Annotated in this window: 49 protein-coding genes, 1 pseudogene and 1 riboswitch (2 of these 51 only partly in view); of the genes and pseudogenes, 21 read left to right on the top strand and 29 right to left on the bottom strand. The window is 56.1% G+C overall.

Going from position 1 to position 56,982, the window contains the following annotated elements:
* The 5 genes from IEW65_RS09895 to IEW65_RS09875 all read left to right on the top strand — a co-directional run.
* A protein-coding gene (locus tag IEW65_RS09895; protein ID WP_188639306.1) for a glycerophosphodiester phosphodiesterase crosses the window boundary here: on the top strand, positions 1 to 402 show its end. It extends 528 nt beyond the left edge of the window; only the last 402 of its 930 coding nucleotides appear in the window; its start codon lies beyond the left edge, outside the window; its stop codon occupies positions 400 to 402.
* A 267-nt stretch (positions 403 to 669) separates the two neighbouring features.
* Positions 670 to 1,140 (top strand): hypothetical protein, encoded by a 471-nt coding sequence (locus IEW65_RS09890; protein WP_229755529.1) that lies wholly within the window; start codon positions 670 to 672, stop codon positions 1,138 to 1,140.
* On the top strand, positions 1,109 to 2,320 hold the full coding sequence (locus IEW65_RS09885) for an OprO/OprP family phosphate-selective porin (protein WP_229755528.1): 1,212 nt from the start codon (positions 1,109 to 1,111) through the stop codon (positions 2,318 to 2,320). Before IEW65_RS09890 ends, IEW65_RS09885 begins: the two co-directional genes overlap by 32 nt.
* A 28-nt stretch (positions 2,321 to 2,348) precedes the next feature.
* Positions 2,349 to 5,213, top strand: coding sequence for a bifunctional diguanylate cyclase/phosphodiesterase (locus IEW65_RS09880; RefSeq protein ID WP_188639305.1), 2,865 nt, complete (start codon positions 2,349 to 2,351; stop codon positions 5,211 to 5,213).
* A 3-nt stretch (positions 5,214 to 5,216) separates the two neighbouring features.
* Positions 5,217 to 5,999, top strand: coding sequence for a PEP-CTERM/exosortase system-associated acyltransferase (locus IEW65_RS09875; protein ID WP_188639304.1), 783 nt, complete (start codon positions 5,217 to 5,219; stop codon positions 5,997 to 5,999).
* Between the two features lie 3 nt (positions 6,000 to 6,002).
* Here the strand turns inward: IEW65_RS09875 and IEW65_RS09870 are convergent, their stop codons facing one another.
* Positions 6,003 to 6,644 carry a hypothetical protein gene (locus IEW65_RS09870; protein ID WP_188639303.1) on the bottom strand — a complete coding sequence of 214 codons (642 nt, stop codon included), beginning with the start codon at positions 6,642 to 6,644 and terminating at the stop codon, positions 6,003 to 6,005.
* A gap of 10 nt (positions 6,645 to 6,654) precedes the next feature.
* Positions 6,655 to 7,386 (bottom strand): oxygen-insensitive NADPH nitroreductase, encoded by a 732-nt coding sequence (gene nfsA, locus IEW65_RS09865; protein WP_188639302.1) that lies wholly within the window; start codon positions 7,384 to 7,386, stop codon positions 6,655 to 6,657.
* A gap of 236 nt (positions 7,387 to 7,622) precedes the next feature.
* On the opposite strand from nfsA, the gene IEW65_RS09860 reads away from it, so the two are divergent.
* Positions 7,623 to 8,390, top strand: a complete 768-nt coding sequence (locus tag IEW65_RS09860) for a class I SAM-dependent methyltransferase (protein ID WP_188639301.1) — start codon at positions 7,623 to 7,625, stop codon at positions 8,388 to 8,390.
* A gap of 97 nt (positions 8,391 to 8,487) precedes the next feature.
* On the opposite strand, the gene IEW65_RS09855 is transcribed toward IEW65_RS09860, so the two are convergent.
* Both IEW65_RS09855 and IEW65_RS09850 read right to left on the bottom strand, forming a co-directional pair.
* Positions 8,488 to 10,143, bottom strand: a complete 1,656-nt coding sequence (locus IEW65_RS09855; RefSeq protein WP_188639300.1) for a methyl-accepting chemotaxis protein — start codon at positions 10,141 to 10,143, stop codon at positions 8,488 to 8,490.
* Positions 10,144 to 10,314: 171 nt separating this feature from the next.
* Positions 10,315 to 11,376: an NAD(P)-dependent alcohol dehydrogenase gene (locus IEW65_RS09850; protein ID WP_188639299.1), complete on the bottom strand. Its 1,062-nt coding sequence runs from the start codon at positions 11,374 to 11,376 to the stop codon at positions 10,315 to 10,317.
* Between the two features lie 198 nt (positions 11,377 to 11,574).
* Between IEW65_RS09850 and IEW65_RS09845 the strand changes: the two genes are divergently transcribed.
* Positions 11,575 to 12,468 carry an AraC family transcriptional regulator gene (locus IEW65_RS09845; protein WP_188639298.1) on the top strand — a complete coding sequence of 298 codons (894 nt, stop codon included), beginning with the start codon at positions 11,575 to 11,577 and terminating at the stop codon, positions 12,466 to 12,468.
* Between the two features lie 20 nt (positions 12,469 to 12,488).
* On the opposite strand, the gene IEW65_RS09840 is transcribed toward IEW65_RS09845, so the two are convergent.
* On the bottom strand, positions 12,489 to 12,914 hold the full coding sequence (locus IEW65_RS09840) for a VOC family protein (protein WP_188639297.1): 426 nt from the start codon (positions 12,912 to 12,914) through the stop codon (positions 12,489 to 12,491).
* 187 nt (positions 12,915 to 13,101) lie between these two features.
* Here IEW65_RS09840 and IEW65_RS09835 point away from each other — a divergent pair, with 187 nt between their 5' ends.
* Positions 13,102 to 13,980, top strand: coding sequence for a LysR family transcriptional regulator (locus tag IEW65_RS09835; protein ID WP_188639296.1), 879 nt, complete (start codon positions 13,102 to 13,104; stop codon positions 13,978 to 13,980).
* A 47-nt stretch (positions 13,981 to 14,027) separates the two neighbouring features.
* On the opposite strand, the gene mqo is transcribed toward IEW65_RS09835, so the two are convergent.
* Positions 14,028 to 15,716, bottom strand: coding sequence for a malate dehydrogenase (quinone) (gene mqo, locus IEW65_RS09830; RefSeq protein ID WP_188639295.1), 1,689 nt, complete (start codon positions 15,714 to 15,716; stop codon positions 14,028 to 14,030).
* 147 nt (positions 15,717 to 15,863) lie between these two features.
* Between mqo and IEW65_RS09825 the strand changes: the two genes are divergently transcribed.
* Positions 15,864 to 16,076, top strand: coding sequence for a DUF3820 family protein (locus IEW65_RS09825; RefSeq protein ID WP_188639294.1), 213 nt, complete (start codon positions 15,864 to 15,866; stop codon positions 16,074 to 16,076).
* A 21-nt stretch (positions 16,077 to 16,097) separates the two neighbouring features.
* Here the strand turns inward: IEW65_RS09825 and IEW65_RS09820 are convergent, their stop codons facing one another.
* Positions 16,098 to 16,448, bottom strand: coding sequence for a hypothetical protein (locus tag IEW65_RS09820; RefSeq protein WP_188639293.1), 351 nt, complete (start codon positions 16,446 to 16,448; stop codon positions 16,098 to 16,100).
* A gap of 134 nt (positions 16,449 to 16,582) precedes the next feature.
* Between IEW65_RS09820 and IEW65_RS09815 the strand changes: the two genes are divergently transcribed.
* The gene (locus IEW65_RS09815) at positions 16,583 to 17,347 is read left to right on the top strand and encodes a DUF1499 domain-containing protein (protein WP_188639292.1); all 765 of its coding nucleotides are present in this window, start codon (positions 16,583 to 16,585) and stop codon (positions 17,345 to 17,347) included.
* A 13-nt stretch (positions 17,348 to 17,360) separates the two neighbouring features.
* Here the strand turns inward: IEW65_RS09815 and IEW65_RS09810 are convergent, their stop codons facing one another.
* The 6 genes from IEW65_RS09810 to IEW65_RS09785 all read right to left on the bottom strand — a co-directional run bounded on the left by IEW65_RS09810 (position 17,361) and on the right by IEW65_RS09785 (position 23,400).
* Positions 17,361 to 17,768: a ribbon-helix-helix domain-containing protein gene (locus IEW65_RS09810; RefSeq protein ID WP_229755539.1), complete on the bottom strand. Its 408-nt coding sequence runs from the start codon at positions 17,766 to 17,768 to the stop codon at positions 17,361 to 17,363.
* A 105-nt stretch (positions 17,769 to 17,873) separates the two neighbouring features.
* On the bottom strand, positions 17,874 to 18,443 hold the full coding sequence (locus IEW65_RS09805) for a DJ-1/PfpI family protein (protein WP_188639291.1): 570 nt from the start codon (positions 18,441 to 18,443) through the stop codon (positions 17,874 to 17,876).
* Between the two features lie 168 nt (positions 18,444 to 18,611).
* Positions 18,612 to 19,238: an SDR family oxidoreductase gene (locus IEW65_RS09800; RefSeq protein WP_188639290.1), complete on the bottom strand. Its 627-nt coding sequence runs from the start codon at positions 19,236 to 19,238 to the stop codon at positions 18,612 to 18,614.
* A gap of 126 nt (positions 19,239 to 19,364) precedes the next feature.
* Entirely contained in the window at positions 19,365 to 21,476 is a 2,112-nt protein-coding gene (locus IEW65_RS09795) for a methyl-accepting chemotaxis protein (RefSeq protein ID WP_188639289.1), read from the bottom strand.
* A 51-nt stretch (positions 21,477 to 21,527) separates the two neighbouring features.
* Entirely contained in the window at positions 21,528 to 22,685 is a 1,158-nt protein-coding gene (locus tag IEW65_RS09790) for an ABC transporter substrate-binding protein (protein WP_188639288.1), read from the bottom strand.
* A 103-nt stretch (positions 22,686 to 22,788) separates the two neighbouring features.
* Entirely contained in the window at positions 22,789 to 23,400 is a 612-nt protein-coding gene (locus IEW65_RS09785; protein WP_188639287.1) for a flavin reductase family protein, read from the bottom strand.
* Positions 23,401 to 23,508: 108 nt separating this feature from the next.
* On the opposite strand from IEW65_RS09785, the gene arfB reads away from it, so the two are divergent.
* Entirely contained in the window at positions 23,509 to 23,925 is a 417-nt protein-coding gene (gene arfB, locus IEW65_RS09780; protein WP_188639286.1) for an alternative ribosome rescue aminoacyl-tRNA hydrolase ArfB, read from the top strand.
* A gap of 48 nt (positions 23,926 to 23,973) precedes the next feature.
* A complete protein-coding gene (locus IEW65_RS09775) occupies positions 23,974 to 24,189 on the top strand; it encodes a DUF1289 domain-containing protein (protein ID WP_188639285.1) in 216 nt (71 codons plus the stop codon).
* Between the two features lie 13 nt (positions 24,190 to 24,202).
* On the opposite strand, the gene IEW65_RS09770 is transcribed toward IEW65_RS09775, so the two are convergent.
* The 3 genes from IEW65_RS09770 to IEW65_RS09760 all read right to left on the bottom strand — a co-directional run bounded on the left by IEW65_RS09770 (position 24,203) and on the right by IEW65_RS09760 (position 27,078).
* A complete protein-coding gene (locus IEW65_RS09770; protein ID WP_188639284.1) occupies positions 24,203 to 25,252 on the bottom strand; it encodes a proline racemase family protein in 1,050 nt (349 codons plus the stop codon).
* Between the two features lie 11 nt (positions 25,253 to 25,263).
* Complete coding sequence (locus tag IEW65_RS09765; RefSeq protein WP_188639283.1) at positions 25,264 to 26,436, bottom strand: alcohol dehydrogenase catalytic domain-containing protein; 1,173 nt, start codon at positions 26,434 to 26,436, stop codon at positions 25,264 to 25,266.
* Between the two features lie 63 nt (positions 26,437 to 26,499).
* Entirely contained in the window at positions 26,500 to 27,078 is a 579-nt protein-coding gene (locus tag IEW65_RS09760; RefSeq protein ID WP_188639465.1) for an NnrU family protein, read from the bottom strand.
* Positions 27,079 to 27,306: 228 nt separating this feature from the next.
* Here IEW65_RS09760 and IEW65_RS09755 point away from each other — a divergent pair, with 228 nt between their 5' ends.
* Positions 27,307 to 28,485, top strand: a complete 1,179-nt coding sequence (locus tag IEW65_RS09755) for an MFS transporter (protein ID WP_188639282.1) — start codon at positions 27,307 to 27,309, stop codon at positions 28,483 to 28,485.
* On the opposite strand, the gene corA is transcribed toward IEW65_RS09755, so the two are convergent.
* The 4 genes from corA to IEW65_RS09735 form a co-directional block, all read right to left on the bottom strand.
* A complete protein-coding gene (gene corA / locus IEW65_RS09750; protein ID WP_188639281.1) occupies positions 28,482 to 29,450 on the bottom strand; it encodes a magnesium/cobalt transporter CorA in 969 nt (322 codons plus the stop codon). The two genes, IEW65_RS09755 and corA, sit on opposite strands and share 4 nt — an antisense overlap.
* Before the next feature lie 17 nt (positions 29,451 to 29,467).
* The gene (locus tag IEW65_RS09745; RefSeq protein WP_188639280.1) at positions 29,468 to 30,898 is read right to left on the bottom strand and encodes a sensor domain-containing diguanylate cyclase; all 1,431 of its coding nucleotides are present in this window, start codon (positions 30,896 to 30,898) and stop codon (positions 29,468 to 29,470) included.
* A 63-nt stretch (positions 30,899 to 30,961) separates the two neighbouring features.
* Positions 30,962 to 32,353 carry an SLC5/6 family protein gene (locus tag IEW65_RS09740; protein ID WP_188639279.1) on the bottom strand — a complete coding sequence of 464 codons (1,392 nt, stop codon included), beginning with the start codon at positions 32,351 to 32,353 and terminating at the stop codon, positions 30,962 to 30,964.
* Positions 32,343 to 32,446, bottom strand: a riboswitch (TPP riboswitch). Its footprint overlaps the gene before it by 11 nt.
* A gap of 43 nt (positions 32,447 to 32,489) precedes the next feature.
* On the bottom strand, positions 32,490 to 33,101 hold the full coding sequence (locus IEW65_RS09735; RefSeq protein WP_188639278.1) for a peroxidase-related enzyme: 612 nt from the start codon (positions 33,099 to 33,101) through the stop codon (positions 32,490 to 32,492).
* Positions 33,102 to 33,277: 176 nt separating this feature from the next.
* On the opposite strand from IEW65_RS09735, the gene IEW65_RS09730 reads away from it, so the two are divergent.
* Positions 33,278 to 33,967 carry a hypothetical protein gene (locus tag IEW65_RS09730; protein WP_188639277.1) on the top strand — a complete coding sequence of 230 codons (690 nt, stop codon included), beginning with the start codon at positions 33,278 to 33,280 and terminating at the stop codon, positions 33,965 to 33,967.
* Positions 33,968 to 34,022: 55 nt separating this feature from the next.
* Here IEW65_RS09730 and IEW65_RS09725 read toward each other — a convergent pair whose 3' ends face one another.
* Entirely contained in the window at positions 34,023 to 35,519 is a 1,497-nt protein-coding gene (locus IEW65_RS09725) for a CoA-acylating methylmalonate-semialdehyde dehydrogenase (RefSeq protein WP_188639276.1), read from the bottom strand.
* Positions 35,520 to 35,744: 225 nt separating this feature from the next.
* Here IEW65_RS09725 and IEW65_RS09720 point away from each other — a divergent pair, with 225 nt between their 5' ends.
* Positions 35,745 to 36,806 (top strand): zinc-binding metallopeptidase family protein, encoded by a 1,062-nt coding sequence (locus IEW65_RS09720; RefSeq protein WP_188639275.1) that lies wholly within the window; start codon positions 35,745 to 35,747, stop codon positions 36,804 to 36,806.
* Here the strand turns inward: IEW65_RS09720 and IEW65_RS09715 are convergent.
* Together IEW65_RS09715 and IEW65_RS09710 are read right to left on the bottom strand one after the other, a co-directional pair.
* Complete coding sequence (locus IEW65_RS09715; protein WP_188639274.1) at positions 36,803 to 37,801, bottom strand: alpha-E domain-containing protein; 999 nt, start codon at positions 37,799 to 37,801, stop codon at positions 36,803 to 36,805. The two genes, IEW65_RS09720 and IEW65_RS09715, sit on opposite strands and share 4 nt — an antisense overlap.
* Positions 37,802 to 37,979: 178 nt before the next feature.
* Positions 37,980 to 39,083, bottom strand: a pseudogene (locus IEW65_RS09710) (circularly permuted type 2 ATP-grasp protein); the annotation flags it as partial.
* A gap of 641 nt (positions 39,084 to 39,724) precedes the next feature.
* Between IEW65_RS09710 and IEW65_RS09705 the strand changes: the two are divergent.
* From IEW65_RS09705 to IEW65_RS09695, 3 genes are all read left to right on the top strand, one after another.
* On the top strand, positions 39,725 to 43,075 hold the full coding sequence (locus IEW65_RS09705; protein ID WP_188639272.1) for a transglutaminase family protein: 3,351 nt from the start codon (positions 39,725 to 39,727) through the stop codon (positions 43,073 to 43,075).
* Between the two features lie 76 nt (positions 43,076 to 43,151).
* The gene (locus IEW65_RS09700) at positions 43,152 to 45,560 is read left to right on the top strand and encodes a circularly permuted type 2 ATP-grasp protein (protein ID WP_188639271.1); all 2,409 of its coding nucleotides are present in this window, start codon (positions 43,152 to 43,154) and stop codon (positions 45,558 to 45,560) included.
* Positions 45,557 to 46,435: a transglutaminase family protein gene (locus IEW65_RS09695; protein WP_188639270.1), complete on the top strand. Its 879-nt coding sequence runs from the start codon at positions 45,557 to 45,559 to the stop codon at positions 46,433 to 46,435. The genes IEW65_RS09700 and IEW65_RS09695 overlap by 4 nt, the downstream gene beginning before the upstream one ends.
* Positions 46,436 to 46,466: 31 nt before the next feature.
* Here IEW65_RS09695 and IEW65_RS09690 read toward each other — a convergent pair whose 3' ends face one another.
* The 3 genes from IEW65_RS09690 to IEW65_RS09680 all read right to left on the bottom strand — a co-directional run bounded on the left by IEW65_RS09690 (position 46,467) and on the right by IEW65_RS09680 (position 49,313).
* Positions 46,467 to 47,732: a TRAP transporter large permease gene (locus IEW65_RS09690; RefSeq protein ID WP_188639269.1), complete on the bottom strand. Its 1,266-nt coding sequence runs from the start codon at positions 47,730 to 47,732 to the stop codon at positions 46,467 to 46,469.
* Entirely contained in the window at positions 47,729 to 48,265 is a 537-nt protein-coding gene (locus tag IEW65_RS09685; RefSeq protein ID WP_188639268.1) for a TRAP transporter small permease, read from the bottom strand. The genes IEW65_RS09690 and IEW65_RS09685 overlap by 4 nt, the downstream gene beginning before the upstream one ends.
* Positions 48,266 to 48,326: 61 nt before the next feature.
* Positions 48,327 to 49,313, bottom strand: coding sequence for a TRAP transporter substrate-binding protein (locus IEW65_RS09680; protein WP_188639267.1), 987 nt, complete (start codon positions 49,311 to 49,313; stop codon positions 48,327 to 48,329).
* A gap of 686 nt (positions 49,314 to 49,999) precedes the next feature.
* Here IEW65_RS09680 and IEW65_RS09675 point away from each other — a divergent pair.
* Complete coding sequence (locus IEW65_RS09675; RefSeq protein WP_188639266.1) at positions 50,000 to 51,727, top strand: potassium/proton antiporter; 1,728 nt, start codon at positions 50,000 to 50,002, stop codon at positions 51,725 to 51,727.
* 49 nt (positions 51,728 to 51,776) lie between these two features.
* Here IEW65_RS09675 and IEW65_RS09670 read toward each other — a convergent pair whose 3' ends face one another.
* Positions 51,777 to 52,484: a DUF3581 family protein gene (locus IEW65_RS09670; RefSeq protein ID WP_188639265.1), complete on the bottom strand. Its 708-nt coding sequence runs from the start codon at positions 52,482 to 52,484 to the stop codon at positions 51,777 to 51,779.
* 107 nt (positions 52,485 to 52,591) lie between these two features.
* Here IEW65_RS09670 and IEW65_RS09665 point away from each other — a divergent pair, with 107 nt between their 5' ends.
* On the top strand, positions 52,592 to 55,540 hold the full coding sequence (locus tag IEW65_RS09665) for a hypothetical protein (protein ID WP_188639264.1): 2,949 nt from the start codon (positions 52,592 to 52,594) through the stop codon (positions 55,538 to 55,540).
* Here the strand turns inward: IEW65_RS09665 and IEW65_RS09660 are convergent.
* Complete coding sequence (locus tag IEW65_RS09660; RefSeq protein ID WP_188639263.1) at positions 55,537 to 56,250, bottom strand: trimeric intracellular cation channel family protein; 714 nt, start codon at positions 56,248 to 56,250, stop codon at positions 55,537 to 55,539. The two genes, IEW65_RS09665 and IEW65_RS09660, sit on opposite strands and share 4 nt — an antisense overlap.
* A gap of 87 nt (positions 56,251 to 56,337) precedes the next feature.
* The gene (gene copM / locus IEW65_RS09655; protein ID WP_229755526.1) at positions 56,338 to 56,772 is read right to left on the bottom strand and encodes a CopM family metallochaperone; all 435 of its coding nucleotides are present in this window, start codon (positions 56,770 to 56,772) and stop codon (positions 56,338 to 56,340) included.
* 162 nt (positions 56,773 to 56,934) lie between these two features.
* On the opposite strand from copM, the gene IEW65_RS09650 reads away from it, so the two are divergent.
* Positions 56,935 to 56,982 carry the 5' portion of an NfeD family protein gene (locus IEW65_RS09650; RefSeq protein ID WP_188639262.1) on the top strand. The gene runs 438 nt beyond the window's last position, so the window shows 48 of its 486 coding nt (coding positions 1-48); its start codon is at positions 56,935 to 56,937; its stop codon lies beyond the right edge, outside the window.

The following is a 56,982-nucleotide window of genomic DNA, read 5'->3' as shown; positions in this document are numbered from 1 at the left end:
CAAGGACGAGTACTGGTGCAGTCGTTTGATCAGGAGAGCTTGCTCAAAGTGCGCGCCCTGAATCCTGACATCCCATTAATTCAATTGCTTTGGTACTCCCCTAGCGAGCAAGATAGCGCCACCTTAACGGAGTGGAATAACACCACACCGGGGGCCAACGCGATTCGCGATGAGGATTTTAAGCGTATCGCCGAGTATGCCGTCGGGGTTGGCACTAACGCGATCTACCAGGGCCAGCCTGTCATTGATGCAGCGTTTATTCACCAATCGCAATCGAATGGTCTGCCGGTGCACGTCTACACCGTCAATGAGCAAGACGAGATGGAGCGCTTGATGGCACTGGGCGTGAATGGCCTGTTTACCGACTACCCTGACCGCCTGCTGGAACTGATCAACGAGTAAGCAACAATAGTTAGCCACACCGTTGATGTGAGCCAACGCAAGGGCGCTTAGAGTGATGTAAATTATTCTTGCGCCCTAATCAATTTTTGCCATTTTTTTTGTAGTTTGCGTTACTTAAAAAAGCCGATAAGCTTTTGGCTCTTATTCATCTTTTTGGCTGGCAGCCGTAAGGGAGAAGCGTCATTCACTCATTCACAGCTGATGTGTGGGCAACACCTACAGGGTGCATGAACCTGACGTTCGGCAAGCCAAGGTACCCCCTGAGCCATGCCGTTTAATCGGCACCTAAGCACACTTATTAGCGCGTTGCTGACGGCGCTAATGACACTTGCGCTGCTTTTTAACACGGCATCAGCACAAACGAGCGAAGAACTACCCAAGACTATTATCTTGATTGCCCACCCTTCGGTGGGCACGCCCATGATTCACCGCGACACAGCGCGAGCTATGTTTGCCATGCGCCAGCGCACATGGCCCAACGGGCAGGCAGCGCAGATTTTTGTGCTGCCCAACCGAGACACAGTGCATGGCCGTTTTACCAAAGAGCAGCTGGGCGTATACCCCCATCAGTTGCAGTTGGCATGGGACAGAATGGTGTTTTCCGGCATGGGGCAAGCCCCCAACCGAGTACGCAGCCAAGAGGAGATGCGCGAACAGGTCGCCCGTACTCCTGGTGCGCTAGGTTACCTTGAAAGGGAGTACCTGGATGAAAGCGTCCATGTTATTTCAATGGAATGAGCACCGCGCCCCCATGTCATGGCTAGCGATAGGACTACTGGCGCTACTCCCCATGACCGCTGATGGCGATGAACACCCATGGGACACGCTGCAGGTACATGGCTTTCTCAGCCAAGCGCTCGTCATCACCGATGATAACGACTTTTTTGGGACGAGCAGTGAGAACGCGGGCAGCCTGGAGTATACAGAGCTTGGTCTCAACGCCTCGTTTCGCCCTCATCGTAAGGTCCTTGTAGCCGCTCAGTTGCTCAGCCGCCGCGCCGGTGGCGAAACTAGCGATGCGACCCCCACGCTTGATTACGGCGTCATTGACTACCAAATGGCCTCCAGCCAATCGCGTACGCTTGGAGTGCAGGTTGGCCGTTTTAAGAACCCCTTTGGCCTCTACAACCAAACCCGCGACGTAGCCTTTACCCGGCCGAGTATTTTACTGCCTCAATCTATCTACTTTGACCGCACTCGCGCGCTTGGCCTGGCAGCCGATGGTGTCAGTGTCTACTGGGAAGAGCATACTGCTGCCGGTACGTTGCGCTTTCGCAGCGGCCTTGGCAGCCCACAAACAGGATCTGAACTGACGCGGCAGCTGTTTAATGGTGCAGCCAGTGATGTCTCTGCGTCTGAACCTTCCGCCATTGCCCAACTGCTGTTTGAAGACCCGACAGGACAGTGGATCGCCGCGTTAAGTACCGCGAGCGTTCATTTAGAAACCTCATTAGGTGGTCATGCCGCAGATTTTGAGTTTCAGCCTTGGATTGCCTCGTTGCAGTACAACGAAGAGCAATGGAATCTCACCGCCGAGTACGCACTAAGGCAACAGTCGCTAAAAGGTGACAATGTGCCTAGAGCGTTCGATATCACTGGCGAGAGCTGGTACGTACAGTACCAGCGCCGCTTTACCCCCTCTTGGAGCGGCTTAATTCGTTTTGACCGTCTGATAAACGATACCGATGACCGCTCGGGCCAACGCTATGAGCAAGGTGGCTTAGGCCCTGCCCATTCACAGTTCGCCGATGACATCACCTTAGGTGTGCAGTGGACACCCACGTCTATGCTGATGTTGGCGGGTGAGTACCACGCGGTTAATGGCACCGGATGGCTGCCGAAACAAGACAACCCGGAGGCTAGGGAGACACGTCAACACTGGAATATGCTGCTGTTTCAACTTTCGCTGCGCTTTTAACCCATTGACCTGATCGGGATACGCCGTGATGAATCGGTTCTCACCATTGCCTGCACGTCATCGGTTTAGCTTAGCTTGGCGGGTCACCGCGCTTAGCAGTTTACTGCTGTTGATTTTGGTGGCGCTCTTTATCTGGCTTGGGCATCACCACCTCATGCAGCAGTTTGAAAATAGCCGCATGGCTCACCATGAGCGCCAGCAGCGTGAGATCCGCCTGGCCATGCAGCGCTCTGCGGATAATCTACGCCAATTGGCGGGGTTAACCGCTGCCGCGCCCGCCTTAGGCAATGCACTCGCCATCAACGATACCTTAGCGATAGATAATGCGCTTCGTTCCCAATGGCCCTCACTGCAGCTTGAGGCAGGGGTGGACGAAGTGCTTGTATTTAATCCGCAGGGGCAACAGCTTGGCCACTCAGGCGGTATGCAGCCTGTCAACGAGTTGCCGGTACAAGGCTGGATTGACGACGTGTTGGCCCGTGAAGCGCCAATGACGACCCTTCGCTGCGGCTTGAACTGCCAACAGTACGCAGCAGTGCCTATTTTAATGGCGGGAAGCAGCATTGGTATGGTGGTACTGTCGCGTTCGCTGGCGGATGTCACCCGTGAAGCCAAGGAGGTGTCAGGCAGCGAGATTGCGCTCATGGTCACCGGTTACACCGGCACCGCCACTCTGGATGTGGGCCGTCGCCTGCCAGAATGGAACGGCCACCTGGTGGCCTTAACCAGCCGAGAGGCCACGCTGCCTTTGCTAGAGCGTGCCTCCCACGTAGCGCCTATCTTTACCTTAGCCGATAGGCCGCTTAGCCTTCCCTACGCCGAGCGCTATTTAGAGATCAGCGCCGTATATATGGAAGACGATGCTGACTGGCGCAGCACCGGTTATTTTTTGCTGATCTCTGATGTTACCCCGCAAACGGTGGCTATCCAAAAGGCCACTAACACCCTGCTGGTGCTCGGCGTGGTGGGCTGGCTCGCTGCAGAATTACTGCTACTCGCGATTTTACTTGGGCCCATGGCACGGCTACGGCGGGTGGCATCTCTGCTACCGGCGCTCGCAAAAGGCGACTTTACAGGGGTAAGAGGAAAGCTCCCTCAGCATACCCCAAGGCTCTCCAATGAAATCGATGTGTTAGAGAACGTCACGCGCACTTTGGCCAATCAACTGGAGCATCTTGAATCCAGCGTGACCGTGCATAGCAGCCAGTTAGCAGAGCGCATTGATGAGCTTGCCCGAGAAAGAGACTTTGTGAATAGCCTGCTAGACACTGCTCAGGTGTTTATTGTGGTGCACAGTAGCGATGGGCGTATTCAACGTGTGAATGCCTATACGCGGGGGCGTTTAGCACTCAATGATAGCGAACTGATTGGCCGATATTTTTACGATATCTTTGATCAGTTGCCCCCCGCAGGGCTGCCGATATCAGGCCGGTCACTGGCCAGAGATACTTCGTTGAATGCCGCTCTCAAAACACCTCAGCAGGAAGAGAGGACTCTGCAAACAGCAGATAAACGTTGCTGTACCGTGGCCTGGTACCACTCCACGCTGCCTGCCCACTCACGAGAACAAGCGCTGCGTATCTCTGTTGGTTTGGATATTACTGAACGTAAAGCGGCAGAAGAACGGCTTACGTGGCTGGCTGAGCGAGACCCGCTGACAGAACTATTTAACCGCCGCTACTTTCAAGATGCGCTACAAAGCGCGCTGCTGCACAACAGCGAAGGGGCTATTGTGCTGCTGGATTTGGACCAGTTTAAGGAAATTAACGAACTGAGCGGCCACCACGTAGGCGATCACTTACTGCGTGAAGTGGCAGAGACACTCTTTCTCAACCTGGGCCAGCGCAGCATTATTGCTCGGTTAGGCGGTGATGAGTTCGCTCTGCTGCTGGAAGGAGTGACCAGCGAGCAGGCCATTAGTATCGCAGGTTATATCAGCCAGCTGCTGAGCGGAATCGGCTTTCAGTCAGCCGGAAGAAAACATCATATCTCTGCCAGTATGGGCATCGCCCTGTTTCCCACTCACGGGCGGACGCCTGCGGACCTGCTGGCCAGTGCCGATATGGCGATGTACAAAGCCAAGGAGAGCACTCATCAGCGCTGGTATCTGCTTTCTCAGGCAGAAAACGCAAAAGATGAGTTGCAAGACCGGGTTTACTGGGTAGAGCAGCTCCATAACGCACTGGAAAACGATAGTTTTGAACTCATGGCGCAACCCATTGTGCGCTTAGAAGACCAGGATATTAAGCACTACGAAGTGCTGCTGAGGATTCGTCATCCCGATGGCAGCCTCATTACACCCCAGCAGTTTATTACCATTGCAGAACAGAGCGGATTAGTTGTACCGCTCGACCGATGGGTGATTAAACATAGTCTGCAAGCGCTCAGTACACTTCAAACACGCGGCATATCGCTTGCGGTGAATCTGTCGGGTCAGTCGCTACACGACTTGGAGCTAAAGCAGTATTTAACCGACGAACTGCGCAGCAGCGGTGCCGACCCTCACCATTTGATTCTTGAAGTGACCGAGACGGCCGCCATTACCGACTTTTCGACCGCCCGCAACGTGCTGCAAACGGTGCGGGACTTGGGCTGCCGCACGGCCCTGGATGATTTTGGCATTGGGTTTAGCAGCTTCCACTATTTGGGCCAGCTACCCGTGGATTACATCAAAATTGATGGCTCATTTATTCGCAGTTTACTGATTAACCCAGACAGTCACACCATCGTCAAAGCCATTGCCGATATCGCTCAAGGGTTCGGCAAACAAACCATTGCAGAATTTGTCGACCAGGCAGCGTTAATGCCTATTCTAAAAGAGTATGGCATTACCTACGGCCAAGGGTTTTATTTAGGAAAGCCACTGCCACTTGCGCAGCTACTGGAAGGATAGACGATGGTGATAACGACAATAACGCCTCCTATTACTACCCCGGAAATACTGACAGACACCACGTTTAGCCCGACCTTTTTCAACGACCACTTTACGTTAATTATTGCGCAAACAGAGGATGAACAGCATCGTGCCTTTGCACTTCGACACACCGTATTTATTGAAGAGCTTAACTATGACATCGGCACATCCAGCGAACTCAATATTGAACATGACGAGCACGACCAGCACTCGCTTTTGTGTCTGCTTCACCATAAAGCGACAGGCATTGACGTCGGCTGTGTCCGAATTGTGCTGATTGACCCGTCAGTCGAACAGAAAGAGCGCGGCTTACCGCTAGAGGATTATTACCCGGCCCATTTGTTTATTGCCGATACGCATCCTCACTATTTCCCAGCCAGTACCGTGTGTGAGGTGTCTCGTTTAGCCGTTCATCCTACCGCAAGGAAAAAAAATAAAGACATCCAAAGCCCTTATGACAGCATCAAAGAGAGCCCTGCGTTACTGAGCCTCAGCCTTTTTCTTGCTGCCACGGCCATGGTCGGCCTTAGCCAACGCTATCACGTGTTTGCAATGTTAGAGCCGCGCTTTAGTCGCTTGCTAAAGGCTTCGGGCCTGCATTTTTATCAGGTAGGTGGCGTGATTAACTACTGCGGCAGCCGGGCACCTTACTATATTGATCAGCGGGTGGCAGAAGAGAGCCTGCCCATCAAAATCAAGCCGCTGTATCAAACCATCAAACTTCAGTTAGAAGCTCAACTGCCGCTCACGTCGCCCCTGCACTAACCGCTAAGCAGCAGGCGTTGCCGGTCTGGCAGGGAGAAAATCCTGCGGCGTGACGCTGGCGAATTTCTCGACGAAAAACACCAGCGTTTCTGGATGCCGAAAACGCCGCTCAAAGGTTTCCTGGCGGCTTTCATAGCGCCGCGTAACGGTTGCCTGATATTCACTGCCCACTTTGGCTACGTTGACGCTGTTTTCATGCCCTGATTCACGGTGTACTGCCGTCACCGTTGACTGTTGCTCCAGGAGTGTCGCCAGCTGTTGTGCCGCTGCACGCTCCGCGTCTGTCGCCCACAGCGGCTGGTCGCGGTTACCATAATGGTAGAGCAGCACCGCCAGCAGCATGGCAAAGATACTGCTGGTGAGCATCCAGGTAAGCGCCACACCAGACACCGGCATGGTGAGCATCACCACCAGCTGCAGCAAACTACCCATCACAAAGACGCCTGCCAGCGGACGCCACATGCGCTGGTTCATCACGCCTCGTTTTAAAATATATCCCCACAGCCCCACCACACCCAAGACGCCAAAAAATAGATGCGCCATGGCCAGTGGCGTTCCTCCGCCGGAAAACACGGCCACAATACCCATCACAGGTAGCAGGCTATAAAGCCCAGCCAGTAGAACGTAGGCACGCTGAAGGGACATAGATGACTCCTTATTTCATGGTAAAGCCGCGTTTCACCAAGAAATCACGCATATGGGGGCGCAGCTTGCTATCAAACAGAGGGGTTAGGTTGTGCGACCAATCACTGTTTTTATTGCCGCTACTACGAGATTGATAGTACGCCTGCATGGTGTCGTCAAAGGCGGCTACATGGTCGCTATCATCAGTGTAGTAGTCCTCTTTCAGAATCGCTTCAACGGGCAGGCGCGGCTTCACTTCCGGCTGGTGGTCGGGATACCCCAGGCACATGCCAAAGACAGGGTAAACGTGGGCAGGCAGCCGTAATAGCTCGCTGACAGCATCCGGATTGTTACGAATCCCGCCGATGTAGCAAATCCCTAAGCCCTCTGACTCAGCCGCTACCGCGACATTTTGCGCCATGAGCGCGGTATCCACCGTGGCGACCAGAAGCTGTTCCGTCATCCCACGCTCCACGTTAGCACCGGTGCGAGCCGAGGCTTCCGTGGGGCGTTTCATATCGGCACAGAACACCAAGAACGCAGCGCTGCTGGCGACATAACCTTGCCCACCAGCCAGCTCAGCAATGGCTTCGCGGTTGGCGGGATCTTTCACATGAATCACCGTGTAAGCCTGCACATGGCTAGACGTGGCCGCCGCCTGCCCTGCCTTGATCAGCTCTCGCAGCAGCCCATGGGGGATCTTTTGATCGGTGAACTTACGAATGGAGCGGTGGGAATTCAGTAATTTGATCACATCGTTCATTACACTGGCCTCTTCAGTTCCTGCCTATAGAGTGCGCTACAAGCCTGGTGGATTCGATTCATGGCAAATCGCAAATATTTTTCAGCGTAACGCTATTGGCTGAGCTTGGGTAGGCACTTACGGCGGTTAACGCACGGTGGTTAAAGAATTTTTACGTGATGTTGCACGCGTGAAAGGGAACGCTCGCTATACTGCTAGTAACCCTTTGAGCCTAATAACGATGCTAGGAAGCCGATATGTCAAACGCCCCTGATACCCCGCCTGGCCAGGCATGGAGTGCCGGTCGGTACGCGGAACACGCCAGTTTTGTACCTGATCTTGGCATGGATGTGGTCAGGTTACTCTCCCCCCAACCGGGGCAGCGTATTCTAGACCTTGGCTGCGGCGACGGCGTGTTAACAGAACGCATTATGCAGTTAGGTGGCGATGTGCTGGGTATCGATGCCTCTGCAGATATGGTGGCTGCTGCCCAACAGCGCGGCGTCACTGCTCGCGTTATTGATGGCCATCAGTTGCCCTTTGATCATGAGTTCGACGCGGTCTTCAGTAATGCGGCGCTGCACTGGATGCTGGATCCTCAAGCAGTGCTGGCCGGCGTAAAGCGTGCGCTGAAACCGGGAGGACGCTTTGTGGCCGAGTTTGGGGGCCACGGCAATGTGGCGGCCATTTGCACCGCGCTGATTGCCTCTCTGCAGTTTCGCGGCATTAGCTCGAAGGGCCGCCATCCGTGGTACTTCCCTACCACCCAGGAGTACACCAACCTGCTGCAAACCGTCGGTTTTCGGGTGGATAGCATTGAACTCATTCCCCGCCCCACCCCGCTGCCTAAAGGCATGGCGAGCTGGCTAGACACCTTTGCGAGCCCCTTCTTTCACGGGCTAGATCCTGACCTGAGAGATGCTATTTTTGACAACACGCTCAACCTGTTGGCCCATAGCCTCAGCGACGGCCAGGGTAACTGGACCGCGGATTACGTGCGCATTCGTGTGGTTGCTCACGCGTAAGCCCATCGCCATCGCGAGCATGATCTTTTTAAACGTATTCAGGGCGGCTAAATAGCCGCCCTGAAGATTGGTACGCCCTACAGATGTTCACTCGGGGTTAAAATTCATCCCAGTCGTCGCTGCTATTCACCGTTTGCGGGGCAGCCGATTTATCCGCCGGGCGACGCGGCTGCGCCTCTAACGCAGGCGCAGCTACGGGTTGCTCGCTGCCTTCCGCCAACCGGAAAGTAGCCATCAGCGTGGCGAGCTGGCTTGCCTGCCCTTCCAACGCACTAGCGGCAGAGCTGGTTTGCTGCACCAGCGCCGCATTCTGCTGGGTCACCGAATCCATTTCCGTCAGTGCGGCGTTAATCTGCTCAATGCCGCTATTCTGCTCGCGAGTGGCGGTGGAAATTTCACCCATCAGCGTGGTGACCTGACGAATGGCATCGACGGTTTGGCTAAGCGTCTCACCGCTACGCTCGGCTTGGGTGGCACCGCTATTGATTTGCGTGGTGGTTTGCTCAATCAAGCCACGGATCTCTTTAGCCGACTCCGCACTACGGGTAGCTAACGAGCGTACTTCGCTGGCCACAACCGCAAAGCCACGGCCTTGCTCGCCTGCCCGGGCTGCTTCCACCGAGGCATTGAGCGCCAGAATATTGGTTTGAAAGGCAATCGAGTCGATAACGCCGATAATATCGTTGACCCGGTCCGCACTGGCAGCGATCTCGCGCATGAGTAGCACGGTACGCTCGACTTCCTCACCGCTGGCTTCAGCCGACTGGGAAGCGGCCACCGAGAGCTGATCAGCCTCTTGGGCAATTTCAGCATTTTTACCTACGGTAGTGGCCATCTGCTCCATGCTAGACGCCGTTTGCTGAAGCGCAGAGGCCTGTTGCTCGGTACGCGCAGAGAGGTCTTGGCTACCTGAGGAGATATCGCTAGCCCCGCTGTAAACATGCTCGCTGCTGCTACGTAGCGACAGCACCAGGGTCTTCAGTTTTTCCTGCATTCCAGCAAGCCCCAAAAAGAGCAGGCCAATCTCATTGCGGCCACGATCTTCAATGCGCCCGGTTAAATCGCCGTTGGCGATTCTCTCAAAATGCCCCAGCGCTTGCTGTAGCGGCGTTACCACGCCACGCATCATCGCGATACGAATCACCACCGCTGCCAGCAGCGAAAACAGCAGCAAGCCAATGGCCACTGCGCCGCCGATGGTCGCTAAGCGCTCCACCTGATGCATTACCTGCTGGCCCCGCGCTTCGGTATAGCCTACAAAAGCCCCCATCGCGGCATCCAGGTTGGCCCCCAATTCGCCCAGCGCCTCTTGTTGGCGCTGAATTTGGAATGGCGCAGCCTCCAGTAGCGGCACGATGCCTTCGGTTACAAAGGCGTGGTAAGCCGCTACCACGCTATCGCGCCGCTCTGCCAGTTCGCTTCCCGGCGTAACGGAGATCGCTGAGAACTCTTCAAAACGTGTTTGTGCGGTAGTGACGGCTTCCGCCGCCATGGCGAGGCTCTCTCGCCCCTTATCTGGATTGCCCTGGGTGCTAAAGTTTGCCGAACGATCTAAAAAGGTTTGCGCTCTTAGCGCATGCACTTGGGTACGGTTGGCTAAATTGGCAAGGCGCACGTTGATGTTATTAATCTCGTTAAGCGCGCGGTCGCTGGTGGTGTTGGTATAAAACCCCAGCGCACTGATTAAGCCAATCATGAGCACCAACAGTGCTAAGGCAGCCGTCAGGCTCCATTTTATGGAAAGTCGCTTCATCGCCGTGTTCCCTTCTGCTTTATTAGTTGTTACCCCACCTACCAGGAGGGTAAAGCAAGATGAGGGGAAATATGGCACCACTACGACCTTTGTATACCAACAAATTTCATATAACGAAAAAACAAAAAAGCCCACCGCCGTAAAGCGGTGGGCTTACTAGGACACGACAGCTTAGGCAGCGGTGTCTTTCAGTGTCGCCATATCGATCACGAAGCGGTAGCGTACGTCGCCTTTCTCCATGCGCTCAAAGCCTTCGTTGATCTTATTGATATCAAGCATTTCGATATCGCAGGTAATGTTCTGCTCAGCGCACAGCTTGAGCAGCTCTTCGGTCTCAGCGATACCGCCGATCAAAGAGCCCGCCACAACGCGACGCTTGAACACCAGGTTAAACGCTTCGATCGCTGGCTCGATGGGCTCTAAGAGGCCGACCAGAATGTGCGTACCATCGTACTTCAGCGATGCTAAGTAGGGGTTCAGATCGTGCTGCACCGGAACGGTGTCGAGCATGAAGTCGAAGGTTTCAGCAACGGCATCCATTTGCGCTTGGTCGCTTGATACCACTACGTGATCAGCGCCGTTACGCTTGGCTTCTTCAACCTTGGCATCAGAGCGGGTGAACACGGTCACTTCAGCACCCAGCGCTTTGGCCAGTTTCACGCCCATGTGGCCTAAACCACCCATGCCGATAATGCCTACTTTGTGGCCTTTACCCACACCATGGTGCTTCAGCGGCGAGTAGGTGGTGATACCGGCACACAGGATGGGCGCGGCGGATGCCAGGTCAATGCCATCGGGCATTTGCAGAACGAAGTGCTCGCTGACCACGATGGAATCGGAGTAACCGCCCTGGGTCAGGGTGCCATCTTGGCGGTCCGGACTGCCGTAAGTCATGGTGAAGCCTTCCAGGCAGTACTGCTCTACGCCATCTTTACAGGCGGAACAGGTACGGCAGGAGTCGACCATGCAGCCAACACCAACCAAATCACCGGCTTTAAAACGGCTAACATCGCTGCCCACGGCAGTGACACGGCCAACAATTTCGTGGCCCGGCACAACGGGGTATTGGCTCATGCCCCAGTCGTTGCGAGCAAAATGCAGGTCGCTGTGGCACACGCCGCAGTAAAGGATTTCAATGGCAACATCGTCAGAGCGAGGCTCACGACGGTCAAAGGTAAACGGCGCGAGAGGCTTATCAGCGGAAAACGCAGCGTAAGATTTGGCTTGGCTCATGAAAACTCCTTTTTAATGCATCCCGCAGGTGCGGAAAGGTGTTCCCATTATTGGCCTCCTGGCGTGAGATAGCGATGAACGAAGCTACGTTTTTTTTGCTTATTTCTCTATTCAAGTGCAATAAAATAACAAAAATAGTCAGAAAAACGTCATAATTATCGCAACCAATAAGATTTAGCCTGCGTGAGGAGCGCCCAGATGGCCAGTACCGAGCATGTCGGCAACGCCCTTGCTGACCTCATTAGCCCGCTTGTAAAAGGCGACGGCCCTAGCGCCTCCCGCTTAGCACGCGTCAGCCTGCTTTGCCTGGGCAGAAACCAAGTGCGCACACCGCTCATGTATGAACCCAGCCTGATTATCATCGCCCAAGGGCACAAAGTGGGTTACCTAGGCGACCGGGAGATTCATTACAACCCTGGCCACTATCTGGTGCAAACGTTGCCCTTACCGTTTGAATGCGAAACTTACGGCTCGCCTGAGGCACCGCTGCTGGGTATTTCGGTCAAGCTCGACCCCGCACTGCTGAGCGAGATGGTCACCGCCATGGGGGATATGCACCAGACACACACTACGCCCCTACCGATGGCATCAGTGGCGATGAATGTTGGTATGCAAAAAGCCGTCTTGCGGTTGGCGCGCACGCTGCATGATGCGGTGGAGTGCAGCACGATGGGAGAGGCGAGAATACGCGACGTGGTGTTTGAAGCACTGAAAGGCGAACAAGGCCCTGCCCTGCGAGCACTGGTAAAGGGCCACGGCAACTACTCACGCATTGTGCAGGTGCTGTCGCAGCTACATACCCATTTTGCGGAAGACTTCACTGTAGAGCAGCTGGCGCAGCAGGCCAACATGAGCATCTCGACCTTTCACCAACACTTTAAACAGATCACCCGTGCCTCGCCTGCCCAGTACCTAAAGCGGCTGCGCCTTATTAAAGCGCAGCAGCTATTGTTGCAGGATAGCCATAACGTGAATCAAGCGGCCCTGGCGGTTGGCTACCGCAGCGTGCCGCAGTTTAGCCGAGACTATAAGCGCTACTTTGGCGAATCACCGCTGCAGCATCGCCGCCATGAGCAGGCGCTGCGCGCCTGATGACGCTTGGCAAACCAAGCTTATTTGGCGAAGATCTGACTCTTATCTTGGAAGGCTTTGAACTCTAACGCATTGCCGCAGGGGTCGAGCAGGAACATGGTGGCCTGCTCGCCTACTTCCCCTTTAAAGCGGATGTAGGGCTCAATGATAAAATCGGTATCGCGCTCTTTTAAGCGCTCAGCCAGGGCTTCCCACTCGTCCCACTCTAAAATCACGCCAAAATGCGGCACCGGCACGTTGTGGCCATCCACAGGGTTAGTGTGGGCGCTCTCTTGGCCCGGCGTTTTGGGGTGCTCGTGAATCACTAACTGGTGGCCAAAGAAGTTGAAGTCGACCCAATGGTCGCTTGAGCGGCCCTCTTCCAGACCGAAAACGTCATTGTAAAAAGTACGCGCCAAGGCAACGTCGTACACCGGAATCGCTAAGTGAAAAGGGGAAAGGCTCATGGAAGTCTCCTGGTGTTGCTGTTGTTGAGGAATGTCGCTGGGAATGTCGTTGGAAACGTATCGGAGAATGGCTAGCGCGCTGCGCTATCACCGTGTCACTATCCTAAAAGGCGTCATGCAAAAATAAAATCAATTGTTTTTTGATGCATTGACAATTTTTATTGATGAATCCAAAGACCCATCGACCATGATTCGCGAACTCAAAACGCTCATCGCCGTGGCGCAGCACGGCACGTTTGCCGCAGCAGGCCAGCGCATTGGCCTAACGCAAGCCGCCGTCAGCGCGCAGATGAAGCGTTTGGAGGCAGAGCTTGGCGTGACGCTGTTTGAACGCAGCGGTCGAGCGGCCGTACTTACCCAGCGTGGCCAAGAAACGCTGCAGCAAGCCCAAGCACTGCTGGCGCTGTACGCAACGCTCGGTGCGTCATCATCAGGTCAGGAAATGGCGACCCGCGTAACGTTAGGCGCCATCGCCTCTATTCAGCGCTCGCTGCTGCCGGAGGTGTTGGCGCGCTTTCATCGCCAGTTCCCAGAGTGCCGTACCCGAGTAGTGCCGGGGCTTTCACTGGCGCTCATGAATCAGGTGGATGCGGGGGAGCTGGACATGGCGGTGATTATTCGCCCGCCCTTTTCGCTACACAGCGACCTGCGCTGGCAGCCTCTTGCCCACGAGCCGTTTCGATTACTGGTTCCCCGCTCAATGGCCGGTGACGATTGGCGGGGGTTACTCTCCAGCCAACCCTTTGTGCGCTACGACCGCGCCTCATTTGGCGGCCGCCAGGTTGATCGCTTTTTAAGAGACAATCACTGCCAAGTGCGCGATGTGTGTGAGGTGGACGAGCTGGAGGCGATTGTGCAGCTGGTTGCTAACGAAGTCGGCGTGGCGCTGGTGCCACAGCCTCATGCCATCAAACGCTGGCCTGCGGGTGTGCGCGCCATCGATTTAGCGGAACACACCTTTCATCGCGATATCGGGATTATTCACCGCGCCAGTGGCCAGCTAAGCGAACCGGCCAAGGCTCTGGCGGCGCTGCTCACGCGGGTGGCAAATACCGCCGCACACTAAAACGCCAGCCCGAAGGCTGGCGTTGGAAAACACACCACACGCATGGCTTACGCCTCGGTGATGCTTTCTTCTTCTGTAGTGCTCGGTTCTGCTTCCGATGGCTCGTCGGCCTCTTGGCTCGGCTCGCTAGCAGCGTCTGCTTCCTCTTGAACATCGCTCCGCTCAACGGTCTCGGAGGGCAGGTTCATGGGCTCGTCTAGCTGCAGCGTTTGCGCCGTGTAAGCACGCACTTCGCGGAGTAACGCTGGGTTTTCTGCCAGCTTTTGACCATAAGAAGGAATGATATCCATCAGCGTTGATTGCCACTCATCGCTTGCCACCTGGGTGGGGAACACGCGATCCAGCAGGTTGAGCATGATCGAGGGTGCCGTAGAAGCACCCGGCGATGCGCCCAGCAGCGCGGACATCGTGCCATCTTGAGAAGTCACCACTTCGGTACCAAACTGCAGCACGCCACCACGCTCAGGGTCGTTCTTGATAATCTGCACGCGCTGGCCCGCAGTCCACAGATCCCAGTCGTCACTGTTAGCGGTCGGGTAGTACTCTTGCAGCGCTTCAAAACGGTCATCGTCGGACATTAACACCTGCCCCACGAGGTAGCTCACCAGATTAAAGTTATCCAGGCCGACTTCCATCATGGGCCAAGTGTTATTCAGCGTCATGGAGCCAAACAGATCCGTCCAAGAGCCCTCTTTCAAGAACTTGCTGGAGAACGTGGCAAAAGGACCAAAGAACAGCGCAGGCTCGCCATCCAGATAGCGCAGGTCCAGGTGCGGCACGGACATCGGCGGAGAACCCTCACCCGCTTTGCCGTAGGCTTTCACGTCGTGTTGTGACACCACGTCGGGGTTAGTGGTGTAGAGGAACTGGCCGCCTACCGGGAAGCCCGCATAAGCCTCAGCTTCAGGAATGCCCGATGCCTGCAGCAGCGGAAGCGCCGCACCACCGGCACCGATAAACACATAGCGGGCGTCAACGGTGGTCTCTTCGCCACTTTCCAAATTGACAATGGTGACTTGCCAGGTGTCGTCATCGTTGCGAGTCAGGTCGCGTATTTCACTGCTTAACCCTAGCGTGAAGTTGTCGCTACGCGACAGCGCCTCAATCATCTCGCGGGCCTGAGCCCCGTAGTTCACCTCGGTGCCCATTTGCATGCGCGTTGCGGCAACCGGGCGTTCATCATCTTCACGACCAGCCATCACCAGCGGCATCCACTCGGCAAGCTCAGCGCGATCTTCTGAGTACTCCATGCCTTCGTAGAGCGGGTTTTGCGTCATGGCATCATAACGCTCGCGCAGGAAGTTGACGTCTTCGTCGCCCCACACTACGGCAATGTGCGGCACACTCTTGATAAATGAAGAGGGCTCGCCAAGAATGCCGTTGTCGACTTGGTGTGCCCAAAACTGACGAGCAATTTCAAACTGCTCGGTGACATTGGTAGCACGCTCAATCTCAACGCGGCCGCTAGCATCGGGCGTGTAGTTCATTTCCATAAACGCAGAGTGGCCGCTGCCCGCATTGTTCCAGGCATTCGAGCTTTCCTGAGCCACTTGGTCAAGACGTTCGTAAAGGTGAATATCCCAATCGGGCTCTAGCTCTTGCAGGTACGTACCTAAGGTAGCGCTCATAATACCGCCACCAACCAGCACAACATCCACCGGCTCATCGGCCGCAGCCGGCATGGCGGCTAGCGCTAATAGCGGTGAACAGAGTAAAAGACTTAAACGTTTTTGCATGTCATGTCCCTGACGATACAGAAATGACGTGCCGGAACAGCGGGTGTCCAGCGTCGAGGGGGTATAATTTTCGACGAAAGTCTAACAAAGAACCGCCATCACGGGAACATAAAAGAAAGCTTAAATGAGAATGAAAGGAATTAACGTATGAAGCCAGAAGATCTGGAGACCTTAGTGACTCGGAAGATGCCCTTTGGGAAGTATGAAGGCTGGATCATTGCCGACCTGCCGGGCCCCTACCTAAACTGGTTTGCTCGGGAAGGCTTCCCTAACGGGGAGATTGGTCAACTGCTGCAACTCATGCACGAGATTGATCATAACGGCTTAAGCGATTTGTTAGCGCCCCTACGCCAGCGCTAACACACCGAGGGAAACTCGCTCTCAGCGGGCACGCAGCGCCTGCTCGCGCTCTTCGGCGTAGCGGATGCTGTGCTGGGCTGGATCGTGTGGGAAGCGCCCCAGCGCGACAGCTTTTTCAAAAAAGCCACTGGCGGGTAAATTCTCCCCTCGGCGGCTAATCACCAGCGCGGCGATCATCGGCCGCCCGGCTGCTACATCCTCTTCCATTAACCGCTCCAGCGCCTGGGCCACCCGCGCAATGGTGCGCGGTGGGGTCAGCCCAAGGGTGCTGGCTACCTGCTGATAGGTCATGGGCAATGCGCTGGCCGGAGCTTGCATTAAGAGTGCGCGCACTTGGCAGGCGAGCAGAGAGTCGGCATTGGGTTGGCTCATCACGGTGTTACTCATCGATTCAGGCGTTAGCAGAGAAAAATAGCCACGCTACCATATCGCTGGCTATGCTGTGGCCAGTGCTTTTATATCCGTAGATGTTTGTTGGTACTTCACATAACTACGAGGGAAAACATATGGCCGATAGACTCAATCAGTCCCGCCACAAAAGCCGTTGGCCTATCGCTCTGGCATGGTTAAGCGTGCTGGCATTGGTGGCAGCGGTGCTATTAATGGCGGGCGCTGGTCCAGCCTATCGCTGGCAGTGGGTTGGGCTAGGAGAGGCGTTTAATCTTCTCCGCAATGGCGTTTATGCCGCTACCGCCGCGGTGGCGTTAAGCGTATTGGTGCTACTGATCAGCGCATTCACTCGACGCGCTGGAACGGCGCTCGTCGCCATTTTAGTGATCAGCGCTACGGCTGCCCTGCTCTACATGCCCTGGCAGCAGTGGGAACGGGCTCAGCAGGCCCCGGTCATTCATGACATCACCACCGACACCCAAAACCCGCCAGCGTTTGTTGCCCTGCGCGAGGCCCGTGAAGCAGCACCCAACGGGTTAGATTACCCGGGCGAGGCGACCGCCGAACAGCAGCAGGCGGCCTATCCTAACGTTCAACCTCTGTTGGTGAATGCAACTCCCGCCACCGTATTGGCTGCTGTTCAAGCCGAAGTAGAAGCGGCAGGCTGGGCAATTGCCGATATTACTCCCAACCGTTTGGAAGCCACCGCCGTGACCCGCTGGTTTGGTTTTGAGGATGATGTGGTCATTCGCTTAACTGAACAGGGCGAAAGCACCCAGGTAGATATGCGCTCAGCCTCACGGCTAGGCGCTAGCGATGTGGGTACTAATGCGCTGCGCATCGAGACGTTTTTAAACGCACTGCGTGACCGGTTGGAGTAGCGTGATGACGACGCTAGTGAACGTGCTTTCTATGCGGCACGCCTTGATGCAGCTTGTCAGCACGCAACGTACCATCACGCAACGTACTTTCACGGGCAAGAATCTGCTGGGCGTCCAGCTCGCCGATGGGCACCGCCATGCTGGGCGGTATATCGCCGCTGAGCTGTAGGGCTTGGTAACGAAGCGCGCAGACTCTCAAAAACGAGGTGAAGTTGCCTAGGTCGTGCCCGGCATCAATCGACTCATGGTAAAGCCGAGTGATCATTTGCGCAGTGTTCATACCATCGCGCTGGGCGATCTCTTCCAGCAGCCGCCAGAAGTAGTTCTCCATACGCACGCTGGTCACCATGCCATCGATACGTAGCGAGTGAGTGGCACTGCGCCATAGCTCTGGGTCAGCATCAATAAACAGTTTGCACATGGCGATTACCTCTTCACGGTCACCTACATCATCGCATCTATTCAGCATAGCGGTTGATGGCGTGCGCGCCCACCAGATAGGGTGCGCACGAGGTCTGCTATGAGGCTACTTGTTCAGTAACGCCATAAACTGCGCCAACCACGCGGGATGGGCAGGCCACGCGGGGGCGGTCACAAGATTGCCGTCGGTCACCGCGTCGGTGACTTCCAGATTCACAAACCGCCCTCCAGCGAGCTCAACTTCAGGCTGGCAAGCGGGGTATGCTGAGCACTGCTTGCCTTCCAGTACCTTGGCTGCAGCTAGCAACTGGGCACCATGGCAAATCGCCGCTACCGGCTTCTGGGTATCAAAAAAGTGCTTCACCATGGCGAGCACTTCTTGATTGAGGCGCAGGTACTCGGGCGCACGGCCACCGGGTACGACCAGGGCATCGTAATCGGCCGGGTTGATGCTGGCGAAATCCGCATTCAGCGCAAACCGATGGCCCGGCTTCTCGGTGTAGGTCTGGTCGCCTTCAAAGTCGTGGATCGCGGTGGCCACGGTGTCACCTGAGGCTTTACCAGGGCATACCGCATCGACCCGATGCCCCACCGCCATCAGCGTTTGAAAGGGCACCATGGTTTCGTAATCTTCAGTGAAGTCGCCGGTGATCATTAAAATACGTTTACTGCTCATCTCCGTTCTCCTTGTGATTGTCTTAGAGGAGCACGCGCAACGCGTGTAAAAGCAGCCTAGCAAGCCGCCTGATTCGATGGGTAGTAAGCCGTTACTACAGGCTAAAAACCTTCCACGCAGCAAAAAGCCCGCCACCAATGGGCGGGCTTGGTCATCTGGTGGCACGGGTTATAGCAAAGCGTCGACGGGGCGTTTGCCGTCTAGCAGGGTAATTTCTTGATTGATGAGCCCAGGGGTTTGCACCACACGCAGCAGGGCATAGGCCACGTTGGCCCGAGAGATTTGGTTATCCCCCGCCTCTTCTAAGCTATTGGCAAACTTGTGAGTCGGCTCATCATCGGTGAGGCGGCCCGGTTTCAGGATCACATAGGAGACATCGCTATGACGCAAATGGGCATCAGCGGCGAATTTAGCGGCCATGTAGGGGCGCATCTTCTCTGGGGCTTCCAGGGGTTTTTCCGCCCGAATGGCGCTGACCATGATAAAGCGCGACAGCCCTCGCTGGCTCGCCATGTCGGCTGCTCGGATAGCGCCAAATAGATCAATCATCAGCGTTTTATCTGGCCCCGTATGAGGGCCTGAACCCGCAGTAAAGACGACTTGATCACACCCATCAAAGGCATGTTCACACTCACCTTCCAAGTCGCCTATCACCGTTTTAATGCCCCGATCATGAAACCAAGCGGCCTGCTCTTCACTGCGAATCATTGCTTTAATAGGCGTACCGGCTTGCTTGGCGAGCTCACAAAACTGTTTCCCGATTTGACCATTGGCACCCATCACTAGGGTCGTCATATTGCCTCCTTGTCGATCGTGTCTCCTTTATCAGTGTAGGCAGTACGCCTAAAGTTCAACCGTCAATACAAAAACTGCGGGCACCTTTCGGTGCCCGCAGTAAGGACGAAGGACTCACTTCTTGGCTTACGTCAGGCGCGCGTGCTCTTCTTGAGCAGGCAGCGCCGCCTGTTGTCCGGCGCTGTGGCTAACGTGAAAGCGGCTGACCAGCGTGTGCATGTCGCCCGCGCGCTCATCCAGCGTTTGGCTGGCACTGGAGGCATCTTGCACCAGGCGGGCATTCTGATGCGTCACTTGGTCCAGTTGAGAGATAGCCTGGTTAATTTGGTCGATACCCGCCGACTGCTCTTTTGTTGCATCGGCAATTTCAGTGACGTAGCGGGTCACTTCGGAAAGGCTATCGATAATGTCCTGCAAGTGATGGCTGGAGGCGTTCACTAGCTGCTCCCCTTCGCTCACTTTTTTAACGCTGTCGTCCACTAAGTGGCGAATTTGCGATGCTTCTTCAGCACTGCGGCCTGCTAGCTTGCGCACTTCCTGGGCCACCACGGCAAAGCCACGGCCCTGCTCGCCCGCCCGTGCCGCTTCTACGGATGCGTTCAGTGCCAACAGGTTGGTCTGGAAGGCAATATCGTCGATGGCTTTGATGATGGAGGTGATTTTCTCACTCGCCTGGCGAATATCGCCCATGGCAGCGGTCGTGCGTTTGGCCACATCACCCGCGGAACGCGCTCGCTCATCCACACTGCCACTGGCATCTTTCGCTTGGTCAGCATAGTCAGCGGTCTGTTTTACCGTGGCAGTAATCTGCTCAAGGCTTGAGGCCGTTTCCGCCAACGAGGCTGCCTGCTGGTCGGTACGCTGGGAGAGGTTTTCATTACCGGCGGCAATCTGACGGCTGCTTGAGGCGATGGCTTCAGCACTCTCACGAATTTGCGATACCATGCTCTCAAAGGTATCCATCATGCGGTTGAACGCCTGCGCCGCTTGCCCCACTTCGTCGTTACGCTGTAACGCGAGGCGCATGGATAAGTCGGCATTTTCTCCCGCCGCACCGCTGATGCTCTCCATCTGGCGACGCATCGCGACCAGCGGCCCCAGCACGCGAACCAACGTTCTCCAGCCGAAAATTGCCAGCACCACAATCACACCCGCGGTGACGAGAATCAGCAAGGTCCGACCCGCGTTTGCCAAGGTTTCGGCTTCTGCACTGGCGCTGGCTGCCTGGGCAACGGTATAGGCTTCAATATCGCTAAGGGCAACGCGCATTTGGGTGGTTGCGGCGGCTACATTGGCCAGCGCTGCCTGTACCTGCGTGCTCTGGTTCAATTGCTGCTGACGCAAGGCATACACCGAGCCTGCGTCCTCAACCATTAGGCTGTTGAGTTCAACAATTACCGCATCGAGTTCGCTAATCAGAGCACGCTGTTCAACCGTGGTACTGGAGGCGTCAGCAATGGCAGCAAGTGACTGGCGCGCCAGCGACACCTGCTGTGAAATCTCATTGCTACGCAGGTTGACCAGTGCATCTATGCTTTCGACCTGCATCATTTGCCGCCCTAAATCAGACAGCGTGGCGACGGCCATACGGGCATTACCGCTTAGCCGACCAATATCCACGCGGGCGGTGAACATGTTATCCAGAATCTGGGTGGGTAGCGTGGTGGTGCCTTCCTCCCGCCAAGCCTCCATAAGTTCCCGCTGACGGCGCTCCTCACGCACTTGGGCTAGCGCAGTGCGGCCAGCAATATCTTCGGCACTGCGCATCACGTTGGTGATGGCCGCCTCCATTTGGGCAATTTGCTCGGCCATCTGAGCCTGCAGGCTCAACGCATCACGGCGAGCATTTTCCAGCGCCTCATCGCCTGTTAACAGGCTTTGATATTCGCTATCTAACGCAGTCAGTTGCCCAGCGACATCCGTTTGCTCAATGCGTGCAAGCCCTGCGCGGGCCTGACTGTAGCGCGTGTCTAGCTCACTGCGAGGCGTGACCTGCTCAAGCCCTTGGGCGGTATCTGCCGCGAGTAAATCAGCATGCCGCTGGCCGAACGCGCCCATGGTGAGCACCATGCTACGGCTGGCGTCTTGAAGCGGCAGCACGTCATTGGTCACGAAATGCTGCACATTAATCAAGCGCTGGTTGGTCATCCAGCCGGTTCCCGCCAGCACGATGCTGCCCAGTACGGCAGCAGCAAAGAGGCTAATCAGCATCGCGCGGATACTTATGGTTTTTTTCATCAGGGGTATTCGCTGTGTCAGAGGTAAAGCAAATGAAACGTTAACAACCCGTTACTGCGTTACGCTGGCCCAATCCACCGGCTCGAACTGGCCGTTTCGGATAATAGTGGGCCATACCGCATCGCTTGCCTGGTGGTCGTTCGGCCCTAAGGTGAGCGGTTCACCCACGCCAATATCAATGCTGCCAAGGCTTAACAAGCCATCCACAACGGCCTCTCGATCAGGATTGCTGCCGGCCGCTTTAACGCCTTCGACGAAAAGTTTAGCGGCCAGGTAACCTTCAAGAGAGATAAAGTCGAGCGTTTCGTTCGGGGCATATTCTGCCATTGCTTGGCGATACTCTTCTACGGCAGGCAGGTCAGCATCTAACGGCGGTACGACTTGAGTAACGATGACCCCTTCTGCCAGTGGGCCAAGCGTCTCTAGCAGCGCTTGGCTACCCACAAAGGAGACGTTGAGGAAAATCGTATCAGGCAGATCTTGGCGCGCTTCACGAATAAAATCAGCGGCGGGCCCAAAGGTGCCGACAATAATCACCGCGCGAGGCGTCACCGGAGCCTGCAAAATACTGGCTAACCCCTGATGAATATTACGGGTTCCGCGGGAGAAACGGCCATGCACTAGCTGGGAAGTATTCGAGATACCTTGAGCATTCAGGGCACGAATCGCACCGTTATAACCCGCATCGCCAAAGCTGTCATTTTGGGTAAAAAACGCGATCTCTTCGGGCTGAATACCCGCAGCCAACAGCCCATCAATCATCGTAGCCGTCTCTTGAACGTAGCTGGCCCGGTAGTTGATCACATAGCGGTCAGGCGGGGAGCGACGCAGGATACCTGCTCCGGTAAAGGCGCCAAACAGGAGCGTTTTCTCCTGATTGTATATGGGAATAGTCACCGCCGCGGTGGGCGTTCCGACGTTGCCGATGGCTGCCAGCAAGTTCTCATTGCCCACCAGCTCGCGGGTATACTTGGCAGCCTGCAACGGCGCGTACTGATCATCAAAGGTGGTTAGGCTCAGCGATTGGCCGTTAACGCCCCCTTCCGCGTTGAGCTTGGCAAAATAAGCTTCCACCCCCTGCTGCATGCCAATCCCCAGGGGTGCAGCGCCGCCGCTGGCGGGGGCGACCATACCCACTTCAAGCTCTGCTTGCGCCAGTGGCGCAACGACTAGGCCGGTAGCTAATAACCATGTTTTGATTCGCCGCATTGATTCTTCCCCGGAAGGTGGTACATCTTTCTACTATCGGCGGAAGAATATACGACTTAAGCCTAGCTAGCCCTAAACAGAATGTAATAAAACGTGTCTTGGGTTACGTTGGACGCTCAATGGCAAAACGGTCGGTAATGCGCACGTAGTCGCTCCCTGCTAATCGGCCGATGGGTTGAAGCGCTTCCAGGTCAACGTGGCGACCATCCCATAGGGCATCATCGATGTGTATGGCGACGATTTGCACCAATATTAAGCTGCCTGCCAGGGGGCGATCCCCAAAACGGATCACATCCACCAGTTTGCAACCAAAGGCGACCGGTGCTGCGGCAATACGCGGCACGCGAACGCCTTGCATCGTGGTCTTTTCAAGCCCCGCTAGCGTAAACTCATCTTCTCCACGGGGAAGGCTTGCGCTGGTGGTATTGAGCGCCTCCACTAGGCCTTCAGTGCCCACGTGCACTACGCACTCTTCCACTTCCTCTAGGTTGCGCAGCGTGTCTTTGGGCTGAGCGCTGCCATCCAGAAGCGGCGAAAAGGCCAGAATAGGCGGATCAATACTGGCCACGTTAAAAAACGAGAACGGTGCTAAATTGGCGTTACCTCGTTTGTCCTGTGTGGCTACCCAGGCAATGGGCCGGGGGCATACGCTACCCGATAGCAAGCGGTAGAGGGTCCCGGCACTCAGCGGTGATTGTTCTAATAGGGCATCCATGGGCGCTCCTTAGCACAGGTTGAAGAGATATCCCTTAATAGGCCGCCGCAGCCTGCCCACTGTCAAGTGTGTTAGCCTTATAGGTTCATTGGGATACCAAGGAATTGAATGCTCACTATTTCTAATAGCGTTAGCCTTGCCGACTGGGAAATCGATATTAGCCAAATTCGCGCGCAGGGCGCAGGCGGCCAGAACGTGAATAAAGTCGCGTCTGCGGTGCACCTTCGTTTCGATATTCAGCGCTCAACGCTGCCCCCCGTTTACAAAGAGCGCTTGATGGCTCTCTCTGATCAACGTATCAGCAAAGAGGGCGTGGTGATTATTAAAGCTCAGAGCTATCGCACGCTGGAGTTGAACAAAGAGGATGCGTTAAAGCGCCTGCAAGCCTTGCTTCAAAGCGTGGCAAAACAGCCCAAAGCCCGCCGCCCCACTAAGCCGACGAAAGGCTCTCAGCGCCGCCGTGTGGATCATAAAACCCGCAAAGGAAAAATTAAGTCGCTGCGTGGTAAAGTGCCAGTGGGCTAGCGTTGATTGCGCCCTAACTATTTTTCCATGCCTAACACAGTGACTTTGATGCCCACGACTCCTCGACCGTTATCGCCCTGTATTCATGTTTGCCAAATAGAGCCAAGCACGTCAGTTTGCCAAGGCTGTGGCCGCACGCTGGATGAGATCGCCTGCTGGGGAAGCATGACCGAGGTCGAGAAGACCCCGGTATGGGAACGCATTGAGCAGCAAGGTTATATTGAACGGCAAAGCAGCATGACCGGAGAGGGCCCCCAGGGCTGAGCCACTGATACGCTCAACGTTCGTCGTTGTGGCGGTCGCTTAGGATGTGGTGCAGCTCGCCACAGGTTACCATCGGGTCATCGCAGTCAATCACAATCTTCGACTCGGCCAACACATAGCTACGCCCGGTAATGGTGTTTTCCACCACTTGATAAGTGCCTTCCTGATGCGTGCCGGTAAACGTGCCGATAAAGCCGGTCTCCCTTAGCGATACCGTTTCCAGCTTGTCACCTAGATTTAACCGTCCCTCATGGTGCATCAGCGCCAGCCGCGCCGACGTGCCGGTGCCCGTGGTGCTGCGACAAATCACGCCGGGATGCACATAAGTGGTCGAGCGAGAGCGAATATAGCCTTCCGCTATCTGCTCCTCTGGCCCCATAAAGTGCAGGAATGGTAGCGGGCCAACATCCCCTAAGGTGTAGTGGGAAAACCCCCGTTGAGCCTGAATCGCTTCAACGATTTTATGGGCACACGCAGCCAGCGCCTGCTCTTCGCTACGTATCAGCTTAAAGCCCAATGCTTCAGCATCGACCAGGGCGTAAAAACCACCGCTGTAGGCGATGGAGTAAGTCACTTCGCCAATGCCCGGCACCTGAAGGGTCTCCCGGTAGGTGTCGATATAGCTGGGTAAGCCTTCGCAGGTGACCGACTCGACCACGCCGTTATGCACGCGAGCCTCTATTTGCACCAACCCTGCCGGGGCTTCCAACTTAAAGCGTTGGATGCCTTCCTGCTTGGGTACGATTCCGGTTTCCAGCACGGCGGTGGCCGTGCACAGCGTGTTAGAACCCGAATAAATCGGGTAGCCCATCACTTCCATAATGATGTACCCGGCCACCGCTTCTGGGTCGGTGGCAGGCACGAGCAAATCCACCGACATCTCGGGAATGCCGTAGGGCTCCTCCAGCAGCAAACGCCTGAGGCCATCAGCATCGTCACGCAGGTACTCCATCTGCTGACGAACCGTGGCACCGGGCAGTGTATCAATCCCGCCGGTGACGATCCGGCTGACATCGCCACCGGCATGCGTATCTAATAATTGAATCGTATGGAGGTTTTTCACAAGCCTGCCTCCTAGGCAGTGGTGAGAGCAAAAGGCGCGCCATGAGTGTCCCACTGAGCATCGGGAACAATCACGATCTTACCCAGGTAGTTACTGCCCCGATTCACAAAGTAGCGCTCGGCCTGATGTAAGTCAGAGAGCTTGAACGCACCATGCAAAACAGGTTTTAGCTCACCGCTACGTATCCAGGCGATCAACTGTTCTGCCTCTTCACGCGTGCCGTGGGAGACACCAAAGATTTGTACCTGATAGAGGTAGATACGCGTCCACATGATCTCGCTGAGATTGCCGCCGCTAGCGCCAGCAATAGAGAGCCGCGGGTACGTGCTACGCCGGCGCATATCGCCAATCATGGTGTCGATAAACAGGTCGGTCATTTCACCGCCCACTAAATCCATCACCGCATCAATGGCATGACCGTCGGTGGCCGCCAGTACGCGCTCAACGAACGTCGGCAGGTCGCCGCGATCAATCACCGCTTCCGCACCCAGCGCTCGCAGCGCATCGGCTTTATCGAGCTGGCTAACCGCGTAGGGAATTGCGCCCACAATGCGGCATAGCTGAATAAGCGCCGTGCCGACCCCACCGCTGGCACCACTGACGAGGACGCGCTCTCCCGCCTGAACGCTGGCGGCAGTCATCATGTGATACGCCGTTTGATAGGAGCACATGCCCATGGCGGCAAGCTCCGCATCGTGTAGCTCTGGATTCGCCACATGGTGGAACTGGTCGGCAGGCACCGCCACGTACTCGGCATAGCCGCCATCGGCCCCGTGGCCGTAGTAGTCGGGGGTGAGATTGATATCGCGACGCTCATCAGCGTAGATATTAAAATCCAGCAGGCCGCGCTCGCCTATACGCTGCGCGTCAACGCCCTCCCCCACAGCAACAACGCGCCCCGCCACATCAGCCCCCTGGATTCGGGGAAACGTCAGCGTCGGCGAGCCGCCCATGGCAAACGAGGTCACCTCCTCTTTGCCCTTGGTGGGGTACAGCCCTTCGCGTGCTTTACGATCCGTATTGTTTTTTGCCGTGGCCGTTACTTGCACTAGCACCTGACCAGGACCGGGCGCTGGGGTGGGTACATCGTCACGATACTGCAGTACGTCCACATCACCGTGGCCAGTTAAGAGCATTGCCGACATCGTGGTCGAGATAGCCGCGCGATTTTCCGTATGGGCCATGGGTCGGCTCCTTATCGGTGCATATGCCGCGACAATACCAAACGCCCGGCAAGGTTCAAAAGGCTAGCCAAAGACGGGCACGCCGATAATGACTTGGTGCAAGTAGAACGCGAACAGCCCGTAAGCCACGAGCCCAATGGCAACCGTGGCCAGTGTGGCGGGCAGTGACGTGGCCTGAGCGGCTGGCGGAAGTTGACGGCTACGCTGTTTAGCGGCTTTAAACGCCAAAATGGCCCACACAAGAAACGCTGCAAAAAAGAGGATATCGCCCAGCCGACCGTTCACCAGCAGGTGGGCAAATGCCCAGATTTTAACGGCCAACATCATCGGGTGGCCCAGTTTGGCTTTAATCGCATTACCCGGTACATAAGCTGCCACCAACATAATAAACGCAGGCAGCATCAGCAGCGCCACCGCATGGCGCAAGCCCATGGGAGGGAACCAGACATTGATGGGATTTAGGCGCGTTTGGCCATAGCCGTAAATGGCAATGGCAAGCCCTACAATAGCTACTACAGAGTAGGCCACTTTCCAGGTGCCTTCGCCGCGTGCGGCGATCTGCTGCTGTCGCCAGGATTCAGCAAAAATACGTACCGAGTGCCCGCCTAAAAATATCAGCAGGCCTAAGATCATGATGGTCATGGAGGTCACTCTCTGGTGAGTTGCAAGTCGTTGGTCGAGTGCGAGCATGCCACACTCCTCGGCAAACCACATGACACTACGTCAACTTTTAGCCAATGGTGGCGAGATAAAAAACGCGTCAAGCTAATCAAGTGATGACATATCTCACATCATGTTGATCACTCTATTGATGACTTTGTTGACGCCTGTGTTTCACACACCGGCTCTTAGACCCAGCCAAGGAACGGTATGCTTCACTTCACTTCTGCGTATCATCGCCGCCTCACTTGGACTTATTTTGGGCTATTCGTTGCCATTGGGATGACCGGCGGGCTACTTGGCCCCGCCTTGCCCCACTTAGCCGAAGTAAGCGGCTCTTCGATGAGCCAAATTGCCGTGCTGTTCACCGCGCGAGCCGTTGGCAATATGAGCGGTGCGATCGTCACGGGGCTGTTAATGGATCGCTTTAACGGCCATAGGGTGCTGTTGATGATGGGTGTACTGGCGGTGGCGGGTCTTAGCCTGGCACCGCTTAGCCCGCTTTTACTGCTATTAACGCTGCTGTTTATGCTATTAGGGTTTGCGGAGGTATCACTAAACGCAGGTGGTAATACGCTGCTGCTATGGCTGCACCGAGACGCGGCTGGCCCGAATGTCAGTGCGCTGCACTTCTGCTTTAGCTTTGGCAATATGTTAACGCCGCTGATTATGATTGCCGCTCTATCACTCACCGGGCAGTTTCATCTCACGTTTTGGATCGTCGCGCTAAGCGTCGCCGCTATGCTTTGGCCGCTTTCGCGCTTTACCAGCCCGACGATGCCCATCGACGTCCCCCATCCCGACACCGTCGCAACGCTCAAACATCGTGACCCGCTGCTGTTGGGACTCTTTATGCTGCTTTTCTCTATTTATGTGGGTATAGAGATTACTTTTGCAGGCTGGGTCACAGCCTACGGAACGCTTTCTGGGCTGACCACTGAGCAGGCAGCCCTGCTAGCCACCCTCTTCTGGCTAGCGCTTTCCGCTGGGCGCTTACTGGCTATTCCGTTACTGCGTATTTGTTCACCCTGGCAGGTGCTTTCAGGCTGTTTATCGTTGGGGTTGAGCGCATCCGCTGGCCTGCATGTAAACGCGCTGCCGCTAAGCGTCAGCGCCCTGTTATTTGGGCTTTCGGCCTCCGCTTTTTTTCCTACACTCTTTGCATTATGCAATCAGGCTATCGTCATGCGTGGGCGCACCACTGGCGCCATTTTTACTGCGGCAGGCAGCGGGGCGCTCATCATCCCCTCGTTGACAGGCCCGCTGCTGGACATCGCTGGCGCACGGGCGTTTCCTATTTTACTGGCGTCGCTGTGGCTGTTGATTGCATTAGGGCTTTGTTTGCTCGCCTTTCGCTTACGCCAGTTGACGCGCCGGCAGGGGCTTTAAAACCAGTCTTTGCGTTTAAACAGCCAAATTAACATGCCGCCAATGCCCAGCATGACTCCCCAGACAAAGAAGTAGCCGTACTGATAGCTCAGTTCAGGCATGTACTCAAAGTTCATGCCGTAAATCCCAGCAATAAACGTCAGCGGGACAAAGATAGCGGTGATCACCGTTAACACGCGCATGGTGATATTAAGTTGATGGGAAGAGATCGAGATATAGCCATCCACCAAATCACCACAAATGTCGTAGTACATTTGGGTTAGCGTATAAAGGCGCTCAAAACGCTCCTCTACATCGGTAATGGCATGCAGCGTTTCACTCTCGCCTCTAGGTAAGTGAGCGTAGTCATAGGCCGTTAGCTCTTGCGTAATGCCTTTATGGTAGCTAAAGATGCGGCGCATTTTCACTAACCGTGAACGGTAAGCGGTGATCTTGCGCATCAAGACATCGTTACCATTTTCGAGCAGTTCATCTTCGAGGTCGCTTAACTCGGTTTCAAACTCCAGCAGGCTATCGATGTAGAAGCCAGCCGACGTATACATCACTTTTAGCGCTACTTGCTCAGGAGAAAGCGCTAGCAGCGCTTTTCCATGCTCGCTAAATAAGCGCTCGATACTGAGCGCTTCCCCGGGGTGCAGGGTTACCAAAAAGCGCTCACCAATAAAAAAACAAATCTGCTGAGGCACAAAATTTAACTGGGCATCAAAAGAGGAAATGCCGCGATAAATAATTAACGTATGGTGTTCAAACTCTTCAATTTTCGGTGGATGACGCTCTTTGTGGGCATCTTGAATGGCCATAGGGTGGCAATCAAAATGCTCTAGCACCTCGCGCTCTTGCGCCTCGCTCTCCCCTTTCATATCCACCCATAAATGGGCAGTGGGCATGGTTTTCCATTCATCGATCAGGCTTACATCGCCCTCACGTACGTCGCCTTCTGGCGTCGTTAAGATGCAACGAATCATAATCGTCCTTGGGTTCGTTAAAGGTTAGGCGTGGTGTCTGCTGGGCACGCTAACTCAATGCGTGCTTTACCTGCCCGCTTGGCAACATACATGGCCACATCCGCGCGTTTTAACAGCTCATGGGCCGTTTCGGCCGCATCCGGAACAAACAGCGCCACCCCAATGCTGGTACTGACCTGCAACACAGCGCTACCCACCTGCAACGGCTGCTCAATAACGTGTATTAGCTTTTGTGCCAGCGGCTCTAACGCGTCCTCGGTTACCCCTTCTAGCAACACGACAAATTCATCGCCTGCCCAACGGGCAACGAAGTCGGTTTCTCGCACCGCTTGCTGCAAGCGTTTAGCCACGTCGCGTAGAAGTTCGTCCCCCATGGCGTGGCCATGCTGGTCATTAATGCTCTTGAAGCCATCTAAATCTAGAAATAGCACTGCCAAAGGATTCAGCGTTCGCCGTACGCGTGCCATGGCCTCAGGCAGTCGCTCGTCTAAGGCACGGCGGTTGGGCAGCCGAGTGAGCACGTCTTCACGGGCCTGCTGGTCCCGTAAGCGCTCTAGCTGCTGTCGCTCAGTGATATCGTGAATAAATAGGCTGCGTCGCGCCCGGCCATGGATTTCATAGCTCGTTAAGCGCACTTCTACCGGCAAACGAACACCGTCGCTTCGCGTTGCCTCACAGGAGACGGGGACTGTTTCATCTTGGTGAGAAAGCCCTTGAGGGAACATCAACGCGGTCAGCGGACGTGTTAAGGCTTCTTTACGGCTCCAGCCAAACATGCTTTCGGCGGCACGATTCCAGTCCAGCACACGGCCTTGGCCGTCAATACTCAGGTAAGCATCGTACGCAGACTCAATCACTAAATTGAGCTCGCGGGTTCGCCGCTCGATTTGCTGCTCAAGGCTTTTATGAAGTGCTGTGAGCGCTTCTTGGGTGGCAGTACTGATTTTTTGCTCTTTGATCAGCCGCTCGCGCAGATGAATTTCACCGATCACAATATCGGCTAAATCCTGCATGGCGGCCTGCTCTTGAGTAGTAAGCAGCCTAGGTTGGCTATCCATAGCACACAACGATCCCAGCACGTAGCCCTGGGAGTTTTTAAGCGGTATGCCTACGTAAAAACGAATGCCGTCTGGCATCGTCACATACGGATTAGTCGCAAAGCGCTCGTCTTGCTTAGCGTCCTCCACCACCAGCGGCGCAGCTTCCAACACGGTATAGGCACAAAACGCCACATCACGTGGCGTTTCTGAGATATCAACGCCCACTTGTGACTTAAACCACTGACGGTCGGTATCAATTAGGCTAATGGTAGATTGAGGAACGCCGAGTAGCACCGTTACCAAGCGCGTAATGCGATCGAAAACAGGCTCATTCGGCGTATCCAGCAGTGCCAGCTCGTTAAGCGCGGCTAAACGGGCGTTTTCGTCAGGCGGTAACAGGTGGCTCATGGCGATCGCACCCAAAATTGTAGTTAACCAACCGACAGCATAACGCGAAACAACACTTCCTGCTTAACGCCTTGATTCTACGTTATGTGCAGGCCGCCCCCTCAAACATGCCATCAATACGCTGACCGCCGTCGATAGCAAAAGCGCACCCACAAAGGGCCCTAAGGTAGGAATACTGCCCGGGAAGCTTGCTGCGGTCATACCGGCCATCACACTCCCTTGACTCACCCAGCCTGGTAGCACCGCGCCGACAAAGCCCGCCAGCCCACCACTCACGGCTGCCAAGGGCGTCATACGTCTCCACAAGCCCAACAGCACTGGCACCACAATCGCAGCACATAATAAGTCCGCAATCAGAAACAGCCGCAACACCGACAAGCCTTGTAAGGCAATGACAATCACCGGCACCATCAGTGCCACGGTAATCCAGCGCGCTTTATTCAGCGCACCGGCATCGTCACCGCTAGCCCACAAGGAGGCAATGCCGTTTTGGAGCGTATCGACGCTGGAGGTCACCAGTGTAACGGCCAGCACCAGCGCAGGCAGCGTTATCCAGATAGGCGCACCGCTTAACAGCGCAAAAAATGGCATCGGCGGGTCACCCAGGCTAGCGCCACTCATCGCTGCCATCATGCCCACGCCACCAATCACCATAACGACGAGCACCGTCATACCGCCGCCTAGCCAGGCCCCTTTTCCAAGGCTTGCGCTATCTTTGGCTGCCCACACGCGCTGCCAGTAGCCTTGGTGAAATAGATTGGCAGCCGTCACCGCAATCACCAGGGTTAACGCCACGCTTAGTGAACTACCCATCGGTAATGACGGTAGCGCCGCATTGTTGGGCATCGCCGGAAGCCGCCACAGCGTCACGCTGGCGACTGCCAATAACAAGGCTAACAGTAACCAAGCCTGCCAACGGTCGGTGGCCAAGCTAGCACGCAGCCCTCCCAGTACGGTGTATAGCAGGGTAGTCAGTGCAACGCTAATGATGACCAGTGCGGGCGGCACATCCGATAGCAACGCTGTAATGGCACCAATGGCCGTCAGCTCTGCGGCTAAAAAGCAGCCCATGTAAGCAACGGAGATCAGCGCCACAAAACGGCGTACACCGGTGCCATAACAGGCTTGCGCAAACTCTGCGATGCTTCGCCCCTCAGGCAGCGCTTGGCGTATTTTTGGCCCGTAAAGACCCAGCACGATAAACGGCAGGGCCGAGCCAAGTGCATAGCCCAGTAGCGCTACCGGGCCAACAAAGGCACCAATCTCTGGCGGGGCAAAGAGAATCCACGCGCCCATGCCGGACGCTAAGAAAGAGAGCCCAAGGGTAGACGCTGTTTGCGAGTTGCGCGCGGTGACGTAGTCATCCAGCGAGCCTCCCCCAAACCGTGCCCGAAGGCCCAAATACGTAAAGCAGCACAATGCTGCGCCTATGATTGCAGACGTTAGGTAGGGCATGTCGCACTTCCTCCGCCGGTATGAGCCGGATCAGGTTCCAGGGTCTGCGTCATGCGCATTCTCAGCCCGTCTTGGGCTCCCCTGGCGACAGTGAATGGGGGGCTATCCTCAATCAAAGTAGCGTTTTAGTAAAGTCTTACGATGTTGGCTGAGTGGGTTCATCCGGCTTTTTGGGCACGCGCCCCATTAGATAAAATTCAGAATTGGGTGGTGTTCCCGCTAAGGTCACCAAGCGATTCGACATACCAAAAAACGCGGCAATAGCACCAATGTCCCAACAGTCATCCAGGGTAAACCCCACCTCTTCTAAGCGGGTTTGCCATTGTGGCGAAAACTCCCCCAGTTCAATGGCACTGTGCAATGCAAAATCAAGCATTAAGCGGTGGCGTTCGCTTAGCCCTGCCACGGTATGGTTAATGGCGATATTATCGGCTAATAGAGGGTCTTTACTGTAAATACGCACCAGCGCGCCATGAGCCACCACACAGTACAAACAGCGATTACGGGCACTGGTGGTCACCACAATCATCTCTTTTTCAGCTTTGGTGAGCGTATCGGAGTCACGCTCCATGAGGGCATCGTGATAGGCAAAGAAGGCACGAAACTCATCCGGCCGATGGGCCAACATAAGGAACACATTTGGTACAAACCCCGCCTTTTCCTGAACGGCCAGCATGGCATCGCGGATATCGCTGGGCACATCCTCTAGCGTTTGAGGCAGTTTAAAACGACTAATAGCAGCAGACATAGGCACACCTTTTTTGTTGTGTTGTTGTTAGTCAGCGCCCCCTTGAACTAGCAGGTAACAAATTGCTAACTAAAGAGTCTTTCAATACACGTTAGTGCTCGCCATACTCTTAATGATTTTATGCCATAAGAGCCGTACGCTATTTGCAAAGCGGCGTACTAACAGGGAAAACCACCATGTCATACTCTGAAGCAAAAGAGCACACGCCAGGGCGTTTGCATGAACTCTTCGCGGACCCCTACCGTGCGTTCGAAAACGATACAGATGAGCGCCAGCTGCATGTTCGTATCATGCTTCATACGTTGCTTGCCCGCCCTATGCAGCGGGGGCAGGTGACGCTTCGTGTGATTCACGGTTGGGAAAATGGCGGCTTCGAACCGGCCGACCTGCAACATGCCGACTTTCCCTTACGCAGCCTTGAAGATTTCGACGTCGCTGTCGAGCGCTTTGCTAAGGCAGCTCAACAGAATGCGCCCTTACCCGCTGATAGCACCGCCATCCTTGCCGCTCCGCTGGCCAATGCCATTGCGGACGCCCAGGCAGAAGGCAAATCGCTCACAGACGATATCCGTGCAACCCCTGCGCGTTGGCCCGCGTTTGAAGGCGGCTTAGCGCTTTATACGCTGTTTAAGATGTACCACCGCTTAGTCTATGGCGAAGACGACACCTACCGCTGTTCGCAGTGCGACACGCCTCATGGCCCACGTGAAATCCATGAATTCCATATGGAAGAGGGCGAATTCGCCCTGCTCGCCCCACTAGATGAGCAGCCTGAAGCCCCTTATTTGGTGGTACTGCACGAAAGTCAGCTCGGTCCTATCAAGCAATTACTCACCAGTAGCTTGCCGCTGTTTGAACCCTTCTAATGCCCACGTACCCCTTCTCCCCGCAGGAGGGAGAAGGGGTATTTTGTGTGCTTGTTTACAGCGATATCGTGCTGTTAATACCGCTAGAGACATTTTCAGGCTCAAACCAACGGGCGGTAACCGTTTTGGTTTGCGTCCAAAACGCAATAGCCTGCTTACCGTTGGGGCCTAAGTCGCCCAGTTTAGACGCCCGCGAGCCGGTAAAGCTGAAGTACGCAACGGGCACCGGAATCGGCACGTTGATACCAATTTGGCCCACGTCGATGTCGGTTTCAAAACGCCGCGCCACCCAGCCTGAATTGGTGAAGATAGACGTGCCGTTACCGTTAGGATTCGCGTTTATAAACGCAATAGCGTCATCCAGCGTTTCTACGCTCACCACGCACAATACTGGGCCGAAAATCTCTTCTCGATAAATGGTCATGTCTGCCGTGACATCGGCAAACAGGGTTGGCCCAACGAAGTTACCTTCGGAGTACCCTTCTACCGTGTAACCGCGGCCATCTACCAGCAGTGTCGCACCTTCCTTTTCACCCGCAGTAATCAAGCGCTCGACTCGCTCTTTGGCCTGTGGCGATACCAGCGGCCCTAGATCAGCATCACGCTGAGTGCCTGGCCCTACCTTCATGCCACGGGCTCCCGCCTCGATATCTTTGATCCACTCGCGCGCTTCGCCTACCAGCACGACGACGGAGTTGGCCATACAGCGCTGCCCAGCGGCTCCAAACGCAGAGCCCAATAGGCTATCGATGGCTTGGCTGCGGTTAGCATCCGGCATGACAACACAGTGGTTTTTCGCGCCCATCATCGCCTGCATACGCTTGCCTGCGGCGGCGGCGCGGTTATACAGCAGCGAACCTACGTGAGTGGAGCCAATAAACGACAGCGCTTTGATATCCTGATGATCCGCGATTTGATTCGCCACATCAGGCCCACCGTGCACTACGTTTAAGACGCCTGCAGGAACTCCCGCTTCATGAGCCAACTCAACCAGCCGCATAGTAGAGCTGGGATCTTGCTCAGAGGGCTTCAACACAAAGGTGTTGCCGGTAGCGATGGCCAGCGGGAACATAAAGCAAGGCAGCATAATCGGAAAGTTAAACGCAGTAATACCCGCGCCTACACCCAGCGGCTGGTGCATGGTGTACACATCTACTTCATTCGCCGCGTTTTCCGCCAGCTCACCTAGCTGCAGCGAGGTAATCGAGCACGCGTGTTCTACCACTTCCAAGCCGCGCCCTACTTCACCTTCCGCGTCGGGCAGGGTTTTGCCATGCTCTTCGGTAATCAGCGCCGCAAGCTCGCCTGTGTGCTCACGAATCAGCGCCTGTAGCTTGAGCATGATGCGCATGCGCTTACCTAACGGTACTTTACGCCACTCTTTAAAGGCTGTTTTGGCACTGGCAATGGCGCGCTCAACCTCCTCAGCGGTACAGAAGGGAACGCGAGCGACGACCTCTTGGGTCGCTGGGTTAACCACGTCCCGCCACTCCTGGCTTTCTGACATCACCGGCTGACCATCGATATACATCGGTATTTCGCGAACGGACATGACGCTTTTCCTCATGGTTATGTTTGTTATGGAATCTGTTTAGGAACCCGTAGGGTATATCAGCAAGTTGACGTAAACGTCAATTAGCCACTGGATAAAGGTTAATCACGCTGCCAACCACAATTTGCCTTTCCTTCCCAGCGGCGGCCTCGCTATGCTGAGACAGTTGCGTATCAGCATTCACCCTCGTGAGATGCGCTGTGGTGATCACACAAGGAGGCATCCATGCAGACGTTTAGCTGCCGCTGCGGTAATCCGCTGTTTTTCGAAAACACTCACTGCTTATCCTGTGAGTCTGAAGTAGGCTGGTGCCCCGCCTGCAACAATATTGTCGCGCTAGAGCCGTTAGATAATGGCGGCTACCAGTGCACCCACGAAGGCTGCGGTACCGCGCTGATGAAATGCCATAATTACGCCGTCGAGAATGTGTGTAACCGGATGGTGGTAATGGCAGAGGGCCATGCAGATACGCTGTGCGACTGCTGCCGCTACAACGATGTGATCCCCGACCTAGATATTGAGGGCAACCGTGAGCGCTGGGCAGCACTGGAAGGCGCAAAACGACGGCTATTCCATACTCTGGACCTGCTCAAACTGCCCCACGGTATTGAGGGTGAAAACATACGCGTACCGCTGAGTTTTTCGTTTATGGCGGATGCGCTTCCCGACCAGGGTCTGTGGCGCTCTACGGCAAAACAAGAAAAGGTCTATACAGGCCATGCCAATGGCCATATCACCATCAACGTTAAAGAAGCCGATGACGTTGAGCGTGAGCGGTTACGGGTCGACATGAACGAGTCCCACCGTACGCTCATTGGCCACTTTCGTCATGAAGTGGGCCACTACTACTGGGATTTACTGGTAAAAGGCCAGGATGAAGACGCCAGTTGTCGTGTGTTTGGCGACCACAACAACCCCACTTACAGCGATGCACTCGAGCAGTACTATCAACAAGGCGCGCCTGCTGATTGGCCAACGCGCTTTATCTCGGCGTATGCGTCGATGCATCCATGGGAAGATTTTGCAGAGACGTTTGCGTTCTATCTCGATATGGTAGCTGTGTTAGATACGGCGCTGCACATGGGACTTTCCCGCGCAGAATATGATGGCACGCTGGACAGCATGCTACAGGCGTTTCATCAGGTAGGCATGGCGGTAAACGAGCTTAATCGTGATATGGGCTTGCTGGATTTGGCACCGGGAGTGATTGCTCCTGCCGTGCGAGAAAAGCTGACGTACCTGCACCAACTGATTCATAACGCAGACGCCAGCCCTCAAACTAACTAGTCGTTATCTTGATCTCCTGAGTGGCTCTGGCTTTGCCGCTGAGTCACTCGAGGAACATTATCGGCATTCACAAAATAAGTAGCGCTGAGCGTATCGTGAATCGCCGCAAAACCAATTTGCAGCTCATCCACAAAGGCGTGCAGCTTGCTTGGTGAATGCGCCAGCGCCTGAATATCTGCATCCACAACGTCAGCCCGCACCAGCGACACCGTCGCCGCCACGCGGTCTTGGCGAGGCAACAGCTGCAGCTCATGCCCTAGGGTTTCTAAGCTACAGGCAATTGAACGGGGTAGGTGTGGGTCTTGTAGCAAAAAGCGCAGGACATCAGGGCCACGCACCCGCAGACGCACCTGCTGACGATACATCTGATACGCGGTGAGCGATTTCAGCACACTCATCCACTGCAAGTTCTCAAACGGCAACAACTCTTCAGGGTTTTGCGGCAATAAACTGGCCGAGCGCACATCGACAATCCGCGTGGTCATATCGGCGCGCTCAAGCTGGCGGCCCAGCTTGATAAACGTACGCGCCGGACCGTGACTCAGCGTGCCTTCAATCAAACCCGTCAGCGTCTGGCAGCCACGAATAACGTTCTTCAAAAACGCATCTCGACGCCGTGGGCTGACCCCGTTTTCGGCATGGTCCGCCACGCTAAGATAGAGCTGGTTCACCTCTTCCCAAATTTCTCGTGGCACCACATCCCGCGTAGTACGCAAGTTCTCCCGCGCGCTGGCCAGCGCTGAAAGAATAGAGCTACCGTTTTGGGCATCGGCACATAAAAAATGTACAACGCTGCGCTCGTCAAAGCTGGTGTGGCTAGCATTAAACGCTTCCAGCGTACCGGTCATTTCAATAAGCGGTGCCCAGCCAAGCGGCAGGTGGCGGGGCAAATCCAGCATCAAATGGCTGTTAACGCTTAACAGCCGCGCGGTGTCTTCGGCCCGCTCAATATAGCGCGCCATCCAGTAGAGATTTTCTGCTACGCGTGACAGCATGGCGCTAGGCTCCTTTCTGCTCAGCGGCACCTGCCGCGTTCTCATCAGTTTCAACAATCCAGGTATCTTTACTGCCGCCCCCCTGGGAAGAGTTCACCACCAAAGAGCCCTCCACGAGGGCAACGCGGGTCAGCCCACCGGTGGTGACATGGGTTTCCGGGCCTGACAAAATAAACGGACGAAGATCGACGTGACGCGGCTGCGGCAAGCCGTTAGCAAGCGTTGGAGTCGTTGAAAGCGCCAGCGTAGGCTGAGCCATATAGTTACGCGGGTTTGCTTTGATTAACCGGGCGAATTCGTCACGGGTCTCTTTGGTAGAGCGAGGGCCAATCAACATGCCATAGCCGCCAGACTCATTGGCAGGTTTTACGACCAGCTCATCTAAGTGATCCAGCACATACTTACGGTCATCTTCAAACATACACAGGTAGCTGGGTACATTAGGCAGCAGCGGCTCCTGGTCGAGATAGTAGCGGATGATGTCAGGTACAAACGCGTACACCACTTTGTCATCGGCAACGCCTGCCCCAGGCGCATTCGCCAGCGCGACCTTGCCCGCTCGCCAAGAGCGCATCAAACCTGGCACCCCCAGCATGGAGTGCGGGTTAAACGCCTCGGGGTCTAAAAACTCATCATCGACCCGGCGATAAATCACGTCGACACGGCGCAGGCCTTCGACGGTTCGCATATAAACGACGTCATCGTCATCGACCAGTAGATCACTGCCTTGCACCAGCTCAACACCCATTTGCTGGGCAAGATAGGCATGCTCGAAATAGGCTGAGTTATAAATCCCCGGCGTGAGTACCACGACTTGCGGGTCGTCCCCTGGACGTGGCGACATCGCCGCCAGCATGTCGTAAAGCTGGGCGACATAATCATCCACCGGCAAAATCTTGCCTGAGGCAAAGAGCTCCGGCAGCACGCGCTTGGTAACATTGCGGTTTTCCAGCATGTAAGAAACACCGGAAGGAATCCGCAAATTATCTTCTAGAACGTAAAGAGTGCCGTCGCCACCACGCACTAAATCAGAGCCACAGATATGCGCCCATATACCATGGGGAGGATTAACGCCGACACACTGGGGACGAAAGTTTGCCGACTGAGCCAACACTTCAGCCGGCAATACTTTATCTTTAATGACTTTTTGATCGTGATAGAGGTCATCAATAAACAGATTGAGTGCCTGAACACGCTGCTTTAAACCTGCCTCTGTTTTACGCCACTCATTGGCCGGTATAATTCTTGGTACAATATCAAAGGGCCACGCACGATCAATCATGGCCCCTTCTGAATAGACGGTAAACGTAATACCCATCGTTCGGATGGCAATTTCAGCCGCTGTTTTACGCTCGGCCAACTCTTCAGCGCTAAAGTGCGCCAGCATGTTACACAACTCATCCGCGGAGGCACGTGGCTTGCCTGGGGCCGCTAACAGTTCATCGTAAAAATCACGGCACGCATAATTATTCCAGTCTACTTGGCTCATGGGCGCTCTCCTGGCGCTAGGGTGGAAGCGGCAACTTCCTTAATTCACTAGTGTAGGCCTGCCGCGTGCAATGTACGTAGCAACTTGACTATATAAACACGCAAAACTCGTACCATATTCCCCGCTATTTCAACGCTTAACCACCTTTTAGAGCCTTCTTGACGATTCATTATGCCCCGCAGGCTACTTTTTTATGCAATAGAGAACTTAAATTGCACTTTTTAGTAACCAATAGAGCAAAAAAGCACCAAAACAGTGCGTCACAATTAGCCTTTTTGGTGCGCTGACAATTTTCCACACTCTTTAAACGTCTTTATCCATATTGCAGCTGCAAAAAAGTTCAACTCCAACGATACTTCTAGTTACTTATCTTCTTAACCGACGCCCTACTGTTCATCAGCGCGGTTACTTTTGACTTTTTTTGAGGGTGGCTCATGACCATTCGCGTTGCCTTGCATCACCGTACCACTTACCGGTTTGACCGCCCGGTGAAACTTTCGCCCCATGTCATTCGTTTACGTCCTGCGCCCCACTGCCGTACCCATATTGATGCCTACTCGCTTAATATTTCTGGCGATGACCACTATTTAAATTGGCAGCAAGACCCTTTTGGTAACTTTAATGCCCGCGTGGTGTTTCCAGAGCCGCGTAAAGAACTGACGATTGCCGTTGAACTGATCGCCCCTATGACGGTGATCAACCCGTTTGATTTCTTTTTAGATGACGTTGCCCAAAAAATCCCATTCGCTTACCCAGACGACCTCACTAAGGAGTTGGGGCCCTACCTTGAAGTCACCGAAGCAGGCCCACGTCTAAAAGAGTGGTTGAAAGAAGTGTCGCTTGAGCCCACCACCAGCGTGGATTTTCTAGTCGCACTGAACCAACGCTTACACCACGACATTAGCTATTTGGTACGTATGGAGCCTGGCGTACAAAGCTGTGAAGAAACGCTAACGCTCGCCAGTGGTTCGTGCCGTGACAGCGCTTGGCTGATGGTTCAGATCCTGCGCCATTTGGGGCTCGCCGCACGGTTTGTGTCGGGCTATTTGATTCAGCTAACGCCGGATGTGAAAGCGCTCGATGGCCCCAGCGGCACCGAGGTGGACTTCACCGACCTACACGCCTGGACCGAAGTGTTCCTACCCGGCGCAGGCTGGGTCGGCCTCGACCCCACCTCTGGTTTATTTGCCGGTGAAGGGCATATCCCATTAGCAGCCACTCCCACCACCGGCAGCGCTGCGGCTATTACCGGCTTTTCTGATAAGTGTGAGGTGGAGTTTGATGTGGAAATGCGCGTTGAGCGCATCCATGAAGACCCACGGGTGACCAAGCCGTACAGCGACCAACAGTGGGAAAAAATTCTTGAGCTAGGCGATCAGGTGGATCGCGAGCTCAATGAGCAGGATGTTCGCCTTACCATGGGCGGCGAGCCTACGTTTGTTTCCATTGATGATATGGAAAGCCCTCAGTGGAACACTGAAGCACTCGGTGAACATAAGCGGGAACGTGCTGAAGCTCTGCTGACACGGCTTCAAGCCGCCTACGCACCGGACAGCGTGATCCAACAGCAGCAAGGTAAATGGTACCCCGGCGAACCGCTTCCCCGCTGGGCGCTGGCCTGCTACTGGCGCAAAGATGGCGTACCGCTGTGGCGCGACCCGACGTGGCTTGCCTGTATGGAAGGCGCACCCTCCGTGGCGGTAGATGATGCTATGGCGCAGCGTTTTACCCGTGCGCTTAGCAAGCACTTGGGGATTGCCGAGCGCCACTGGATTCCTGCCTTCGAAGATGCCTACTACTACCTGTGGAAAGAACAAACGCTGCCGGTGAGCGTTGACCCGAGAGACACCGACTTAAAAGATGACGCTGAACGCCGTCGCCTTGCCCGCCTGCTGGAGCAAGACTTAGGGGCAGTGGTGGGTTATGCGCTACCTTTGCGCCACTCTATCGCTCAGTCTCACCGCTGGGAGAGCGGGCGCTGGCCGTTAAAGCGCGACCACCTTTTCCTGGTGCCCGGCGACTCGCCGATGGGTCTGCGTCTACCGCTTTCTGCACTGCCCTGGGCCGACCCGGAAGAGCAGCCCCAGCCGCAATCGCTGTTTGCCCCACGCCCGGTACTGGGCGACATTCATGGCGAAGTAGCGCGCCGTAACGCCGAGCAGCACCGGCTTACCGGCGCTGAACGTCTTGGCCAAAGCCTACACCCAAGCCACAGCCACCCCGAGGGTGAAGCCGTTCAGCAGCAGCCTAGCGCCGAGAACGACCGCGAACATAAAATTATTCACACCAGCCTGTGTATTGAGCCGCGCGAGGGTCGACTGCATATTTTCCTGCCGCCGCTAACCCAGCTGGAGCACTATCTCGACCTACTCAGCAGCATCGAGGAGTGCGCCCGCACATTGGGCTGCCCGGTCATGATTGAGGGCTATGCCCCGCCCCGCGACCCACGCCTTGAAAGCTTCCAAGTCACCCCAGACCCAGGTGTTATTGAAGTCAACATCATGCCCGCTGCAAGCTGGCAAACCCTGGTAGCGCAAACCGAGCGGCTCTACGACGAAGCGCGCCAAGCACGTCTGGGCACCGAGAAGTTTATGCTTGATGGTCGCCACACCGGCACCGGTGGCGGTAACCATGTCACCCTTGGCGGCATTACGCCGGATGACTCCCCGTTTTTGCGCCGCCCAGACTTACTCGCCAGCCTCGTCACCTACTGGCAGCACCACCCAAGCCTTTCGTACCTATTTTCTGGGCTGTTTATTGGCCCCACCAGCCAGGCCCCCAGGGTGGACGAGGCGCGCCATGAAGCGCTGTATGAGCTGGAAATTGCCCTTCAGCAGATGCCCGAAGGCGAGGTTGTGCAACCGTGGTTAGTCGACCGCTTGCTGCGTCACCTGCTCACCGACTTAACCGGCAACACGCACCGCGCCGAATTCTGTATCGATAAGCTCTACTCACCGGATAGCGACAGCGGCCGCTTGGGGCTTTTAGAACTGCGCGGCTTCGAGATGCCGCCCCATGCCCGCTTGGGCCTGATGCAGATGCTGCTGATCCGTGCGTTAGTGGCTCGCTGCTGGAAAACGCCTTACCGCGCCAAGCCCGTGCGTTGGGGCAGCGCACTGCAAGACCGCTGGATGCTGCCCCACTATTTGTGGGAAGACCTGAACGACGTATTGAGTGACCTGGGCCACCACGGCTTTGACTTTGAACTTGACTGGTTCGCGCCTTTCCTTGAGTTCCGCTTCCCTGTGCACGGGCGCTTGCATACGCCAATGCTCAATATCGAGCTACGCCAAGCGATTGAGCCATGGCATGTGCTGGGCGAAGAAGCCGCTGCGGGCGGCACCGCACGCTATGTCGATTCATCGGTTGAGCGCTTAGAAGTCAAAGTAAACGGCATGAGCGGCGAGCGCTATGTGGTGACCTGCAATGGCCGCCAAATCCCGCTGACGCCCACTGGCCGCAATGGTGAAGCTGTAGCGGGCGTGCGCTATCGCGCTTGGCAGCCGCCCTCCGCGCTGCATCCGCAAATTCCTGTTCATGCGCCGCTGGTGTTTGATGTGATTGATACCTGGAACCAACGCTCTGTGGCGGGCTGCACCTATTATGTGTCGCACCCTACCGGACGAGGTTTTGATACCTTCCCAGTCAATGCGTTTGAAGCGGAAGCGCGGCGTTTAGGCCGCTTTAGCGACAGCGGTCATGGCCACGGTTACCAAGCGCCGATGCCAGAAATACAGAGCCTTGAGCTGCCCTGCACGCTGGATCTTCGCTGGAGCCCACGTTAATGGTGTGTCTAATGCTTTCTTATCAACGCTAGCTGCAGGATAATCCGCCCCTTACCTGCTTAGGACAACAAGGATCATGACCGCCCCTGTCTCTCCCTCACTGCTTGAGTTCGGCACTGCCGGACTCGTTGAGGACTACTTGAATCAGCTAGGCAAGGGACAGCCCGGCACCTTTGATGCCATGCTTGACCGGCAGGGCCAGCTGCGCCCTGGCTGGCAAAGCCTTCTCAGCGCTTTGGAGGCGCTGGGGTCGGATGGCCGCCACCAGCAGCATGAAGAAATTCAGCGCCTGCTGGCGGAAAACGGCGTTATTTTTAACATGCATGACGACATCCAAGGGCGTTCATGGCGGCTTGACCCGCTGCCTTGGGTGATCGATCAACTGCAGTGGCAAGCGCTGGAAGTGGGTTTAACCCAGCGCACTCGTCTCTTTAATGCGCTTTACGACGATATTTACGGGGCGCGAACGCTGTTTGATGCGGGCTTACTCCCGACCCAAGCCATCCTCGCCTCTCCCCATTTTTTACTGCCCTGCCACGGCTCACAGCCCAGCGACCGGCCAGCGATCAGTTTTCACGGCATTGATGTGATTCAAAATGCCGAGGGTCAATGGCGCGTGATCGGTGACCGCTTACAAGCACCTTCCGGTACCGGCTTTGCGCTTGAAAACCGGATTTTGATGGCGCGGGCACTGCCTGAGATGTACCGCAATGCGCCGCTAAAACGGCTGGCAGGCTTTTTAGACAAGTATCATCGCACGCTGACTGCGCTGGCTTACCAGCATCGCGATAACCCCACCGTGGTATTGCTTACCCCTGGCCCCGGTAGCCCACGTTATTTTGAGCATGCCTACCTTGCCAACTATCTGAACATCGACCTAGCCGAAGGCCAGGATATGGTCGTGCGTGATAGCCAGCTATGGCTGCGCACGTTAGGCGGCCTACAGCCGGTAGATGTGGTGCTTCGCCACTGTGACGACGCCTACTGCGACCCGCTAGAGCTGCGTGGTGACTCTCAGTTGGGCGTGCCTGGCTTATTACAAGCAGCACGCGCCAGCGGTGTCGCGATGTCCAATGCCTTAGGCGTAGGCGCTTTAGAGCTACCTGAGCTGGCCGATTACCTGCCAGCTTTGTGTCAGCACCTGCTGGGTGAAGAGCTACTGCTGCCCAATGCCGATGCTCACACCCAGCCTGCGACAGCGCCTATCTTTGATCACCAGATGCAGCGGCTCTCGCCAGCGACGCTTAACTTGCGCTGTTTCGTATCACGGGCACCACACAGCGTGTCCACGCGCAGCCAGCAGCCCAGCGACTATCACGTTATGCCGGGTGGTTTGGCCTGGGTGGGCACCCCTGGCTCACCCTCGCTACTCAGCCCGGTCGTAAAAGATGTGTGGGTCACTGCGAATACGCCGCAGCCGCACGTTAGCCAACTGCGCCAAGCCCGTGGCCCGGTGGTCGCCACGCGGGACGGTACCGACCTACCCAGCCGCGTTGCTGAAAGCCTGTTTTGGTTAGGCCGCTACGGCGAGCGCTTAGACGCCCGCGCACGCTTGCTGCGTGAAGCGCTGCTGAGGCTGATGGAGTATGACCAGGACGAGATTGCCGACCAACTGTTGGACGAACTGCTGTTAGCGCTAGAGATCACCACGCTCAACCATGACGGTGAAGGTGCAAAACCGCCGCTGGTAGGCTTCGCACAGAAGCGTACCGCGCTGCTAGCACAGTTTGGCGAACGTGAGCCGCTGGCGTTGCAGCCCATGTTTGCCCACCTGCTGCGCAATGCGAGAAGCGTACGCGACCATTTAGGCGACGACTCCTGGCGGGTAGTGCACCAATTACGCCAGCGGGTAGATACCTTCAACCCGAGCTTGGGTGCCAGCGCTGCCCGCCGCGCCTGCGAAGGGCTTTCAGCGCAAATTGCCGCGTTCTTTGGGCTGTGCAATGAAACCATGCCCCACCACTACGGTTGGCGGTTTATGGATATTGGCCGCTTCCTGGACCGTGTATTAGGGCTGCTGTCGCTGCTCAAACTCACCCTGAACGCCCCCCATTCACCAGGGCTGGCGCTTTGGGAAGTGGTGTTGGCGACAACGGACAACTTCACCGCCTACCGCAGGCGCTATCGTAGCGAGCTGCACCCAGAAGCGATTTTGGACCTGCTGCTATTCGATGAGACCAACCCACGCTCAGTGGGCTATATGCTCAAGCGCCTAGAGCGGCAAATGGATAGGCTGCCCGGTAGCTCCTCGCCCTATCGCAACGCGGAGCGGCGTCTGTTGATACAGGCCAACGCGGCGCTGCACTTGGCTGATATTGACCGTCTTAGCCATCTCGCCGACACCCCCGATGCCCAGGAGGCGCTGGAGCAACTGCTGGATGAGCTGATTGCACCGCTCAACGCACTGTCTGATGCCATTAGCCATAGCCACTTTAGCCATGTAGAACGGCCGCGCCAACTTGTCAGCATGGAGCCCGACGAATGAACTACACCTTGCGGCACACCACACGCTATCACTACAGCGCCCCGGTTACGCTGTGCCATAGCGAGGCGCGGGTGCTGCCGCGTAAAACCCAGCACCAGCAGTGTGGCGCCTCAGAGCTAACCATCAGCCCGATGCCCCAAGTGCAGTCGGAACGCCGCGACGTGTTTGGCAATCGAGTGCTCTATTTCGCCATGGAGGACGTTCACCAAACCCTCGACGTCACCGTGGTAACGCCGCTCAATACTCAGCCGCTGGGGCCGTTACCCCACACGTCTCCCGCGTGGGAGAGCGTCGCGGAGCAGCTACGCGCCGACAGCCGCTTCGACATGCAGCTTTATCGGTTGGACTCCCCGTTTATACGCCGCAACGATGAGCTGGCGGAGTTTGCCCGCAGTTGCTTTACGCCAGGCCGCCCGCTGGTCGAAGCGGCGTTAGCGCTTAATCAGCTGATCTACGACACCTTTGAATACGACCCCAGTTTCACCACTCTGGCGACGCCATTAAGCGAAGTACTCGCTAACCGGCGAGGCGTATGCCAAGACTTTGCCCACCTAGCCATAGGCGCACTGCGCTCGGTTGGATTGCCCGCCCGCTATGTCAGCGGGTATTTGGAAACCCAACCACCCCCAGGCCAACCCCGCTTGATTGGCGCAGATGCCTCCCACGCGTGGCTCGCTGCCTGGATTCCCGACTGGGGCTGGCTAGCGCTGGACCCTACCAACGGCACAGTGGCAGGGGAGCAGCACCCGGTGCTGGCCTGGGGCCGAGATTACGCCGACGTAGCGCCGCTCAAAGGCGTGATGAACGGCGGCGGCGAACATCAGCTTGAAGTGGAAGTAGATGTCATGCCGCTCACCGACCACAGCGCGGCCTAGGCCGCGCGGGCATCGTTATTCAGAGCTGTCTTCAGCGCTGAATAAGACCGTTAGTTAACCATGGCAGCCATGCCAGCAGCACCAGAGTCACCAACGTGGCTAGCAAAAAGGGCAGCAGCGCTCGGAAGATTTTTAGCGGCGGCGCGCCGGTCATGGAGGAAGCGATAAACAGCCCCGCGCCTACTGGCGGGGTGAGTAACCCCATCACCAGGGTTAAGCAGACCACCACGCCAAACTGGTAAGGGCTAATCGCAAACTGGCTTTGGGCAATCGGCATTAAAATAGGCACCACCAAAATCAGTGCGGCAATGCCATCTATCACCATACCTACCAGCAGTAGTGCTCCAATCACCAGCAGTAAGAATACAAAAGGGTCGCTGGTGAGCTCGGCAATCCACGCAGCGGCCATTTGCGGTAACTGCTCATAAATCACTACCCAGCCAAAGACGCCTGCCGCTGCAATCAGCATAATCACTAGCCCGGCATTAATCGCCGTGCGGGTAAGCACTTGGGGTAGCTGTTGAAAACGCAGATCGCCGTACACAAAGCGCCCCATTAACAGCGCCGCCAGCGAGGCCAGCGCCGCCGACTCTGTGGGCGTCGCAATACCCAGCAAAATACCGCCAATGATAATCACTGGAATCAGCAGCGCAGGCATGCCCCATAGCGCATCGTGCAGCGCCTGTTGACGGCTGGGCCACTCCCCTTTCGGGTATTGCTGCACCAGCCCCACCAGGGCGATGACCACGAAAAAGCTCGCCCCCAGCAACAGCCCCGGCAGTAGCCCAGCGATAAACATCTCCGCAATGGGTACTTGGGCCATTACCCCAAACAGTACGAACAGCATAGAGGGCGGAATAATAGGCGATAACAGCCCGCCAGCAGCGGTAATCGCCGCACTGTAAGGCGTGTCGTACCCCTCCTCCTCCATGGCAGGCACCATGGCACGGGACATAATGGCGATTTGTGAGGCCGCCGAGCCAATAATCGCCGCCATCATCATATTGGCGACTAAGTTGATATAAGCCAAGCCACCGCGAAATCCGCCCACCAGAATGCGCGCAAGAGCAATCAAGCGTTTGGTAAGCCCGCCCTCGTTCATCAACTCACCTGCCAGCATGAACAGCGGAATCGCCAACAGCCCATAGCTTTCAATAGCGCTGAACAGCTGCTGCGGGTAAGAATCAAACAGCACCGTATTACCAGAAGCCTGGATGTACCACATCGCCGTAAGTGCTAGCACCAGCGCAATGGGCACCGCCCCCAGCAGAAGCAGCAAGAACACCACAACGGTCATAACTGCCCCCTAAGCGCCTTAAGCGACTGCAGCAAATTGGCGACGCCATGCAGGCTCAGCGAGAGCGCAAACCAGGGCACAATCAGCCACGCCCAGAACTTTTTAATCCCCAGCGTGGAAGTGTTTTCCGCATAGATAAAATTAAACGTTTGCCCCTGAAACGCCCGTGTGTCGAAACCGGTTTGGGCAAGCGTCAGCGGCTGGTACCAGCGCCAGCAGAGCCATACCAGCAGCAGCGCAAACAGCAGCACCATGGCATCCACCATCACGCCCACCAAGTGACGCCCCGTGGGTGGTAGTAGGTCGCTCAAAAGCGTCACTGCGATGCCCTGGCGGCGCTTGAGCACCGCCCCGGCAATCAAAAACGTCATCCAGATCATGGCGTAAATCGCCAGTTCACTGACCCAGTAAAGCGGGCTGCCCAGCGCGCGAAAAGCGATATTAGTGAGGATTAAACACGTCACCGCCGCTGCCAAGGCAGCGGCGGTGATCTCTTCACAGCGGGCAAGCCGATGAGAAAGGCGTTGCAGCATGATGATTAAGGGCCTTCATGAACGACTAACGTATGAGCAACAGGTTGCTCATCATCAAAAACTACTCTTCGCGCAAGCGGTCAGCCTCGGCGCGCAGGGTTTCCAGCATGGGGGCTTTCGCTGCCCAAATGCTCTCCCACTCAGCAATAGCATCAGAGAAAAACTCGGCATCGGCTTCAACAATATTGATATCCAGCCCGCGAATTTCTTCTTCCTGAGCAGCGTCCATCTCCTCAAAACCCGTCAATACATTTTCCAGGTGTTCGGCCATGGCGGTATCAATCAGCTCGCGGTCCTCCTCAGAGAGCTCGCGCCATACCCGCCCAGACACCACCCCCACCATCGGGAACATCATATGGTTGGAGATCAGCAGATTGTTCGCCTGCTCGTAGAATTTCAAAATCAGAATCGAGTCGAAATCCATGTCAATGGCATCGACCTGCCCATTGGCGAGGGCATCGTACACTTCCAACAAAGGCATGGGCGCAGGGGCAGCGCCGGTGGCGGTGTAGAAGTCGCGGATCGGCTCGAAGGGCGTAATACGCAGCCGCTGGCCCTGCAGGTCTTCAGCGATTTCAATGGGGCTGCGGCTCAATACTTGGCGCATGCCCACCATGCCGTAACCTACCCCAACAAGGCCCACACCTTCCGGCATCAAGTCGAGTAGCTCACCGGCTGCATCTGAGCGCAACAGGCGCGCCGCGTGATTGACGTCGTCCACCAGATACGGGGCGTAGAGCGCGCCAAAATCAGGAATGCGGTTGGAGATTTCGGCAATGGTCAGAAAGGCCATGTCTAGCGCACCGGTTTGTAGCTGCTGCACCATCTGCGCTTCATTACCTAACTGCTGAGCAGGAAACACGCTGACGCTATGCTCACCGCCTGAGCGCTCATTGAGTGTTTGCGCAAACGCTTCGGCTTCGGTGGACCACAGATGCTGGGCGGGGGTAATCAGCCCTAAACGGAAATCACGCGCCTGTGCGCTCATGGAAGAAACGGCCAGGGCGGCGGCTGCGCAGGCAAGCGTCAGCGTTTTCATTCGGTTCATGCAAAGCCTCTCAGGATCCCAGCGGCAAGACGTTAGCGTCTTGCTTTATTTTCGTTAGTAGCCCCTGAGAATACCCCAGCTACATCGTTGATAACACCCGTGCTTGTTGATCCCCCTTGACGCTCTTAGGCAGAAAAAAGGATGATAGTCACTCTCATCAGGAAGATGCCATGCCGTCCAGCCCTTCACACAGCAAACACCAGCACTCATCCAGGTACTCTATTAGTCAGTTTACTCGGCTAATGGGACTTTGCTGCTTAGTTGTCCTGTGTCTTGGCGCATCCGGCATTGAACACCCGTTAGTGGGTAAAAGTGCGGAGCCCACAGGCGTACAGTGGGTCGGCCATGGCGAGCAACGACATTTCGCTTATCTGCCAGAACTGCCACGCATTCGCCACCCGTTAACGACTGCCTCCCCAGACGCCTCTGTTTTACCGGCTTTCTTTATACAGGGCGACGAACCATTTACCGTTCACTCCTGGGCCGTTGATGCTCCTGATACACGATTAACAGGCAACAGGCCTTGGCAGGCTGCGCAAGCTAGCCATGCAGAACGCTGCCGTTTACCCCCCACCCGCGCCTCACCCCACATGCTGGCTGTTTAGCAGCCAACCTTCACATCATACCCTCCCTGACGGCGGCACTGACCGCCTGATGGCAACGTTGGTTTATGGTAAGGACAACGCATGTTTCCCGTGGATAAGCTTATTCTGCTGGCCGCTGTACTGCTGCTGGTAGGCATTCTTTCAAGCAAACTCTCTGCCCGTATTGGTCTTCCAGTGCTGGTACTGTTTTTAGTGATTGGCATGCTGGCCGGTGAAAGTGGCATTGGCGGCATTGCTTTTGATAACCCAGAGGGTGCCCATGCGCTAGGCACGCTGGCACTAGCGATTATTCTGTTTGACGGCGGCTTACAAACCCCTACCGCCTCCATTCGCGCCGTATGGAAACCCGCTTCGCTGTTGGCCACTTTTGGGGTACTCGTCACGGCGCTCATTACCGGTACCGCGGCTGCCTACATTCTCGGTCTGCCGCTGCTGGAAGGGCTATTGCTGGGGGCGATTGTCGGCTCTACCGATGCGGCCGCGGTGTTTTCGCTGCTACGTAACGCGGGCATTCATATTAACAAGCGTTTGAAGTCGACCCTTGAGATCGAAAGCGCTTCTAACGACCCGATGGCGATTTTTCTCACCGTTGGCCTGCTGGAAGTGCTCGTTAACGGCATGCAGCCAGGGATGGGGTTACTCGAGCTATTCGTGATGCAAATGGGCGTGGGTGCGGTAGTGGGTCTGAGCGTCGGTTGGCTTTCAGTGAAGCTCATCAACCGTATTCACCTTGTGGCCTCGGGCCTCTATCCCGTGCTGGTGGCCGCGTGTGGCTTCCTCTCTTTTGGAGTTTCTGCAAACTTAGGTGGCAGCGGCTTTCTAGCGATATTTTTAACCGGGGTGTTTATCGGTAACCATCGCATTGCCTTTCAGCGCAGCACCTTTCTATTTCACGACGGGTTAGCATGGCTAAGCCAGATTGTCATGTTCGTTGTGCTGGGCCTGCTGATCAATCCTCTGTCACTGTTAGATGTGTGGTTTGAAGGGTTAGTCATTGCAGCAGTACTGATTCTAGTCGCCCGTCCGCTGGCGGTTGCTCCTGTGATGAAGCTGTTTGGCTTCAACACGCGTGAGATCAGTCTTGTCTCTTGGGTAGGCCTTCGCGGTTCAGTCCCTATTATTCTGGCCATTTTCCCGCTCATGTTTGGGCTTGAAGGGGCAGAGCTCATCTTCAATGTGGTGTTTTTCGTGGTGCTGATTTCCGCCTCGATTCAAGGCACGACGCTGCCCTTTGTGGCACGCAAGCTAAAACTCACCGAAAAACCGCCCGCGCTTCCGGCGGCTAGCTTGGAGATCACCGCGCTGGAAGAGGTCGATGCCGATATCGTGGAGTACACCCTAAGCGAGCAGCCCCGTGCGGCTGGGCGGCGGCTATCCCAGATGGCGCTGCCTGATACGACGGTAGTGGCCATGATTACCCGGGGCAACGAAGTGATCCCGCCCAGAGGCTCCACGGAACTGCATCCCAGAGATCATTTGTTTGTCGTCCTGCGACCAGAGACTCGCCCCTTTGTAGACTGCGTTTTTTCCGATGCGCCTGACAAGGTCAGTAGCGACTTCTCAGACCAGCCGCTCAGGCTAAAGGGAAGCACAACGCTGGGCGATTTAGCGCATTCGTATGGTTTTAAGCTAACAGAGGATGACGAACTGACGCTGGATGCACTGCTGCGCGCCAAACTGCCGGTGCCTTTGAGTGCCGGCGATACGCTGGCATTAGATGGGATGACGCTAACCGTCGAGGGAGTATTAGGAGAAAGGGTCACTACCGTGGCGTTACAAATAGCCGCTCACAGCGAAAACGACACCTAAAGTGCTGACTTACATGGCCCCAGGTGTGGGCCATGTAAGCCTCGTGGCGTCACGCCGCTTCGTAGGCCGCTTTTAAGCGGTAAAACTCATCTACAATCGCGGCCATTTCAACGTCATCGTAGTCGCACAGCCCGCTTACCACGAGCTTTTTAGAGCCTACGCCCACCGCTTCTCCGGCGGACTCAATCGAGAACTCCAACAGCGCATCGGCGCGCTTGCCTTGAACTTCCAAAGAGGATTGAGTCAGCGCTAAGTTGGGAGAAAAGCCGTCTAAACGCTCCAGGCAGAAACCCATACTGTCGTAGATCACCAGCGGGCGCTTAGGATTGAACATCACCCCATGCTGCTCCATGAGCGGCTTGAGGTAGTGGGGAAAATTTTTACCCGAAAATGCCACGTAGCAGCGGGCAAACCCTTCAACCACTGCTTCATCACGGGTCATCTCCCCGCTGCGCACCACCTGCAAGTAACACTTGCCGCTTTCGTCGCAGACGTGAATGTCGCCATTAGCGGTTTCACTAAACTTAATCGGTGTATCAGCACCCACCATATTGGTGAAGCGAAATTCCATTTGTCGCGACAGCCCGAACTTCACCAGCACCAGCGTAAATAGCAGGTCGCCGGGTACGCAAAAACGCCGCGCATCCGGATTGTGAATTGGGTTGTAGTCGCCGGCCACACCTTTAGCGAAGCGGCTGGCCTGCTCAGCGGAGATCACTACATACTCCCCGCGCTGCGCGTAAAAATCCTTGAACATGGCTTTGCTGCCTGCCTAGCGTTGAAATCGAAAACCCATAACTGCTCCACGTCGCGCATAATGCCATAAAACACGCGCCAACAGGAGTCATCTGCTAGGAAGCCCGTATGACGAGTGACACGCCCGCTACTTCACGACGTTTTCGTTCCCTTATCGCTGTGCTGTTGGGCATGCTGGCACTGGCGCTATTTTGGGTATTAGGCAGCTACTGGCTACTCAACAGCCAATGGTTACCGCAACGGATCTCTACTATTGAAGGGGTCGACGTTCGCTGGTCTAACGCCCAGAGCCTTCACCCTGGGCGCTGGGAGGTCGACAACCTCTACTTAGCCCGAGAAGACGATGCGCTACCGATTACTGTCGAAGCCCGGCAAGCCACGCTGTCTCTATCGCTGCTCGCCCTGCTACGCGGAGAGCTACACATTCAAGCACTGGAGGCAAACGGCATTCGCCGCTTCACCGTCGGGGACATTGCGCTGGAGGCAGAGGGCCAACTTCAGGTAACCGATACCCAATTCAGCCAAGAAACCCTCAGCGTGCCCTATGTAGGCTTGGATATTACCCAAGGTCGCCTTGTCCGCTTAAGCGATCAAACCACGCTGGTGCAGGACATTCAGCTACGCAGTACGGCATCGCTGGACTCACTTTCCACCCAGCAAAGTAACGATGCGTTAACCGAGGCGCTGCTCAATGCCCTCACCGCCCAGCTTGCCATCACGGCTCAAGCCGACGCTTGGGATGTGTTCATGCCCTACCTAGAAGCGCTGCCCTGGTTGAGCCTGACAGGCAACGGCGTATTGGAAGGTGAACTAGCGCTTGTTGAGGGCCAACTACAGCCGGGCAGCGAGCTCACGTTAGCGGCCCCAAGGCTTGCGCTCTCTATCGATGAGCAGCGCTTGAGAAGTACCGATAACACGCGCCGCTGGCTGGTAGCGGATGAAACACCGCCGCCGCATACCGCCACGGGCCAGGGGCGCGTGAGGCTCGCCGTGGAAGAGGGGCAACTGCGCTTCGCTACTCAGCTGGAAGACGTCACGCTAGCCGATACGCACCCCTACGCCACGAACACGCGGCTCGCACTCTCTACACACATCCCCAACCAGCGGCTGGATCAGCTCGACTTGCCCACGAGCGCCTCACTTCAGCTATCGGGCGAGGTAACGCGCCTGGACATGCTCGACCGCTATCTCGCATCGGCCTTTGATGGCCAAGGGATTCGGCTATCCGGCCAGGGGAGTATCGCCGCGAGCGCGACGCTGCGGGAGGCGCGTCCTTATGAAGCATCGCTAACCGTTCAAGCCCCCACGCTAGGCGCAGAGCTGCTTGAACTCACCGCGCAAGGCAGCGGCACACTTAACGCGACGCTCTCCCCCAGTGAGCAAGTAGCGGCAACGCTGGCCTTCACAGACGCCACATTGCGCCATCAGGAGCGAACCTTGCTGGCGGACGCAGCGCTAACGTTGGCCGCACAAAGCCCCCTTGACCCCGAGCTGGCCCAACAAATCGCCACGGCGCAACTGAGCTGGGAAGAAGCAACGCTGCCCAATATCCAAGCGCTACAACCCTACCTAGCAGCGGTGTTGCCCAGCCCTTCTCCGCTAACGTTAAACAGTGGCTCAGCCACCAGCCACGGGCAGCTACGCTTTACGACCGAGCAACTGAGCGGAGAGCTTTATTTGGCTGGCAACGCGCTGACCACCGGCTGGCAACTGAGCGAGCAGAGCGGCACGTTGGTGAGCGATATGCAGCTTGCGCTGGCCATCAACCAAGCGGCGCTGGATGGCACAGCACTGGACATCAGCGGCTCGCGGCTAAGCTGGCAGGTGGCCGACCCGCAACATCCCAGCGAAGCGCTGGAGAGCACGCTGGTGCTGCGCAACGGCCGTTTCCAGCGCCAAAACGCCACCCCAAGCGGGCAGTTCACGCTGGAGGGCAGCGTGCAGCGGCTGGGGTTTCTCAACACGTTTTTACCGGATGCTCACGGCGTATCGCTTTCCGGCAACGGCCAGCTCTTTTTACAAGGCGCGTTTATTGATGACACGCTGCAAGCCCCTACGCGGCTGCGGGTCAATGCTAACCAGTTGGAGGTGACGTTTCTCGACTACTTAGCCACCGGGCGCGGCGAGCTGACCGCCCAGTTAGATAGCCCCGAGCAGGCACAGCTTTCGCTAGGGATTCCGCAGTTTGCCCTACGGCGACAAGATGATGACCGCCCGCATCTGGAAGGCCGCCACTTTGCGCTCACCACCCAAACCGACCGCTTTAGTGACGCGCTGGACTCACCTGCTCCCGAACACTTCACTACCCGCGTTGCGCTGCCACTTACCGAGGTGCCGGACATTGCCCGCTACAACCGCTACCTGCCAGAAGATGCAGGGGTTGAGCTACTCTCCGGCAACGCCAGCCTAACTAGCGAATGGCTGCTAGAGGGGCTGCGTGCCCAAGGTGATATCACGCTGCGCGCTTTCGAAACGGAGATGGCGCTACTGGAGCAGCGCCTGAGGGGAGATGTGACGCTGCATTTACAGCTCACCGAGGGCGATATCGAGACGCGCCGCTTTGTCGCCAATGACTCCTACCTACGCCTGGAAAACGTCTTTCGCCGGAGCGACGACGGTACTCAGGACGCAGGCTGGTGGGTGCAGCTCACCATGGAAGAAGCCCAACTCAACTGGGGCGACCCGATACACCTCACCAGCCAGCTACGGTTAGGCATGCGCGATACTGGGCTGCTGGCACGGCTATTTCTCGCCCGTGCCCGGGAGAGAGACTGGCTGGGCAGGCTTTTAAACGTGCATAACATCAACGGTCACGCCCTGCTCACAGTGAGCGGCGAGCAAATACGCCTGCATGACCTCACACTCACAGGCGGCCCGCTGCTACTGCTTTCCGATGTGACCTTAGCGGACGGCCAAGCCAACGGCGCGCTCTATGCGCGGCTGGGTGCCGTGGGCCTCGGCGTGGAGCTGAACGACAGCGAACCGGCCCTGCGTGTACTCCAACCTAAACGCTGGTTTGACCGCTGGCGAGAGGCCCAGCGCTTTCCAAGGCCTTAGCGGCGCGTGCGTTCTCGACGAATCATACGCACGCGCTCTTTGGCTTTTTGTGGTGTAGACAGCGGCGCGCTAGCGTCTTGGTGTTTAGGCGGCACCGTAACCCAGGCAAACACCGGCAGGGCCAAGTGCCAATGAATCGCCGCTAAGCGCAGGCCTAGCGTCACGCTTAATGAGGCGGCAATGGCGAATGTCAGCGGCGCATCAAGCGCCTGCAGCGCGACATACACAATCCCGCCCGCCATGGCGGCGGTGGCATAAATCTCTTCACGCAGCACCATCGGCACCCGCTGGGCTAGAACATCACGAATCATGCCGCCCGCCACGCCTGTCATCATGCCCATGAGTACCGCCACCACGCCAGAGGTGCCCAGCAATAGCGCTTTATGCGTGCCGATCACGGTAAATAGCGCCAGCCCAAAGGCGTCGGCTACGGGCAAAAAGCCCCGGGAAAGACGATGAATGTAGTGAAACCCCACCAGCGACACACCTACCGTGGCCAAGATCACCCAGAGATAGGTCGGGTCGGTCACCCAGAACACCGGCCTAACGCCCAGCACCAAATCACGCAGCGTACCGCCCCCAATGCCCGTCACCGCCGCCAGCACCAGCATACCGAACGGGTCCATCCGCGAGCGGCAGGCCAAAATGACCCCCGACAAGGCAAACACAATCACCCCCGCCATATCCAACCAATAAATCACACCCGACACGCGACTCTCCTTTCACACATGCTTTATTAAGGAGGCAGAATACCACCGTTAGCACAGAGCCGTTGGGACAGGGAAAGTCCAATCGCGTTAGTGTCCGTGCTGCTCTAGCCACGCTTTCAAAAAAGCAATTTCACTCTCTTGAGCGGCGATAATGTCCTCGGCCAGTTGACGAATCTCGTCATCTTCGCCGTGCTCCAGCACGATTTCCGCCATGGCAATCGCACCCTCATGGTGAGGAATCATGCCCTTTGCAAAATCCACATCCGGATCACCCGTAAAAGCCATGTTCATATCTTCGTGCATGCGGTCGTTCGCGGCTTGATAAGCGATGACAGCAGGATGGTCGCTATGTGCAGCGCTGTGCTCTCCCCCATGCTGCTGATGGCCGCCATGCCCCTCTTCTGTGTGATGGTGCGCATAGCTATTCGAGGAGATTAAAAACCCTGACAGCAAACAAAGGCTCAGTACCGGCATCACACGTGACTTTGCAGACACCGCTCTCAGTGCAACATAACGAGACATAGACTTCTCCTTGATGAACGAACGCATGACCGTGGGTCACAACCATCAACACTTACCCAATAAGGTTGAACGAAGTGTAAAACCTACAGGCCGCCCACAGGTCAAGATGGGCTAAGTGCGTTACTCTGTTAAACATCCTTCGTCGTTAGTTGTGGAGTACATATGGACTGGAACCCTGCTTACAGCTGGCTGGTGCTCGCCCTGCTGTTG

The sequence above is a fragment of the Vreelandella lutescens genome (assembly GCF_014640815.1).
Lineage (GTDB): Bacteria > Pseudomonadota > Gammaproteobacteria > Pseudomonadales > Halomonadaceae > Vreelandella > Vreelandella lutescens.
This window is presented reverse-complemented; position numbering and strand designations above follow the sequence as displayed.

What these genes read in the sequence shown, in the direction of transcription:
- IEW65_RS09890 (WP_229755529.1), top strand. Translation starts at nt 670, where the DNA reads ATGCCGTTTAATCGGCACCTAAGCACACTTATTAGCGCGTTGCTGACG.
- IEW65_RS09885 (WP_229755528.1), top strand. Translation starts at nt 1,109, where the DNA reads ATGAAAGCGTCCATGTTATTTCAATGGAATGAGCACCGCGCCCCCATG.
- IEW65_RS09880 (WP_188639305.1), top strand. Translation starts at nt 2,349, where the DNA reads ATGAATCGGTTCTCACCATTGCCTGCACGTCATCGGTTTAGCTTAGCT.
- IEW65_RS09875 (WP_188639304.1), top strand. Translation starts at nt 5,217, where the DNA reads ATGGTGATAACGACAATAACGCCTCCTATTACTACCCCGGAAATACTG.
- IEW65_RS09870 (WP_188639303.1), bottom strand. Translation starts at nt 6,644, where the DNA reads ATGTCCCTTCAGCGTGCCTACGTTCTACTGGCTGGGCTTTATAGCCTG.
- nfsA (WP_188639302.1), bottom strand. Translation starts at nt 7,386, where the DNA reads ATGAACGATGTGATCAAATTACTGAATTCCCACCGCTCCATTCGTAAG.
- IEW65_RS09860 (WP_188639301.1), top strand. Translation starts at nt 7,623, where the DNA reads ATGTCAAACGCCCCTGATACCCCGCCTGGCCAGGCATGGAGTGCCGGT.
- IEW65_RS09855 (WP_188639300.1), bottom strand. Translation starts at nt 10,143, where the DNA reads ATGAAGCGACTTTCCATAAAATGGAGCCTGACGGCTGCCTTAGCACTG.
- IEW65_RS09850 (WP_188639299.1), bottom strand. Translation starts at nt 11,376, where the DNA reads ATGAGCCAAGCCAAATCTTACGCTGCGTTTTCCGCTGATAAGCCTCTC.
- IEW65_RS09845 (WP_188639298.1), top strand. Translation starts at nt 11,575, where the DNA reads ATGGCCAGTACCGAGCATGTCGGCAACGCCCTTGCTGACCTCATTAGC.
- IEW65_RS09840 (WP_188639297.1), bottom strand. Translation starts at nt 12,914, where the DNA reads ATGAGCCTTTCCCCTTTTCACTTAGCGATTCCGGTGTACGACGTTGCC.
- IEW65_RS09835 (WP_188639296.1), top strand. Translation starts at nt 13,102, where the DNA reads ATGATTCGCGAACTCAAAACGCTCATCGCCGTGGCGCAGCACGGCACG.
- mqo (WP_188639295.1), bottom strand. Translation starts at nt 15,716, where the DNA reads ATGCAAAAACGTTTAAGTCTTTTACTCTGTTCACCGCTATTAGCGCTA.
- IEW65_RS09825 (WP_188639294.1), top strand. Translation starts at nt 15,864, where the DNA reads ATGAAGCCAGAAGATCTGGAGACCTTAGTGACTCGGAAGATGCCCTTT.
- IEW65_RS09820 (WP_188639293.1), bottom strand. Translation starts at nt 16,448, where the DNA reads ATGAGCCAACCCAATGCCGACTCTCTGCTCGCCTGCCAAGTGCGCGCA.
- IEW65_RS09815 (WP_188639292.1), top strand. Translation starts at nt 16,583, where the DNA reads ATGGCCGATAGACTCAATCAGTCCCGCCACAAAAGCCGTTGGCCTATC.
- IEW65_RS09810 (WP_229755539.1), bottom strand. Translation starts at nt 17,768, where the DNA reads ATGTGCAAACTGTTTATTGATGCTGACCCAGAGCTATGGCGCAGTGCC.
- IEW65_RS09805 (WP_188639291.1), bottom strand. Translation starts at nt 18,443, where the DNA reads ATGAGCAGTAAACGTATTTTAATGATCACCGGCGACTTCACTGAAGAT.
- IEW65_RS09800 (WP_188639290.1), bottom strand. Translation starts at nt 19,238, where the DNA reads ATGACGACCCTAGTGATGGGTGCCAATGGTCAAATCGGGAAACAGTTT.
- IEW65_RS09795 (WP_188639289.1), bottom strand. Translation starts at nt 21,476, where the DNA reads ATGAAAAAAACCATAAGTATCCGCGCGATGCTGATTAGCCTCTTTGCT.
- IEW65_RS09790 (WP_188639288.1), bottom strand. Translation starts at nt 22,685, where the DNA reads ATGCGGCGAATCAAAACATGGTTATTAGCTACCGGCCTAGTCGTTGCG.
- IEW65_RS09785 (WP_188639287.1), bottom strand. Translation starts at nt 23,400, where the DNA reads ATGGATGCCCTATTAGAACAATCACCGCTGAGTGCCGGGACCCTCTAC.
- arfB (WP_188639286.1), top strand. Translation starts at nt 23,509, where the DNA reads ATGCTCACTATTTCTAATAGCGTTAGCCTTGCCGACTGGGAAATCGAT.
- IEW65_RS09775 (WP_188639285.1), top strand. Translation starts at nt 23,974, where the DNA reads ATGCCCACGACTCCTCGACCGTTATCGCCCTGTATTCATGTTTGCCAA.
- IEW65_RS09765 (WP_188639283.1), bottom strand. Translation starts at nt 26,436, where the DNA reads ATGGCCCATACGGAAAATCGCGCGGCTATCTCGACCACGATGTCGGCA.
- IEW65_RS09760 (WP_188639465.1), bottom strand. Translation starts at nt 27,078, where the DNA reads ATGACCATCATGATCTTAGGCCTGCTGATATTTTTAGGCGGGCACTCG.
- IEW65_RS09755 (WP_188639282.1), top strand. Translation starts at nt 27,307, where the DNA reads ATGCTTCACTTCACTTCTGCGTATCATCGCCGCCTCACTTGGACTTAT.
- corA (WP_188639281.1), bottom strand. Translation starts at nt 29,450, where the DNA reads ATGATTCGTTGCATCTTAACGACGCCAGAAGGCGACGTACGTGAGGGC.
- IEW65_RS09745 (WP_188639280.1), bottom strand. Translation starts at nt 30,898, where the DNA reads ATGAGCCACCTGTTACCGCCTGACGAAAACGCCCGTTTAGCCGCGCTT.
- IEW65_RS09740 (WP_188639279.1), bottom strand. Translation starts at nt 32,353, where the DNA reads ATGCCCTACCTAACGTCTGCAATCATAGGCGCAGCATTGTGCTGCTTT.
- IEW65_RS09735 (WP_188639278.1), bottom strand. Translation starts at nt 33,101, where the DNA reads ATGTCTGCTGCTATTAGTCGTTTTAAACTGCCTCAAACGCTAGAGGAT.
- IEW65_RS09730 (WP_188639277.1), top strand. Translation starts at nt 33,278, where the DNA reads ATGTCATACTCTGAAGCAAAAGAGCACACGCCAGGGCGTTTGCATGAA.
- IEW65_RS09725 (WP_188639276.1), bottom strand. Translation starts at nt 35,519, where the DNA reads ATGTCCGTTCGCGAAATACCGATGTATATCGATGGTCAGCCGGTGATG.
- IEW65_RS09720 (WP_188639275.1), top strand. Translation starts at nt 35,745, where the DNA reads ATGCAGACGTTTAGCTGCCGCTGCGGTAATCCGCTGTTTTTCGAAAAC.
- IEW65_RS09715 (WP_188639274.1), bottom strand. Translation starts at nt 37,801, where the DNA reads ATGCTGTCACGCGTAGCAGAAAATCTCTACTGGATGGCGCGCTATATT.
- IEW65_RS09705 (WP_188639272.1), top strand. Translation starts at nt 39,725, where the DNA reads ATGACCATTCGCGTTGCCTTGCATCACCGTACCACTTACCGGTTTGAC.
- IEW65_RS09700 (WP_188639271.1), top strand. Translation starts at nt 43,152, where the DNA reads ATGACCGCCCCTGTCTCTCCCTCACTGCTTGAGTTCGGCACTGCCGGA.
- IEW65_RS09695 (WP_188639270.1), top strand. Translation starts at nt 45,557, where the DNA reads ATGAACTACACCTTGCGGCACACCACACGCTATCACTACAGCGCCCCG.
- IEW65_RS09690 (WP_188639269.1), bottom strand. Translation starts at nt 47,732, where the DNA reads ATGACCGTTGTGGTGTTCTTGCTGCTTCTGCTGGGGGCGGTGCCCATT.
- IEW65_RS09685 (WP_188639268.1), bottom strand. Translation starts at nt 48,265, where the DNA reads ATGCTGCAACGCCTTTCTCATCGGCTTGCCCGCTGTGAAGAGATCACC.
- IEW65_RS09680 (WP_188639267.1), bottom strand. Translation starts at nt 49,313, where the DNA reads ATGAACCGAATGAAAACGCTGACGCTTGCCTGCGCAGCCGCCGCCCTG.
- IEW65_RS09675 (WP_188639266.1), top strand. Translation starts at nt 50,000, where the DNA reads ATGTTTCCCGTGGATAAGCTTATTCTGCTGGCCGCTGTACTGCTGCTG.
- IEW65_RS09670 (WP_188639265.1), bottom strand. Translation starts at nt 52,484, where the DNA reads ATGTTCAAGGATTTTTACGCGCAGCGCGGGGAGTATGTAGTGATCTCC.
- IEW65_RS09665 (WP_188639264.1), top strand. Translation starts at nt 52,592, where the DNA reads ATGACGAGTGACACGCCCGCTACTTCACGACGTTTTCGTTCCCTTATC.
- copM (WP_229755526.1), bottom strand. Translation starts at nt 56,772, where the DNA reads ATGTCTCGTTATGTTGCACTGAGAGCGGTGTCTGCAAAGTCACGTGTG.